This is a genomic window from Xylanibacter muris, assembly GCF_013166605.1.
Taxonomy (GTDB): Bacteria; Bacteroidota; Bacteroidia; order Bacteroidales; family Bacteroidaceae; genus Prevotella; species Prevotella muris.
Map to the genome: position 1 here is coordinate 1 of NZ_JABKKF010000017.1, position 42,500 is coordinate 42,500.

The 42,500-nt window shown below is 45.6% G+C and carries 25 protein-coding genes, 1 tRNA gene, 2 rRNA genes and 1 pseudogene (1 of these 29 running past the window's edge); 20 read left to right on the top strand and 9 right to left on the bottom strand.

What is annotated here, in order from left to right; genetic code table 11:
• The first annotated feature begins 348 nt into the window (after positions 1 to 348).
• The 7 genes and pseudogenes from HPS56_RS12455 to HPS56_RS12485 all read left to right on the top strand — a co-directional run bounded on the left by HPS56_RS12455 (position 349) and on the right by HPS56_RS12485 (position 7,433).
• Positions 349 to 1,301, top strand: a pseudogene (locus HPS56_RS12455) (NAD-dependent epimerase/dehydratase family protein).
• A gap of 341 nt (positions 1,302 to 1,642) precedes the next feature.
• The gene (locus tag HPS56_RS12460; RefSeq protein ID WP_172277235.1) at positions 1,643 to 2,872 is read left to right on the top strand and encodes a site-specific integrase; all 1,230 of its coding nucleotides are present in this window, start codon (positions 1,643 to 1,645) and stop codon (positions 2,870 to 2,872) included.
• Positions 2,869 to 3,243, top strand: a complete 375-nt coding sequence (locus HPS56_RS12465) for a virulence RhuM family protein (protein WP_172277238.1) — start codon at positions 2,869 to 2,871, stop codon at positions 3,241 to 3,243. The genes HPS56_RS12460 and HPS56_RS12465 overlap by 4 nt, the downstream gene beginning before the upstream one ends.
• 305 nt (positions 3,244 to 3,548) lie before the next feature.
• Positions 3,549 to 4,754 (top strand): primase-helicase family protein, encoded by a 1,206-nt coding sequence (locus tag HPS56_RS12470; protein WP_172277241.1) that lies wholly within the window; start codon positions 3,549 to 3,551, stop codon positions 4,752 to 4,754.
• A gap of 253 nt (positions 4,755 to 5,007) precedes the next feature.
• A complete protein-coding gene (locus HPS56_RS12475) occupies positions 5,008 to 5,949 on the top strand; it encodes a DUF8464 domain-containing protein (protein ID WP_172277244.1) in 942 nt (313 codons plus the stop codon).
• A gap of 177 nt (positions 5,950 to 6,126) precedes the next feature.
• Positions 6,127 to 6,489 (top strand): MobC family plasmid mobilization relaxosome protein, encoded by a 363-nt coding sequence (locus tag HPS56_RS12480; protein WP_172277247.1) that lies wholly within the window; start codon positions 6,127 to 6,129, stop codon positions 6,487 to 6,489.
• On the top strand, positions 6,486 to 7,433 hold the full coding sequence (locus HPS56_RS12485) for a relaxase/mobilization nuclease domain-containing protein (RefSeq protein WP_172277250.1): 948 nt from the start codon (positions 6,486 to 6,488) through the stop codon (positions 7,431 to 7,433). Before HPS56_RS12480 ends, HPS56_RS12485 begins: the two co-directional genes overlap by 4 nt.
• Before the next feature lie 114 nt (positions 7,434 to 7,547).
• On the opposite strand, the gene HPS56_RS12490 is transcribed toward HPS56_RS12485, so the two are convergent.
• A complete protein-coding gene (locus HPS56_RS12490; RefSeq protein WP_172277253.1) occupies positions 7,548 to 8,300 on the bottom strand; it encodes a response regulator transcription factor in 753 nt (250 codons plus the stop codon).
• An 89-nt stretch (positions 8,301 to 8,389) separates the two neighbouring features.
• On the opposite strand from HPS56_RS12490, the gene HPS56_RS12495 reads away from it, so the two are divergent.
• The 7 genes from HPS56_RS12495 (at position 8,390) to HPS56_RS12525 (ending at position 17,199) form a co-directional block, all read left to right on the top strand.
• Entirely contained in the window at positions 8,390 to 9,139 is a 750-nt protein-coding gene (locus HPS56_RS12495) for a DUF1349 domain-containing protein (protein ID WP_172277256.1), read from the top strand.
• Positions 9,140 to 9,166: 27 nt separating this feature from the next.
• The gene (locus HPS56_RS12500) at positions 9,167 to 9,712 is read left to right on the top strand and encodes a flavodoxin family protein (protein WP_172277259.1); all 546 of its coding nucleotides are present in this window, start codon (positions 9,167 to 9,169) and stop codon (positions 9,710 to 9,712) included.
• A gap of 131 nt (positions 9,713 to 9,843) precedes the next feature.
• Positions 9,844 to 12,171 (top strand): hybrid sensor histidine kinase/response regulator, encoded by a 2,328-nt coding sequence (locus tag HPS56_RS12505; RefSeq protein WP_172277262.1) that lies wholly within the window; start codon positions 9,844 to 9,846, stop codon positions 12,169 to 12,171.
• On the top strand, positions 12,168 to 13,484 hold the full coding sequence (locus HPS56_RS12510; protein ID WP_172277265.1) for a sigma-54-dependent transcriptional regulator: 1,317 nt from the start codon (positions 12,168 to 12,170) through the stop codon (positions 13,482 to 13,484). Before HPS56_RS12505 ends, HPS56_RS12510 begins: the two co-directional genes overlap by 4 nt.
• Before the next feature lie 315 nt (positions 13,485 to 13,799).
• A complete protein-coding gene (locus HPS56_RS12515) occupies positions 13,800 to 15,362 on the top strand; it encodes a TonB-dependent receptor (protein WP_172277268.1) in 1,563 nt (520 codons plus the stop codon).
• A gap of 206 nt (positions 15,363 to 15,568) precedes the next feature.
• The gene (locus HPS56_RS12520; protein ID WP_172277271.1) at positions 15,569 to 16,630 is read left to right on the top strand and encodes an outer membrane beta-barrel protein; all 1,062 of its coding nucleotides are present in this window, start codon (positions 15,569 to 15,571) and stop codon (positions 16,628 to 16,630) included.
• 23 nt (positions 16,631 to 16,653) lie between these two features.
• Positions 16,654 to 17,199, top strand: coding sequence for a hypothetical protein (locus HPS56_RS12525; RefSeq protein WP_172277273.1), 546 nt, complete (start codon positions 16,654 to 16,656; stop codon positions 17,197 to 17,199).
• 68 nt (positions 17,200 to 17,267) lie between these two features.
• Here the strand turns inward: HPS56_RS12525 and fusA2 are convergent, their stop codons facing one another.
• On the bottom strand, positions 17,268 to 19,418 hold the full coding sequence (gene fusA2 / locus HPS56_RS12530; RefSeq protein WP_172277276.1) for an elongation factor G2: 2,151 nt from the start codon (positions 19,416 to 19,418) through the stop codon (positions 17,268 to 17,270).
• A gap of 140 nt (positions 19,419 to 19,558) precedes the next feature.
• Between fusA2 and hemW the strand changes: the two genes are divergently transcribed.
• Complete coding sequence (gene hemW, locus HPS56_RS12535) at positions 19,559 to 20,707, top strand: radical SAM family heme chaperone HemW (RefSeq protein ID WP_172277280.1); 1,149 nt, start codon at positions 19,559 to 19,561, stop codon at positions 20,705 to 20,707.
• Between the two features lie 25 nt (positions 20,708 to 20,732).
• On the opposite strand, the gene HPS56_RS12540 is transcribed toward hemW, so the two are convergent.
• From HPS56_RS12540 to HPS56_RS12565, 6 genes are all read right to left on the bottom strand, one after another.
• Positions 20,733 to 23,150: a TonB-dependent receptor gene (locus tag HPS56_RS12540; RefSeq protein ID WP_172277283.1), complete on the bottom strand. Its 2,418-nt coding sequence runs from the start codon at positions 23,148 to 23,150 to the stop codon at positions 20,733 to 20,735.
• 86 nt (positions 23,151 to 23,236) lie between these two features.
• The gene (locus HPS56_RS12545; protein ID WP_172277304.1) at positions 23,237 to 24,211 is read right to left on the bottom strand and encodes a zinc ribbon domain-containing protein; all 975 of its coding nucleotides are present in this window, start codon (positions 24,209 to 24,211) and stop codon (positions 23,237 to 23,239) included.
• Between the two features lie 57 nt (positions 24,212 to 24,268).
• On the bottom strand, positions 24,269 to 26,143 hold the full coding sequence (locus tag HPS56_RS12550; RefSeq protein WP_172277286.1) for a peptidase U32 family protein: 1,875 nt from the start codon (positions 26,141 to 26,143) through the stop codon (positions 24,269 to 24,271).
• An 86-nt stretch (positions 26,144 to 26,229) separates the two neighbouring features.
• On the bottom strand, positions 26,230 to 27,147 hold the full coding sequence (gene metA, locus HPS56_RS12555; RefSeq protein ID WP_172277289.1) for a homoserine O-acetyltransferase MetA: 918 nt from the start codon (positions 27,145 to 27,147) through the stop codon (positions 26,230 to 26,232).
• A gap of 405 nt (positions 27,148 to 27,552) precedes the next feature.
• Positions 27,553 to 29,592 carry a M13 family metallopeptidase gene (locus tag HPS56_RS12560; protein WP_172277307.1) on the bottom strand — a complete coding sequence of 680 codons (2,040 nt, stop codon included), beginning with the start codon at positions 29,590 to 29,592 and terminating at the stop codon, positions 27,553 to 27,555.
• A gap of 76 nt (positions 29,593 to 29,668) precedes the next feature.
• Positions 29,669 to 31,633, bottom strand: a complete 1,965-nt coding sequence (locus HPS56_RS12565) for an ABC-F family ATP-binding cassette domain-containing protein (RefSeq protein ID WP_172277292.1) — start codon at positions 31,631 to 31,633, stop codon at positions 29,669 to 29,671.
• A gap of 732 nt (positions 31,634 to 32,365) precedes the next feature.
• Between HPS56_RS12565 and carB the strand changes: the two genes are divergently transcribed.
• Positions 32,366 to 35,587 (top strand): carbamoyl-phosphate synthase (glutamine-hydrolyzing) large subunit, encoded by a 3,222-nt coding sequence (gene carB / locus HPS56_RS12570; protein ID WP_172277295.1) that lies wholly within the window; start codon positions 32,366 to 32,368, stop codon positions 35,585 to 35,587.
• A gap of 121 nt (positions 35,588 to 35,708) precedes the next feature.
• On the opposite strand, the gene HPS56_RS12575 is transcribed toward carB, so the two are convergent.
• Positions 35,709 to 37,046, bottom strand: coding sequence for a TIGR00341 family protein (locus tag HPS56_RS12575; protein WP_172277298.1), 1,338 nt, complete (start codon positions 37,044 to 37,046; stop codon positions 35,709 to 35,711).
• 363 nt (positions 37,047 to 37,409) lie between these two features.
• Between HPS56_RS12575 and nhaA the strand changes: the two genes are divergently transcribed.
• The 4 genes from nhaA to HPS56_RS12595 all read left to right on the top strand — a co-directional run.
• Positions 37,410 to 38,732: a Na+/H+ antiporter NhaA gene (nhaA, locus tag HPS56_RS12580; RefSeq protein ID WP_172277301.1), complete on the top strand. Its 1,323-nt coding sequence runs from the start codon at positions 37,410 to 37,412 to the stop codon at positions 38,730 to 38,732.
• 431 nt (positions 38,733 to 39,163) lie between these two features.
• Positions 39,164 to 40,694, top strand: a 16S ribosomal RNA gene (locus HPS56_RS12585).
• A gap of 111 nt (positions 40,695 to 40,805) precedes the next feature.
• A tRNA-Ala gene (locus HPS56_RS12590) sits at positions 40,806 to 40,882 on the top strand.
• Between the two features lie 181 nt (positions 40,883 to 41,063).
• Positions 41,064 to 42,500: ribosomal RNA gene (locus tag HPS56_RS12595) — 23S ribosomal RNA — on the top strand (it continues 1,463 nt past the right edge of the window).
• Together the 16S and 23S rRNA genes with 1 tRNA gene alongside form the textbook arrangement of a ribosomal RNA operon.

A 42,500-nucleotide genomic window follows, 5' to 3' on the forward strand; every position in this document is an offset into this window, starting at 1 on the left:
CTGACGCTTCCGGTGGGAATTGGACACCGACATAGTGCCGAAGAGCCTGTAGAGGAAAGTAATAATCTTTAATCAGAAAGCCATAGCATCGCCGTGGCTCAGAATGTTATACCTCTTAAGGAAATATCACCAAATATTTTACTCTGGTAATCAGCCCTTTAACTTGGAAGAGATTTTGGGAAATCTTGACTTTTTAGAGGAAAGATACTGATAAAATTTATATTTTACCATATTTTCTTTTATGAATTTTTGCCATAAGCTAAAATTCATAAAAGATTCACCCCTGATTTATAATCGGAACTCTTTGTTTTCATGTTACTTTTACATTGCATATAAAAAACAGCAAATATGAAACAACAAAACAAATCAATATTAATTGCAGGTGGGGCTGGGTTTATAGGTCGCCATCTGTGCGCAAAACTTTTGCAAGGAAATGTCCACAAAGTTATTTGTATAGATAATTTATCAACGGGGAGTATAGAAAATATCAAGGAGTTCCTGAATAATCCCCGATTTGTATTTCTCGAACATGATATCACTATTCGTTTTGATATAGAGGATGATATTTCTGAAATTTATAATTTCGCTTGTCCTGCATCTCCAATTCAATATCAAAAAGACCCTATTCATACCTTTGTCACATCTGTTATCGGTTCACTGAGACTTTTAAAGATGGCAAGAAAAAAGGCGCAAGAATTATGCTTGCATCTACAAGTGAGATATATGGGGATCCTATAGTTTCTCCCCAGAGTGAGAGCTATTTCGGAAATGTAAATACTAATGGTCCTCGTAGCTGTTATGATGAGGGTAAACGAGCTGCAGAAACTTTGTTTCATGATTACAACAAAGTATATGGAGTTGATACTCGAATAATAAGAATATTCAATACTTATGGTCCTTATATGTCTGTAGAAGATGGCAGAGTCGTTCCTAACTTTATTCAGCAAGCTTTGAAGAATATTCCGCTCACCTTAAATGGAGATGGGAAACAAACACGGTCTTTACAATATATAGATGATTTAATTTCTGGTATTAATTATGTCATGAAAGATGGAATTCCTCATACACCTATAAATTTAGGTAATCCAAATGAAATGTCAATATTAGAATTAGCAAACAGGATTATCAAACTAACAAAATCCAACTCGACAATCAGTTATCAATCTTTGCCAAAAGATGATCCCAAGCAAAGGAATCCTGATATCACATTAGCAAAACGACTGCTATGCGGTTGGCATCCATTAATAAAAATAGACGAAGGTTTGTTGAAAACAATAGAGTTCTTTAAATCATCAATCTAATACAAACACAATTTGTATAATTAATATTGCAAAAATGAAGAGAAAAATAATATCTGTATGTCTTACATGCATTGTTACGGTAAATCTCTGGAATAGTCGCAGAAAAAGGGAGAAAATGCACTGAATGGCTTAGTATAAAAGCGTTTATGAAGCCAAACAGTGCCAAACGAAAAAATGAGGTAACGCAAAGGAAAGCGGAATATTGAAAGAGAACGGTCTCCAAATCATTACCCGCCGGAAAGTGATTTTTAACACATGGCACTGAAAGTTTCTCCGTATGGCTTCGATTGGCTTACATGGTCTAACTCGTTGAGTAATAACTTTGCAAACAAAAAACGAGTATGGCAAGAAGTACATTCAAGGTGCTGTTCTACGTGAACGGCAGCAAGGAGAAAAACGGCATTGTCCCCATCATGGGACGAGTGACAATCAACGGGACTGTGGCGCAGTTCAGTTGCAAGCAGAGTGTCTCGAAGACGCTTTGGGACATCAAGGGCAACCGAGCCAAAGGCAAGAGCAAGGAGGCACGGGACATCAATTTGGCATTGGACAACATCAAGGCGCAAATCATCAAGCACTACCAGCGCATATCCGACCGTGAAGCGTTCGTAACTGCGGAAATGGTACGCAATGCCTATCAGGGTATCGGTAGCGAGTACGAGACACTGCTCAAAGCGTTCGACCGTGAAAACGAGGTGTTCAAGAAGCGTGTCGGCAAGGACAGGGTAATGGCAACCTACCACTCACGAGTGAGGGCAAGAAACCATGTGGCAGCGTTCATCAAGTCTTTCTACAGACGGACGGATATGTCCATGCTGGAGATTACGCCCGACTTCATCAAGGAGTTTGCCGCCTACCTCTCAACGGAAGCGGGACTGCACAACGGGACGATATGGGAAAAGTGCATGTGGCTGAAAGGCGTTGTCATGCGTGCGCACTTCAACGGACTGATACCGAGAAATCCGTTTGCCCAGTTCCATATCAGCCCGAATGTAAAGGAGCGTGAGTACCTGACGGAAGACGAACTGAAAGCATTGATGACGCACGAGTTCGTGGATGCCAAGCTGTCCTATATCCGTGATATTTTCGTCTTCGCCAGCTTCACCGCCCTCTCATTCGTGGACATCAAGGAACTGACCAATGACAACATCGTGGAAGTGAACGGTGAGAAGTGGATATTATCGAAACGGCACAAGACGAAAGTACCGTTCCAAGTGAAACTGCTGGATATACCCTTGCAGATAATAGAGCGTTACCGCCCTTGTCAGGAGGACAACCTCGTTTTCCCCAATCTCAACTACTGGTCTATCTGTAAACCGCTGAAAAAGGTGATGAAAGAGTGTGGGATAACAAAGGACATCTCGTTTCATTGTGCAAGACATGGCTTCGCGACGCTCGCCTTGAGTATGGGTATGCCTATTGAGAGCGTGAGCCGTGTTTTGGGACACACGAACATAGTCACGACCCAAATCTACGCCAAAATCACAACGCAGAAGTTGGACAACGACCTTACCATGCTCGGCAACAGGCTGAACCAATCGTTTATCAATGTATCAATGGCAGGACAATGAAAAGGAATATCATCAAAATCACAGAACACGGTACGATAACTATACCGAGTGAAACGGTATGGATGAGCGAAGCGGAACTTGTCAGCCTGTTCGGTGTCATTGCTCCATCCATCCGAGCAGCAATCAAAGCAGTATATAAAAGCGGAATACTGAAAGAGCATAAAGCGCAACGGCATATCCATCTATCGGACAAAATCGGTGTGGATGTTTACAGCCTTGAAATGGTTGTCGCTCTCGCTTTCCGTATCAACTCGTACGGAGCGGAACGGATACGCAATGCCATACTTGAAAGATTGTACTTGCGAAAAGAGAAAACAAGCATCTTCTTTTCGCTGGTTAAGAGCATAAAATCATCTGAATATCAAGCGTGAAGTGTATTGATATGACGACATGAAGTAATGAAACCGATGCGTATTCCCATTGCCGACAATTCATTTACACGAGTGTTTGAATAGGCGCATAGCCATTCATTCATACGAATGCGACAATCCCGAAGAAACTGCCATTAAAGTGGTATTTCTTCGGGATTTCTTGTTGTCAAGTTCTCCGATATACTGCAAGTTTTTCATTCCGTGTGTTTTTTGCGCCATTCTGCCGTGATTTGCGTATCAAGGTTTCAAGCAACCCTCTCTAATTTTGCATACGATTATTTATCAACCGTTTAAGCGTATGAACAATGAGTAAATCAGACATCAGCAAAGAGGAGTTTATCCGAGTTGGTACGACCCTCTACAAGTTAGTGAACCAGCCCCGACTGGACGGCGGCTATGTGAAGAAACGCATCGTGTGGAACAACGAAACATTACGGCAGGACTACGGCAAACACTTTCTCGCCACCATCCCCAAATATGACGGCTTCTGCACGGTTCCCGACCATGTGAACTACCGTCCGATAGTGGACAAGTTCCTGAACCTGTATGAACCGATAGACCACCGTCCGCAAGAGGGCGATTTTCCGCACATCCAATCTTTGGTACGGCATATTTTCGGGGAGCAATACGAGTTGGGAATGGACTACCTGCAACTGCTCTACCTGCGCCCTATCCAAAAGTTGCCTATCCTGCTGCTGGTATCAGAAGAACGGAATACGGGCAAAAGCACGTTCCTGAACTTTCTGAAAGCCCTCTTTCAGAACAACGTGACATTCAACACCAACGAGGATTTCCGAAGCCAGTTCAATTCCGATTGGGCAGGGAAACTCCTTATCGTGGTGGATGAAGTGCTGCTCAACCGCAGGGAGGACAGCGAGAGGTTGAAGAACCTGAGCACCACACTCTCCTACAAAGTGGAAGCCAAAGGCAAAGACCGTGACGAGATTGCGTTCTTCGCCAAATTCGTGCTGTGTTCCAACAACGAATATCTGCCTGTCATCATAGACGCAGGGGAAACACGCTATTGGGTACGGAAGATAGACCGCTTGCAGTCGGATGATACCGACTTCCTGCAAAAGCTGAAAGCGGAGATACCTGCTTTCCTCTACCACTTGCAGCACAGACGGTTATCCACCGAAAAAGAGAGCCGTATGTGGTTTGCCCCGTCACTGCTGCATACCGAAGCCTTGCAGAAGATAATCCGCAGTAACCGCAACCGATTGGAGATTGAAATGGCAGAGCTGCTTCTCGATATTATGGCAACGATGGATGTGGACAGCGTTTCATTCTGTCCGCATGATATACTCGTTCTGTTGGCAAACACGTATGTCAAGGCGGAGAAACACCAAGTGAGAAAGGTATTGCAGGAGTGTTGGAAGCTCACGCCAGCACCGAACGGGCTTACATACACCACCTACCAACTGAACTACAATCGGGAGTGTAGGTATGAGCCGATAAGGAGAGTGGGACGCTTCTACAGCATCACGAGGCAGCAGCTTGAAACGCTGTAAATCCATTGTCTTTTTGTTGAATTGTTGAATAAGGATATAATCATACTAATAATAAACGATATACACTCTCAACAAAATCTCAACAGACCAAAAGAGAAGTTGAGACGAAGAATCCGACCGATTGTCGGTTTCTCTTTTGGTGAGTAGTTTGTTGAGCGGATGTTGAGCATCTATCTGATTGAATATAATCACATTATATATACAATTCAATGAATCAACGATTTTCATTCACCATTAAAACCATAGGAAGATTATGACTACACAGGAAGCAAAGAAGATACGCATCGCAGACTATCTGCAAAGTTTAGGTTATAGCCCCGTCAAGCAGCAGGGCAAAAGCCTTTGGTACAAATCCCCGTTCAGGGAGGAAACGGAAGCATCGTTCAAGGTAAACACCGACCTTAACCAATGGTATGACTTCGGAACTGGCAAAGGCGGCAACATCATCGCATTGGCGCAGGAACTCTACCGTTCCGACAATGTGCCGTACCTGTTGGAACGGATTGAACGACAGACACCGCATATCCGACCTGTCGGTTCTTCTTTCAGAGAACGACAGACTGACAAACCGAGTTTCCAACATTTGGAAGTGGGAGAACTCACGCATCCGGCATTGCTCCGCTACTTGCAGGAACGTGGCATAAATATCGAATTGGCACAAGCAGAATGTAAGGAGCTACATTTCACTCATAACGGCAAACCTTACTTCGCCATCGGATTCTCGAATGTGGCAGGAGGATATGATGTACGCAACCAATTTTTCAAGGGCTGTATCGCACCGAAGGACATCAGCCATATCCGGCAACAGGGAGAACCGAGGGAGAAATGCCTCGTGTTCGAGGGAATGACGGACAACCTTTCATTCCTCACCTTGCGGATGAAGAACTGCCCGACCATGCCCAGCCTTGACGGGCAGGATTACGTCATTCTCAATTCGGTTTCCAATGTTTCAAAAGCCATTGACGTGCTGCATGGATACGGGTGCATCCACTGCCTGCTTGACAATGACGAGGCTGGACGAAAAACGTATTGGAAACTGGAAAAAGAGTTTGCCGGACGTATCAGGGACTTCTCCCAAAACTACAATGGATATAAGGATTTGAACGATTACCTGTGCGGCAAGCGACAGAATTTAATCGTCAATCCACCGCCACGAACCATCGTTAAACCCAAGAAAAAAGGATTGAGATTATGAGATTCCGCAAGGAAAAAACGGGAGCTGCCCGAAATTCATCCGATGGAATTGGGGAGGTAGCAAGTTTGTGTTTCGGGTGTCCCGAAACCGCTTGCCACCCGTTACGGACTTTAGTCAGTAACCCAATCCTGTTGGTCTATACAGTATAGTCAGGAACATAATTAGAAGAAATGAAATATGGAACATAAAGAAGATAAGAAACGTAACAAGGGCGGTCGCCCGAAGAAAGGGGCAACCGAGAAATTGAAATACCGTGTTGCAGTGAAGCTGGCGGCAGCCGACTACTTCCGTCTGCTGACACAGGCGCATGAAGCCGGAGTATCGCCGAGCGAGTATATGAGGGAATGTTTCCGAAACGGTCATGTGAAGGGACGGGTGTCGGAAGAACATGCCGGACACATTCGCCAACTCTGCGGCATGGCGAACAACCTCAACCAGCTTGCACATAAAGCGAATGCCGGAGGTTTTTCAGAAGTCCGGTGGGACTGCAAGGTGGCAGTGGCAAGGATTCACGAACTGATAAGCAAGACAGGGATATGATGGCGAAAATTGTAAAGGGAAGCTACTTCAAGGGTGTAGTGGACTACATCCTTGACAAGAGCAAGGGTACGCAGGTGGTGGCATACAACGGCTTGTTCATGGAAAACAAGGAAACCATCGCCATGAGTTTCAATATGCAGTCACAGATGAACAGTAAAGTATCGAAGCCTGTCGGACACATTGCATTGAGTTTTTCAAAAGGGGATGAGACACACCTGACGAACCGCGTCATGACAGACATTGCGCTTGAATATATGGAGCGGATGGGCATCCGTGATACGCAGTTCTTCATCGCTCGTCACTTCGACAAGGAGCATCCGCACGTGCATATTGCCTTCAACCGTATAGACAACAACGGCAATACTATTTCGGACAGGCACGAGCGGTTTCGTAGCACCCGTATCTGTAAGGAGCTTACCTTGAAATACGGTCTGCACATGTCGGAGGGCAAGGAAAATGTCAAGCGCAACCGCCTGAAAGAGCCGGACATGACAAAATACGAGCTTTACGACATTCTCAAAAGGGAAGTCGGCAGATGCGGTAACTGGAACGTGCTTGTCGCCAACTTGCAACGTCAGGGTGTGGAAGTCAGTTTCAAGCACAAGGGGCAGACGAATGAGGTACAGGGTGTCGTATTCACTAAAAATGGCTACCATTTCAACGGCTCAAAAGTGGATAGGCGTTTCAGCTATTCCAAGATTGACGCAGCATTGCAGCGCAACAGATACAATGAGCGTATGGGAATAACAGCCAAAGTACATGAAGTTGCCATGCCAAGCGCACCATCCGGCACGGCACTCGGCGAGTTATTCAACGGTTCGTTGGGACTACTGAACGGCAACGGCTCATCTTTCAACGCCGCTGATGCGGAAGCCAATCAGGAAATGGCGGAGATATTGCGGAGAAAAAAGAAAGCCAAACGCAGACGAGGCATGAGGCTATAAATCTTATTTGTTAATAGGCAAAGCCATATCTTGAAAATTCAGCATATTCAAATAGAGTACACAAAATTTCAATTCAATATCAAACGATACTAAAAATAATGTGAAATCCGTTGTCTATATAAGACGCATACGTAAACCTATCTCCACGGCTGCGGCAGTATTGGTAACGCGCAGCCGCGTGAGAATATCTTGGCGGTGGCGGCTGACCGTGTTGACGGATATGGAGAGTTTGTCCGCAATCTGTTTGCTGCCTTCGCCTTTTGCCAACAGGGAAAGAATTTCTATTTGACGGCGGCTGAGCAATCGGCTGTCAAACTGTTCCAAGCAAACGGTTTCACCGGTACGTGTGTTGATAATACAGCCTTCCATGACTTCATTAGTTTGCGGAAAAGGTGCATAAGTACAAAGTCCTAACCATATACTGCCATTGGCATGGCAAAGCAAATATCGGGTAGTGTGGAGTACGGATAGGGGCGGCATTCCTTGCCTTTGAAAATGAATGATGCAAGTGGCATTGAAATCGGGCTTTTGGGTTGCCGGGACAGATTCCAAGAAACGGAAAAAACGGAGTTCGAGAATATGGCGTTCCACCAATTCCTCATCGGGGATATTGTCGAACACTTCATGCTCGAAGACGGAATTCTTGTTCTCGGCATATTCCGGCAATCCTAATGTCTGCCCGAACAGACCGGAATAAATATGGTTCACATTGTTTTGGAAATCAGAGAGGACCGCAATGCCATTGGTCGCTTGAGCGTACGCATGGGCATAGCCTTTGGCTGTTTCCAACCATTCATCCATGTCGCTTTCCGCGTTGAAATTCTGCCCTGTCAGCAGGGATTGTAATCTGTGTTCCTGTTCGTGCATCCGGAAAATTGGTTATTATTCACCATTGCGGCATTGCCCTATTTTGCCTAATTTTGCGGCAAAAATACTAATAATAAACAACTTAGGCAATGAAAAAGACAATTATTTATCAGGCAATCCTTGCCGGATGCCTCACGTTGGCCGCATGCCAACCAAAAAATGAGACCACACAGAATGAAGCCGGACAAACCGGAAGCACCGATGTGGCAAGCAGAATTGCAGACTGCAAAGTCACTTTAGGCGATGTCACTTTTACCCATGCCATCAATGGCGCAGATACGTGTGTAAGCTTGCTGGCAGACGGAGCATTGGAATTCCGTTGTGCCGAAGGACTTGATTTCTTCTGCGACCCGAACGAAGGGAAGCTGTCCAACAACACGCTGCCCGTATTGCTGATTCCTACGGACAATACCAAACCGTTCACGCTGACAGCCAAGGTAACTCCTGAATTCACCGCAGAGGGACTTTACAATGCAGCCGACCTGTTTGTGTATGTCAATGATACGCTTTGGCAGAAACTTGCCTTCGAGCAGGACGAATATGGCAACCACCGCATCGTATCGGTACGGACACAAGGCACATCGGACGACAACAACCATGACAAGATAGATGCCCCGTCGGTCTATATGAAAATATCTTCCGACACCCGGACTATCGCCAGCTACTATTCATTAGACAAAAAAGAGTGGCACATGGTACGTCTGTACCGTAATTACTATCCCGACCGGATTTATCTCGGTATCAGCAGCCAATGCCCGCAACGCGGCGGATGCACAAGCCGTATCGAGGAAGTCACGCTAAGCCATGACAACGTGGGCGATTTCCGTATGGGAGAATAAAAGATTTGAATAGAGAGATTAAGGAAAATGGGCAAACGCATATTGATTTTGACCGGCAGTCCGCGAAAAGGCGGTAACAGTGACCTGATGGCAGACGCTTTTGCAAAGGGAGCGTCAGAGGCAGGCAACAGTGTCGTGCGGTTTGATACTGCACATAAACATATTCAAGGTTGCAGGGCTTGCGACAACTGTTTCAGCAAGGGGAAAGCCTGTGTTTTCAATGATGATTTCAACAAACTAGCATCATTGATGGCGGAAAGTGACGCCATCGTATTCTGTACCCCTCTTTACTGGTACTCGTTTCCCACCCAAATGAAAGCTGCCATAGACAAGTTTTATTCTTTCATAATAGGCAAAAAGGACTTGCCTGTCAAGGAGTGCATGCTTCTTTCATGCGGAGAGTTGGAAGACCCTTATGTATTTGACGGTATGGTACGCTCTTTTGAACTCATTGCACAAGACAGGGGATGGAAAAACAGAGGCCACTATCTCGTCAACAGTGTCAGTGAGAAAGGTGCAATTTTAAATACCAACCACCTGCAAAAAGTTTATGATATGGGAAAAGGATTTTGAAATGTTTATTGAGAACACTATAAAAACATTTTGATGTAGTAATCACATTGGATAAAGCCACAAAGACTATGCAGCCCGTAAGCCGATAAAGACCTACGGGCTGTATTATAATCAATCAACAGCAGCTACCCATGAAACGACATACCGCAGACACAAAACATTTCCGCACGATGATTGCCGCAGGCTACTTGTTGGTATGCCTGTTGGCAGGAGGCATCATGTACCTGTGGCTTCAAGAATGGCAGGAACTTGAGGCATTGGATACGGAGAACAAGCAGATAAATGCTTTCCGTCAGGAGATACATCATGCCTATGCCAAGACGATAGAACTTTCCCTTTTGGGTGAAACGATATTGGAATGGGAAGACGATGATGTGCAGACCTATCATCGTAAGCGTTTGGAGGTGGACAGTATGTTGTGCCGTTTCAAGCAATCTTACCCTACAGAGCGCATTGACAGCGTGCGCCACCTATTGGAAAGCAAGGAACAGCATTTGCGGCAGATAATGCAAGTCCTTGACGAGCAAGAGGCCATCAATGAACGGATAGCCGAACGTGTACCCGTCATTGCATGGAAAAGTACACAGGAAGAGCCGAAGAAAGCGAAGCGCAAAGGCTTGTTCAGGCTGTTCGGTAAGAAAGAAAAGCCGGAACCCACAGCCACTACAACCATGCTCTACACACTGAACCGTGACGTGATAGCACGACAAAAGACGCAAAGCCGCCAATTGTCCGAATACGCCGACAGCCTCGCCGCAAGGAACACGGAACTGAACCGCCAACTGCAAACGCTCATCCACCAAATGGACAAAAAGGTACAGACAGATTTACAACGGAGGGAAGCGGAAATAACCGCCATGCGTGAACGGTCATTTATGCAGATAGGAGGTTTGACAGGTTTTGCCGTTCTCCTTTTGTTGTTTTCATATATCATCATTCACAGATATGCCAAACAAATAGGCAAATACAAGAAAGATACCTCTTCTCTGATTGGACAACTCCGTGAATCCAACAGGAAAAACGAGGAATTGATAATATCCCGAAGAAAGGCTATGCACACAATCACCCATGAACTGCGTACACCGCTGACCGCCATACACGGTTATACGGAACTGATACGCAGCAACGGCACGGCGGAAAACAAACGCCATGCGGAAAGCGTGCTGCAAGCCTCAAAACGGATGATTACAATACTTAATTCTCTGTTGAGTTTCTTTCGGTTGGAAAGCGGAAAAGAGAAGATGAATATCACCCCTTTCAGATTGCAAAGTATAACTGATGCACTGGAGGCGGAATTTCGACCTATGGCGGAAGTCAAGGATTTGAAACTCACCGTGGAAAATGATGCGGACGTTATCCTCATGGGTGACAGGGAGCGCATCATGCAGATAGGCGACAACCTCTTATCCAATGCCATCAAGTACACACAAGCCGGAAGCGTTTCTTTCCGTTCAAACTACGATGGGGAAACGCTTGCCCTTATCGTTGAGGACACGGGCAGCGGCATGAACAATGAAGAACGGCAACGGGTGTTCAGGGAGTTTGAACGGCTCTCGAACGCCGCCACGCAAGACGGCTTCGGACTGGGATTGTCCATTGTCAAACGCATCGTGGATATGATGCACGGCAAAATCCGACTGGAAAGTGAAAAAGGCAGGGGTAGCCGTTTCACAGTGGAAATACCCATGAATACGGCGGATGGCGTTTCCGATAAAGAAAAAGACTGGCAGGAAAGCCATTTTGAACGGTCATTCTCTGTCATGGTACTGGACGACAATGACATTCTTCTTTCGATGGTAAGGGATATGTACGCCTACTGTGGCATCCGTTGCGATGCGTGCGACAACACGGGCGACCTGATGGAGGCGATACGCACACGAAATTATGATTTGCTGATTACCGACTTGAAAATGCCCGAAACGAACGGTTACGAGGTATTGGAACTGTTGCGTTCATCCGACATCGGCAACTCCAAGACCATTCCCGTAATCGTGGCGACCGCATCCGGCAGTTGTACCGAAGAGGAATTGTTGGCACACGGTTTTACTGCCTGCCTATTCAAGCCTTTCGACATGGCGGAACTGATGGCAGTATCGGAGAAATGTGTCAAACAGAATTGTGTTACGGACAACTTGCCCGACTTCTCCTCCCTGCTCGCCTACGGCAACAAGGTGGCGATGCTGGAACGCCTGATAACCGAAACGGGAAAGGATATGCAGGTTATAAAGGAAGCCGCAAACAGAAACGACCGCAATGCGTTGGACGGACAGGTACACCGTCTGCGCAGTTCGTGGGCGGTAATCCGTGCGGACAGACCATTATGGAAACTGCATGAATTGCTCCACCGTGATGAGGAATGCTCTAATGACGAGATAAAGCGTGCCGTAGACTCTGTATTGAAAATGGGTGACATGATTATGGAACTGGCGAGAAAGGAAAAGAAGGAGGAAGTCAGATGAAAGTATATGTGATTGAAGACAACCCCGTATATAACGATTACGTCTGCAACCTGCTCAAAAAGGGAGGGTTCGATACCGTGCAGGCTTACCGCATTTCAACCGCCAAGAAACTGTTGGCAAAAGCCGATGAAGATGACATCGTACTTGCCGACCTACGCCTGCCCGATGGCGAGAGTATCGACCTGTTGCGGTGGATGCTTACTAATGGCAAACGGCAACCGTTTATCGTCATGACCGATTACGCCGAGGTACATACGGCAGTGGAGAGCATGAAACTCGGTTCTTCCGACTATATACCCAAACGGCTGGTAGAGGACAAGCTCGTTCCGCTTGTTCGTTCACTGCACAAGGTGCAAGAAAGGAAAAAGCATACTCAAATACCTATCTTCACACGTCAGGGCGAGGCATACCAAGAAATCAAGAGGCGTGTCCGCCTTGTCGCTCCCACACGGTTAAGTGTATTGATACTGGGTGAGAACGGTACGGGCAAGGAGCATATCGCACAGCATATCCACGCCCAAAGCAAGCTGTCGGACAAGCCGTTTGTCCCCGTGGATTGCGGCTCATTGTCCCCGACATTGGCGCAATCAGCCTTCTTCGGGCATAGGAAAGGGGCTTTCACGGGAGCAGACAGCGACAAGGCTGGCTACTTTGAGGAAGCTGACGGAGGTACACTCTTTTTTGACGAGGCGGGCAACCTCTCGTTGGAAACACAGCAGATGTTAATCCGTGCTATACAGGAACGCCGTTACCGTCCCATCGGTGCAAAGGAGGACAAGACCGCCAATGTGCGGATAGTGGCGGCGACCAACGAGGACTTACAGAAAGCCGTCAATGAAAAGCGTTTCCGTGAGGATTTGTTCTACCGCCTGAAAGAGTATGTGATAACCGTACCGCCATTGCGTGATTGCCAAGAAGACATACTTCCGTTGGCGGATTTCTTCCGTGAAACGGCAAACAAGGAGTTGGAACGTAATATCAAAGGTTTCAATGCCTCCGCCTGTAACGCCCTGCTCACCTATCCGTGGCCGGGCAACGTGCGTGAATTGAAACAGAAGATACAGATAGCTGTCCTCCATGCCGTACACGACATGATAACCGAGGCGGATTTGGAACTGGATGCAGAAGAAAGTCCCGTTTCGTTCTCCTTTGCGCTCAAAGACACCGGGGTGGAGAAAGAACGCATCCTGCGAGCCTTGAAGCAGGCGAACGGGAACCGCAAGGTTGCCGCCGAATTGCTCGGAATAGGACGTACAACACTCTATAATAAACTGGATGAATATGGATTGAAGTATAAATTTGAGCAATCATAGCCTACAATTCGCTGAAAATGGAGGTAACGATTAAACCGGATATATTCAGTGAAGATAAAAACGTCCTGTGATAAAAAATCATGGGACATTTTGATGTGTTTCTGATTTTTATTGCTACTTTTGCATCAAGACGAGTGACATTGATAGCAACTCACAGCAAAGCGCAGAAACAGACACGGTTGCCAACTCGTTACCTCAATTTTATTCTTCCTTTCAAATCTCTTATAAATAAAGAGGTTATAAAAGTCTTCCAGAATTACGGTAAATCTTTTTGCACAAAGTGATAGGGTTACTATTATATCACATGTAGTGAATGTGTTTACAAAAAGACCTATTGTCGATGCAAAAGTAGAACTGCTAACTAAGGACAGTACCGTGATAGGAACGGTGGAGAAAACATTTAATGTAAATCAACGCGAAGGAGGCTTCGTGTTCGAGCTGGACTCGCTGGGTCAATATATCCTGTGTTGTACTCATCCGGAATATGAAGATGCTTACAGCAACTTCGAGGTGAAGCGGTTTTACAAGCATCAGAAGTACATGATTCTGTCAGCCACAGCTATGCAGAGAAAGCAGCCCAAACAGCAAAGTGATGATTTGGCATACGAGCATACACTAAATGAAGTTGTAGTAAAAGCAACTAAAGTGAAATTTTTCCTGAAGAATGACACTATAGTATATAATGCAGACGCCTTCAATATCCCCGAAGGAAGTATGCTTGAAGATTTAATCCGCCAGTTGCCAGGAGTCAACATGGACGAAAACGGACAGATTTCGGTCAACGGACGTAAGGTGGACGAATTGCTGTTGAATGGCAAGGACTTCTTCAACAAAGATCGCAAACTGATTCTTGACAATCTTCCTTATTTCATGGTAGATAAAGTGAAGGTATACGAGAAGCCGACAGATTTGCAACGGATGTTGGGCGACACGCTAACCAACAAGAATTACGCGATGGACATCGGCCTGAAACGTAAATACCAGGATGGGTATATAGCCAATGTCGAGGCTGGCCATGGCTCTGAGAGCCGTTATTTAGGTCGTTTGTTTGCCATGCGTTATACTCCCAATTCGCGCCTGTCGGTATTCGCCAACACGAACAACCTGAGTGATAACCGTAAGCCAGGAAACAACGGTAATTGGTCGCCTTTGATGCAGCCTCGCAGCTTATCTACGAGGCAGTCGGCAGGAATGGACTACAATATAGAAGATGCCGCAGGACGATATGTCGCCAGTGGTGACGTTACATTCAATCATCAGAAGAACGAACAGGAAACCACAACTACAACCGAGAACTTTCTTACAGGAGGTAATACTTACAGCAAAGGATTCCGTATGGGAAAAAGCTACAGCACAAACCTGGCGACCAGCCACAGGTTTGAATGGAAAAAGAATTGGGGCTATAGGACATCTTTTGCGCCGACTTTCAATTATCATAAATATAATAATGCATATAATAATGCTACAGCTTTGTTGAGTGAAGACATGTTCGGTGCTTATGGTAAGGCGTGGATGGATAGCATAGCCTCGCCAGCCCTGGGCGCAATGCTCCGTAAATATTCTATTAACAGGGTTTTGAACAATACCAAAGGTGAGGGACGCAATTGGAATGCAGGTTTAAAGATGGATCAGGTCGTGTCGTTCAAGCACATGGATAACAACTACCTTTATTTATGGGCAAATGTAGCTTTTGACGATGCAAGAAACAAAGCGTTTGACCATTATACGTTGCAGACTTTGAGTACAGAAACAACAGACTACCGCAACAGGTATAATCAAAACGAAAACCACGGTCATGAAGTCACAATAAAGGTAGAAGACTATATACGTTTGCAGGAAAAGACCGGAAAGAACAATATCAGGTTAGTGCCCTTATAAACCCTTACACAGAATTCACGCACTACAAACCGCTCACTTTACTTACTCCACACAATACTAGGCTGGGGATATGAGTCGGGTAGCGAATTAGGTGCCTTGCCCTCTGTAGAGGATTTGGAAAATGCTTTGGACAGGGACAATTCCACACATTATCAGCTTACGAACTACATTCAAGAGCCACAGTTAAGATTAAATATGCCAGTCGGGTGAATGATAGTACGGAAATAGGGCTCAACATCCAACTGCCAGTTAGGATTGAGCATAATAGGATGCACTACACCCAGATTGCCACAGATACAACTTTCTGCAGAAACACAACAATGTTCACACCGCGCATTACCTTTCAGAAAGCCAGTGTCAACAGGTCTACACATTACGAGTTCAATATGGAATATTCACTCAATATGTCTGCTCCGGCAATGCTGCATCTTGTCAGACGTACAGATAATAGTAATCCGTTGCACATCGTACAGAGCGGAAAGCCGCTTAAGAACGAACTGAAGCACGACCTGCTCGTAAATTACCGTAGTAATCTGCAAAAACAATGTATGTATAACCTGAATGCAGGGGTTACGGTAAAGCAGAATACGTTGACCATGGAGAGCATTTATGACCGCACAACAGGTGTAAGAACGGTAAGTCCGGGAACAATAAACGGGAACTGGGATGCCGGTATCGGTGGCTCTTTTTCCATGCCATTAGACAAGGCTAAGAAAATAACATTGGAAAACAACAACTCAATGGGGTATGACAATAGTGTTGACCGAATAGGAACTGAGAAGACCAATGGAACGGTTCGCAGTGTGGTAAAAACCGCATACTACAATGGCACATTGAAATTAAACTATAGGCCAACTGACAAATTCACGATTAATGCTGTCGGCAATATACATTTGCGTAACTCATATAGTGATATAGAGGATTTTACAACAATTAAAGCCCGGGATTTTGATTATGGTTTGGCATTTAGTGCACAATTGCCTTACAAGTTCCAGATAAGCACAGATATTACCATGTACAGCCGCCGTGGTTACAACGACTCAAACATGAACACAGATGATTTTGTATGGAACGCGCGTCTGACACGCACATTCATAAAAGGCTCGTTGGTATGTATGCTTGACGGCTTTGACATCCTTGGCCAGCTATCCAACATCCGCCGCACTCTGAATGCGCAAGCGAGAGTGGAAACATGGTACAACGTAACACCACGCTATATCATGCTGCATGTAGCTTACCGTTTTAACAAGCAACCGAAGAAAAACTGATTATAATATTAGAATATACAAACATGAAAGAAAGTAATTACAATTATTATGTGCCATATGAGCATAAGGTTATCTTCTTTAACAGTATAAGAAAAAGTCTGTTTGTCGTGTCTGAACAAAATGCAGAAAAATTCAAAACGATTATCAGTGAGCCAAGTCTATTTGTTGAGAAATATCCTACTTTTATTACAAAAATGAAAGAGTATGGGTTTGTTTGTGACAAGGATACAGATGAATACAAAATGGTTATGGAACAATATCGTATCATGCTGTGGCCACATTACTACAGATTAATGATTTTACCTACATTCAGATGTAATCTATCATGTTGGTATTGTGTTCAAGAACATACTAAAGTTGATTTAACACCAGAACAAGTAGAACGTATAAAAGCCGAAGGCTTCGACAGATTGCTGGTAGGTGTATATCTTGTGAAGGCGGTATCGGCAGAAGGTGCTATTGCAAAGAAACTGATGAAAGAGTATGAGTATGGTTTTAAAATTACTACTGCTTTAGTTTTTGCTACCGGCAGTAAAAAGAAAATTATTTTTTTTCATAGTGTAAAATGAAGAAAGCCTTTACGGAAATTGTTTCCTAAAGGCTTTCTTTTTACGGTTAATGTTTTTAATATAAAGATTTAATCTTCTTCGGCCTCATGTTCTTTCACAAGCTGTTGCTGTATGTCGTTCGGCACAAGCTCATAGCTTGCGAACTTAGTTGTGAATGATGCGCGTCCTCCGGTGATGGAGCTTAAGGTTATGCTGTAGTTGGAAAGTTCCTTCAATGGAATCTTAGCCTGTAGTTTCTGATAGCCGGCCTCGCTGTCCATACCCATAATCATTGCGCGGCGTCCCTGAAGGTCGCTCATCACATCGCCCATCAGGCTGTCCGGAACAAACACCTCGAGGTCGTAAATAGGTTCGAGAATCTTTGGACCGGCCTCTTTAAAGGCTGCGGCGAATGCGTTACGTGCCGCAAGCATGAATGAAAGTTCGTTTGAGTCAACCGGATGCATCTTTCCATCGTAGACGATAACACGTACATCGCGTGCATAGCTTCCTGTGAGCGGACCACGCTCCATGCGCTCCATTATGCCCTTTAGTATTGCCGGCATGAAACGTGCGTCTATGGCTCCTCCTACAACAGAGTTGATGAATACAAGCTTGCCTCCCCATTCAAGATTTATCTCTTCCTTGCCCTTCATGGTTACACGGTATTCCTGCCCTCCGAACTTGAACATTGTCGGATCCGGCATTCCCTCTGCGTATGGTTCAACAATGAGATGAACTTCACCGAACTGGCCGGCGCCACCGCTTTGCTTCTTGTGACGGTAATCAGCACGTGCGGCTTTTGTCAAAGTCTCACGGTATGGAATCTTTGGTTCTCCGTATGTGATTTGTATCTTCTCATTGTTTTCCAAACGCCATTTCAGGGTGCGAAGGTGGAACTCTCCTTGTCCGTGTACGATAGTCTGTCTCAGTTCCTTACTCTGCTCGACAACCCATGTCGGATCTTCCTGGCGCATCTTTGTCAGTGCGGCCATAAGTTTTTCCGTTTCCTGTTCGTTCACAGCTTTGACAGAGCGTGAGTATTTGGAGTTAGGATATTTAATGAAGTCGAATCTGTATTCGCAGTCCTTGCCGTTGAGGGTATTTCCTGTTTTCACGTCTTTGAGTTTAACGGTACATCCGATGTCGCCTGCATGCAGCTCGTCTACCGGTATACGGTTTGCACCGGCACATGCGAATAGCTGTGACATACGCTCTTTTGAGCCACGGTCTGCATTTGAGAGGTCTGTTCCGGCCTTTATTGTACCGCTCATCACCTTGAAGTATGATACTTCACCGATGTGCGGCTCCATACCGGTCTTGAAGAAGTATAATGATGTGGGACCGTTTGAGTCTGCAGATATTTCTTCACCGCGTGTGTCGTGTATTTTGGGCATTTCGCTTACGAAAGGCACGACATTGCCAAGGAATTCCATAAGGCGGCGCACACCCATGTCCTTGCCGGCGCATACGCAGAAAACAGGGAATATAGAGCGTGTCACGAGTCCTTTGCGTATGCCTTCGCGCATCTCGTCTTCTGTAAGCGCCTCTTCCTCAAAGAATTTCTCCATCAGGCTCTCATCGTTCTCGGCGGCGGCTTCAACCAATGCCTTGTGTAGCTCGAGCGCCTTATCCATTTCTTCTGCAGGGATATCTTCGATGATTGGGGCTCCGCCTTCCGGCTTCCATGAATATTTCTTCATCAGAAGAACGTCGATGAGGGAATTGAATCCGGCACCTGTTGATATCGGATATTGTATCTGTACGCATTTCGGACCGTATATTTCCTTCATTGAAGATATGATGGAATCGAAATCGCATTTGTCGCTGTCAAGCTGATTGATGAGGAAGATAACGGGTTTTTTTAGTTTCTCCGTATATCTGAAGTTGTTTTGTGTTCCGACTTCAGGTCCGTATTGTCCGTTGATGAGTATGACGGCCTGGTCGGTAACGTTGAGTGCCGTTATGGCTCCGCCTACGAAGTCGTCAGAACCGGGACAGTCTATAATGTTTAGTTTTTTATTGTTCCATTCGGTATGGAAAACAGTGGAGAATACGGAATAGCCGTATTCCTGTTCGACAGGGAAATAGTCGCTTACTGTGTTTTTCGCTTCTATCGTTCCACGGCGTTTTATTATGCCTGCTTCATATAACATTGACTCGGCAAGGGTTGTCTTGCCGCTACCCGCACTGCCAAGCAATGCAATGTTCTTGATTTCGTTTGTCTGATATACTTTCATATCGTTAATAGGTTTTTGTTAATACTTAGGTTGTGTAACGGCCATAAAGTTATATATTTTTGTTGATACGGAAACGATTTTATCCTTTAAAATACATAATTGTTAAACAATATTAGTATTTTTGCATTAAAATTCAAACAATGGCAGGATTATATATACATATACCGTTTTGTAAAAGCCGCTGTATATATTGCGGTTTTTATTCGACCGTTCAAAGAGATTTATGCAGCGATTATGTGGACGCCCTGTGTTGTGAGCTGGAACTGCGCAGAGGGTATTTTGAAGAGGGAGCGGTTGTATACGGCAGCTTTGATTATGAGCCGTGGCGTACTGTATATATAGGTGGCGGTACGCCAAGCCTGCTTGACGGGAATATGCTTTCACGGCTTTTCGGCTCGATAGATTGCAGTAAGGCCGTAGAGGTAACGATGGAATGCAATCCGGATGACGTAACTCAGGAATATGCCGATATGATAAGCTGTTTGCCGGTGAACAGGGTCAGTATGGGAGCACAGACTTTTTCCGACAGTCGTCTCAGGTTTCTCGGGAGGAGGCATTCTGCTGGCGATGTGGCATTGGCCGTGGAGCGTCTGCGTAAGGCCGGTATAGGAAATATCAGTATAGACTTGATGTACGGTTTTCCTGATGAGACTCTTGATGAGTGGCAGTGTGATATCGATATGGCTCTCAGTCTTGACGTTGAGCATATTTCGGCCTATAGCCTTATGATGGAAGAAGACACGCCTCTTTACGACATGTTGATGCAGGGTAAGGTGAGTGAGGCTGATGATGAGCTGAGCCTGAAGATGTATGAAACTCTTATGGACAGACTGTATGATGCGGGATATGAGCATTATGAGATAAGTAATTTTGCCCGTAAGGGCTACCGTTCACAGCATAACAGCAGTTATTGGAATGCAACTCCGTATATGGGTATCGGTGCGTCGGCCCATTCTTATAACGGTATAAGCCGTCAATGGAATGTTGATGACGTTGAGGCATATATAAGAAGTATAAGTGAAGGTCTTGTTCCCATGGAGATTGAGAATCTTTCCAAGGAGAGCCGCTATAATGATTTTGTGATGTTGTCGTTGCGTACTCCTGAAGGTATTGACATTGAAAGGATGAGAAAGGAGTTTGGAGAAGAATGGGTCAAGTATTGTATGGATAATGCACGCGGATTCATCAGAGTAAGCGGATATCTGCGTGTTGACGGCAACAGGCTCGTGCTTACCCGGAAAGGACTGTTTGTGAGCGATATGGTTATGAGCATGCTGATGAAAATATGATGCAGCTCATAACCATGTCTGTTTTTTATAGTTTTATGCTTATGTCAGTTCCAATCTGAAGAGGATTGCCCTGTTGGGCAAAGGAGCGGGACGTGCCGTCGGCGGAATTGTTGATGAGGAATGTGTTATAGCGTGTGTCAGTGATGTTACGTCCCCATATATTGGCTTTCAGTTTGCCGAAATCCAGAATCACGTGTACACCGGCTATGGCATAGAAGTTTTGGCTGAAATTGTTTTCTGTGTCCCAGTATGTCCTGCCGTTTCCGTTGACGTCTGCACCGGCGGTCACTGATTTAATAAGTTTGCTGCCTTCGATATTTAAGCAGTAGTCTGCGTTGAGGCTGAATGTATGTTGCGGAATGAACGGGACCCGTTTGCCTTTATAGTTGTTCTCACCGTCTGTATATTTGCGGAAAGTAGAGTTTGTGCAACTGTATGTGGCTCCGTATTTTATATGTCCGTCGGCGGCACTTCCGCGCAATGACATTTCCATTCCGTAGCTTCGGCTTCGTCCGGCATTGATCATCATTCTTCCATAGCCGTATTTCCCGGCCATTACCGAAAGTTGCTGATTGCGTATCTGTGTATGGAATATTGCAATGTCGGCATGGAGTTTGTTACCGAGAATGTTCAGGTGCGTACCTATTTCATGGTTCCAGCTTTCTTCCGGCTTATATGTTATGGTATTGTTTATGTTGGAATAGTCTTCCGGGGTATGTTCCACGTTCATGTCGCCTCCCGCCATCTGCATGAGGCCGGCCCCGAGGCTGCCTTGTTCGGTTCTGAATATATCGGAAAACATCTGCAGGTTGTATCCTCCTGCCCGGAATCCCTTGCTTATGGTCACGTATACATTGCTTCCGGAATTGTCCGTGCTGTAAAGTAAAGAGAATTTAGGCAGAAGCTGGCTGTAATTCTTTTCCGCGGAGCCGTTGAGTGATGATGTGTATCTGCGGTTCAAAGGCACGGTGTTTCCACCGGGCATGGTCATTTTCATGTTAAGAAGAAACTGCGAGCGAGTGTCGTAGCTGATGCTTATGCGCTGGAAGTCGTATCTTATGCCGAGTGTAGCCTTAAGGCGTCTGTTGAGATTGAGGTTTGACTCATGATAAATTCCGATATTGAGTTGTGGCGTGTGGAATACTCCGGGTACGTTGTTGTCGGTGATGGTCATTCCGGCGAGCATGTCCTTCACGTTTTGAGGTATGCCGGGATTGTTTGTGAGTCCCCCGAGCATGCTGCGTTTTATCATAGCGTTCATGTCGTCGCCGAAATACACCGGACCGTCGGTGCGCAGCCATTGATGGCTGAGGAATATGCCGGATACAGGCATCCATTTATTCTCTCCGTTGCCGCGTATTGTGAATTCCTGCGTGACGGCACTTGATTTCTGCATCTGTATAAGTCGCATATAGTCTGCCGGCATATAATCCTGGTCCATCTGCATCATGTCGTTGAGATACTGGTAGCTGGTGGTTGAGCTGGCAATGAATCTTGGGGCACGGTATGACAGGTGTAGTCCGGATGTCACCAACTGTCTTTTATATCCGCTCATTATTGTGGTTGACGGGTTGGAGAAATGTCCGGTGGCATTATTGTATTCTCCGTAGGCAAAGGCATTCTGGTTTGTATACTGATATTCTGTCATGATATCCATAGACAGACGGTTGCCGTTGTTTATCATGAATCTCATACGTCCTCCGGCCTCATTGCTCAGGTCTGCATTTCCTCCTGTGTTGATATTGTTGAAAAATCCTTTTTGTCCGGTATAGAAAGCTGCGGCCGAAAAAGCAAAGTTGTCTGATGGACGGTGGTATTGTGCTATTTCCGCATTGCTGTATAGTCCGGTCCCGATGCCGCAGGAAACGTATGTCCCCTGATGCTTCATGGGGTCTTTTGAGAACATTCGTATGAGTCCGCCTTCGCTGTTGATGCCGTAGAGGGTTCCTTGTGGGCCGCGCAACAGATCGACACGGTCAAGCTGATAGAAGTGCCGGTTGTATGACCCTTTGTTTATAAGGGGGATATTGTCGAAATAAACTCCTGCGGCAGGCTCTCCGGATCGCGAGCCGATGCCTCTTACATATATTGACGATGTGAGCCGTGAGCCGTATGCGGGTACGATGAATGACGGAGTGAGGGACGACAGGCGGCTGATGTCTTTCAGCTGGAGGCTTTGCAGTTCGTTGTCTGTAAAGACATTGCTGCTCAGTGCCTGACGTCGGAGTCGTACGTGCTCCTTTGGTTGTGATACTACCGTCACCTCGTCGAGGTCTATCACTCTTGATGTGTCTATGCGTGAGTTTATTTCCTTTCTTGTCAGTGTCGTTGAGGTGTTGGTTATGGATAATGACTCACTTGCAACAGCAATACCGGCAACTTTAGGTAGAAGGAGAATTCCTGATATGAAAAGTTTCTTTTTTAAGTGGCGTTTTGTTTTCATGATGCAAAGGTATTGCAATAATTCTGAACATGCAATCCTTATTTATATGGATTTTTCCTCATGAAAGCGTATTGTATCTGTTTATATTATTCGTTTATCGTCCCACATTGCGGGCATTTTCCTTTTCTCATGAGTTTTGCTCCGCATCTACCGCAGAGATATGTGGAATGTGAGTTGTGGAGATAGCGGTGTATTGCAAATATGCAGTAGGCAATAAACAGAATATAGCCGATATAATATAAGGTGGTGATGCTGAACACCACATAGTTTACTGCGCATGTGGCGGCAAGGCCTGACAGATATAGGATGGCGTCACCGAATGTAAGTATGCGCCGCAGCTCATCTATTACGGCAATGAGGATTATTATCATAGACCATACAGAGGTGATAAACAGGCCGAGATGCGGAGGAAGTGTGAACGGATTGAGCGACGGATGATAGTAGAAATGTCTCCATGAATCAGCTCCGAACATCTGGATTGAGGCGTAGAGAGTGGCGGAAAATGCAATGTTCAGTGCAAGAAGGGTGGGGTAGAAAGAGTCGATGTCGTTGAAATGCACGATATGGGCATTGCGTTTTGACAGTTTCACAAGCCCGTATATGGCACATGTGATTACCAGGAGTGCGAGAAATATGAGCAGATGCACATCGGAGAATGTGCTGATGAACTGTGATATGGGATCGTCTGGCTCGACATTCTTCAAAAGTTCTTTCTCATGTACCCATCCCTGTGTCGTCTGGTCGCGTGCCACTTTCACCCATACCGAGTCTGTGGTGTCTTCAGGAAGGGTAAGGATATCTGCCACGACTATGCGGTTGTTGTGATATATGGTGATAGAGTCGTATGCCGTTTCGTTAGGTCTTTGACAGATCAATACTATTGAGTCGCCTTTTACTATGAAGTTGTAGTTTTGGGAATAATGATGAGTGGTAGAGAATGATATCGAGTCTATCTGTTGGTCTGTGAGATTCCATGCATCAGGAGTGTCGCTTGCCTGGTTATAGCATGATGTGAGTGTCAGAACAACAAGGTAAACTGCATGTATGCGTAGAAGATTCATATCCTTTATGCATGTATTAAGGAATGTCCGTATCATGTCTGTCATCATTATTATGTTTTATTTCTCTGCAATTATGTTCATCTGGCATTTCGCGCAGTCAAATTCCAGTTTGAATCTCCTTTTGTCTGCCGACACGAGATAAAGCGGTTCTTCCCAATAGGGCTTCTTGCCTCCGTTTTTCATGCAGTATCCCATTGTATGTCTTATGCAGTAGCGGCATTGCATGAGGCATGCCTTGTCTGTCTGTCTTTTTTCAAATGCCGGTTGTGGCGAGTCAAGTCCGATGCCGGCATAGAATCTTTGTGCCATTGTGTTGGATATGTTGTGCATGTAGGTGTTTCGCCCGTATCCGGGAAATGCAGAATGTCCGGTGTTGCAGGTCTTTTTTATGGCCGGTACGATTGCGGCTGATTTTTCTGAAACGGAACCCTGACGTTTTTCCTTGCCGGCGCATAATTCTTCCATTGCAGCTGTTGCTTTTCTTCTTAGGGAAGAAAGAATGCTGCCTGGCACGAAAAGATTGAAATCTTCTTGAATGTCAATGTTCCGGCACTCGAATATGCTTCCTCCGAGTTTCTGGAGCTGGCGTGATATATTTTCGTTTTGCTGGCGCATGGCTGTTTGGTGTTCAAGTTGTTCGTGCACCGTTACCGTGTGTATGCCGGGAATGGTCATGGTGAGGGCGATACCGTTTTCTGTTTCATACAGTTTCATTTGCACTTCTATTTTACGTACCGAACTTTGTTTTGACAGTATGCGTTCGAACTCCCGGTCGTTGTTTCTGTAAAGAGCTGTGCCACGCCGTAGGTTTGAAGGCATCTTTAACGGGTGCAGCCTGTTGTTTTCCACCTTGTTTATGCGGAATCCTTCAAGGGTATGGCTGTCGTTTATGAAACAGAGACCGTCACCGTTGGCAAAATATTTTGTTCCGGCCACGGTGAATGTCCCGCCCCTTATTTCTTTGACTGTGCCGACATACTCTCCTATGGCTTTAGGTGTGTCCCAGGAGGCAATGTCGGGCTTGCGTCCGTTTATGAAGTAATTTGTGAATCCGCGGTTGAATGTCTTTCTAAGGTCGGGGTTGAACGAATAGTTGCATCTGCCGAGCGATGCGCGGCGGTATTTTTCAGGATTACGGCTGATTATGGAGTCGAGCTGCTGGCTGTATGCCGCAGTCACGTTTTTCACATATCCGATGTCTTTGAGACGTCCTTCAATCTTGAACGATACGGCACCGGCTTCCACAAGTTGCTCGAGATTGTTTATACGGTTCATGTCTCTGAGCGACAAAAGGTGGCGGTCGTGTTCAAGTATATTGCCCTTGCTGTCTTCAAGATTGAAACTGAGTCTGCAGAATTGAGCGCACTCACCCCTGTTGGCAGAGCGGTTGAAACAGTATTGCGAGGCATAGCACAGGCCGCTGTAGCTTACACACAGTGCACCGTGTACGAACACTTCAAGCTCTACGTCAGGTACGGCCTTGTGTATTTCATAAATTTCGTTTGCCGACAGTTCGCGTGCAAGTACTACACGTTTGAATCCGAGACTTTGCAGCCAGGCAACCTTTTCCGCAGATCTGTTGTCTGTCTGCGTGCTTGCGTGAAGTGCCATACGTGAGCCTTTGAGCATGGCTGCAACGGCCATGTCTTGCACGAGAACGGCATCTACACCGGCTTCCTCAAGTCCGGCAAGCATTTGTCTGGTGGCTTCAAGTTCATTGTCATATATAATGGTGTTTACCGTGACATAGACTTTTGCCTTGAACATGTGCGCATATTCACACAGTTCTCTGATGTCGTCAATGGAATTTCCCGCAGCAGCCCTTGCGCCGAAGCGGTGCGCACCTATGTATACCGCATCGGCCCCGTGGTCTATTGCGGCTTTTCCGCATTCCTTGTTTTTGGCCGGTGCCAGAAGTTCAAGCTCTTTCACTTTCGTATTTTTTATGGTTGTCTTTGTTTGTGTGGCAAGGCTGGTTTTTATATCAGTCTTGAGGAATACTAATTATTCAGGATATGTCATCTGATTGTGCTGATGTCATACGGTGTTTCCTGATAGACGTAATAGTTTATCCAGTTGCTGTAAAGCAGGTTTGCGTGTGCGCGCCATGTTACGAGAGGAGGTTTTTCCGGGTTGTTGTCTATGTAGTAGTTCTTCGGCATGTCTACATCGTTGCGTATTCCGCAGTCGCGCCTGTATTCAATGTCGAGTGTGTTGGGAGCGTATTCCAGATGACCTGTTATATAGAACTCACGCCCGTTGCGTGCCATCACCATGCTTACTCCGCTTTCGGATGATTCGGCTATCAGTGTGAGTTCAGGAACCTTTTCTATGTCGTCACGGTGAATTTCCGTATGTCGGCTGTGGGGCATTTGGAAAATGTCGTCGAATCCGCGGAATATAGGCAGATGGGTGTTTAATGTATATTGGCTGAATATGCCGAACATCTTCTTCTTGAGAGGGTATTTGGGTATGCCGTAATGGCAGTACAATGCAGCTTGGGCAGCCCAGCATATATATAATGTGGAGGTCACATGAGTTCTTGCCCAGGTGAAAATTTTCTTTATTTCATCCCAGTATCCCACTTTTTCATATTCATAGAGTTCAACGGGTGCTCCGGTAACAATCATTCCGTCGAACTTCTCATCAGACATGTCTTCAAAATCACGGTAGAACATCATCATGTGTTCAATGGGAGTGTTTTTCGGAGTGTGGCTTTTCAGTTTCATAAAACTGATGTCCATCTGTAGCGGAGTGTTTGACAAAAGTCTTATAAGGTCGGTCTCTGTTGTTATTTTCAGTGGCATCAGGTTGAGAATAACAATTCTTAACGGGCGTATATCCTGTGTGGTGGCACGTGAGTTGTCCATCACAAATATATTCTCTTTTTTCAACTGCTCAATTGCAGGCAGTTTGTCTGGTAGTCTTAAGGGCATTGTCTGTTACCTGTTGATGAATTTAATTCTGTTGTGTGTAAGTTGTGTATGTTGTTGATTATTAGTGGAATGTCTTTTGAATACAAATAATCAGACACCCAACTTATATACAAAATAAGTCAAAATCCGTGAGATATGCAAACAATTATCATAATTTTTTGTGGATGCAGTGAATGCGTCGGCTTACATAACGTGTGTTGATAATTGTCGGGTATGCTTACATGTCTCATGGACTGTTGCAAATAGTCTGTTTCTATATGTGGGAATCGCTGTGTTGAGAAAGGCAGGCTTTTCCAGTAAACGATATGTTCTCAAAAAAACGCAGAGTGCCCCATGAAAGTCATACGGAACTTTCATGGGGCACTCTATGGTTTCCACATTGTCATTGGATGTGGCACACTGTTATTACCACAGTTCGAGACGCTGGGATTTTGGAATGAACATCTTGTCTGTATCTTTCACGTTGAATGCGTCATACCACATATCTATGTGTGGCAGGGCACCGTTCACGCGCCAGCGTCCGAGGGAGTGCGGGTCGCTCTTTGTGCGGTTGCGTATCTCTTCCTCTGTGATGTTTGCTGCCCATACTCCTGAATAGGCAAGGAAGAAACGCTGTTCGGGAGTGAAGCCGTCGATAACTCCCAGAGGAGCATCCTTTGTCGCGTTTTTCAGTGCATGGTAAGCAACTTGCAGGCCTCCGTGGTCGGCAAGGTTCTCACCGAGTGTGAAGCGTCCGTTTGCCTTCAGGTCGGGCAGTACATTGATGTTTGAGAAGAAGTCTGCGTATAGGTCGGCTCTTTTGTTGAATTTATTTCCGTCTTCCTCTGTCCACCAGTCGTGCATGTTTCCGTTTTTGTCGTAGTGGCGTCCCTGATCGTCGAATCCGTGTGTCATTTCGTGTCCGATGACCACTCCTATCGCACCATAGTTGAAAGCGTCGTCGGCTTGCGGGTCGAAGAATGGAATCTGAAGGATGCCTGCAGGGAAGCAGATTTCATTTGTCGTCGGATTGTAATATGCGTTTACTGTCTGTGGATTCATGTACCATTCTTCACGGTCGACCGGTTTGCCCGATTTGTTATCAACAGTCCATTTGTTCCAGAATTTGCGGCATGCCACAATATTCTCATAATATGACTTTGACGGGTCGATATTCAGTTCTGTCATGTCTGTCCACTTGTCGGGATATCCGATTTTCACATAGAATGAGTTCAGTTTCTCGAGAGCGTTCTTTTTTGTGGCATCGCCCATCCAGTCTTGTGCCTTTATGCGTTCGCCTAATGCGATTTGAAGATTCCTCACAAGTTTCTTCATGCGCTCTTTTGATGATGCGGGGAAATACTTTTCCACGTAAATCTTGCCGAGAGCCTGTCCCATCTGGCTTTCCACCTGGCTTGTGGCACGTTTCCACAGCGGATGGTTCTGCTTGCGGCCAGACATCGTTTTGCCGAAGAAGTCGAAGTTTGCCTCAACGATGTCGTCACTCAGATATCCTGCTGCACTCATTATCTGTCCCCATTCCATATAGTCGCGGTATTCTGCGGCAGTGATGTTGGCTATAATTTTGTCTGCACCGGCTACAAACTCAGGTTGCCCGACAACTATTTCCTGTATATGTGCCGGTTTGATGCCATTGGCCAATGCGATTTTTGTAAGCTGGATATGAGGATATTTTGTCTCAAAATCCTTTATCGTCATCTTGTGATAATTGGCTTCGGGATCACGCAGTTCAGTTCTTGATTTTGATACTTTTGCCAATTCTGTCTCAAGTTTCATTATATTGTTCATTTTCTGCTCCGAGGCTTTTTTGCCGAATCCGAACATCTGGAACATTCTGACGATATGTTTCCTGTATGCCTCACGTATGGCTGTTGTGGCAGAATCGTTGTCAAGATAATAGTCTTTTTGCCCGAGGGTAATACCGCTTTGCACTATGTTGAGAATGTTTTGCGAGGCGTTTTTGTCATCTGAACCGATATAAGTTCCGATAAATTCGTTGTCGCCCTGTGGGGTCAGTTCAAGCTGGATGTCAAACAGAGCCTTCACCGTCTTTGCCTTTTCCATCCTGTTTATTATTCCCATGAGTGGTTTTACTCCGTCATTATTTCTTTTTACAGAGTCCATGGCGAGTTTATAAAGGTCGCTTAGTTTCTGTTCTGTGGAGCCTTTGGTGTATGTCTTGGTTTTCAGTTCGCTCAGTATGGAATTTATCCTTTTGTTGTTTCCCTCTCCAAGCTGGTCGAAAGTGCCGTAACGTGAATATGCTGCAGGCAGAGGGTTGTTTTTCATCCATCCTCCACATGCAAATTCAAAGAAATCTTCCGACGGATTGACTGTCTGGTTGAGATTTGCCAGGTTTATTCCTGACTTCAGCTGTCCTTGTGCCATTCCTATTACAGACATTGAGGCAAAGGCCATGATTGGAAATAATCTTTTCATTCTCATCATTAATATTTAGTTGTGAATATATTTTTGATATACTTTCTATATGTGTGTATGGTTTTGGGATGCTCAAGTGTTTTTATTTTGTCATTGCTTCCAGTTCTTCGCAAAGCTGTTCCCATCTTTCCACTTCTGTGTCAAGCTTATGTTTTATATCCGTATATTCGGTTATGAGTTTCATGTCGGATGCGTTTTCCGGCTCATATAATATGTTATCTAATTCTTTCAGCCGTTTCTCCATTTTCTCTATGGCTGTTTCAGACTCTTTGACTGCCTTTTGGATTCTTGTTATTTTTTTCCGTTGCTCTTTCTGTTCTGTGTATGTCAGTTTGTTTGTCGTTGTCTCGGATTGTTGTGATTCACGGGTTGTCTTTGTCTCCCGATGTCCGTCCGATTGTTTCTCTGCGTTTTTTGCCATACCAAGAGCATCGAGACTGTCAATGTCGTGCTCTCTGAGAAAATCATATATTCCTCCTATATGTTCTTTCACACGTCCTCCTCCGAATTCATATACTTTGGATACGAGTCCGTCGAGGAATTCACGGTCGTGGCTTACAACGATAGCCGTTCCGTCAAATGCCTTTATCGCTTCTTTCAATACATCTTTCGACGGCATGTCGAGGTGGTTGGTAGGCTCATCGAGTATCAGAAGGTTTACAGGCTCAAGCAGAAGCTTTATCATGGCAAGACGGCTGCGTTCGCCACCACTTAGCACTTTCACTTTCTTTTCGGAAGCCTCGCCTCCAAACATGAAGGCACCGAGTATGTTTTTTATTTTCAGTCTTATTTCCCCTTTTGCCACATTGTCTATCGTTTCAAACACGGTTAGACTCTCGTCAAGCATCTGGGCCTGATTCTGTGCAAAATATCCAATCTGTATGTTGTGGCCTATTTTTAGTCTTCCGGAGAAAGGAATCTCGTTCATTATACATTTCACAAGCGTGGACTTGCCCTCACCGTTCTTTCCGACGAATGCCACTTTCTCTCCCCGTTTGATGGTGAGGCATACATCGCTGAAAACAGTATGTGGCCCATAATCCTTGCGCACGTCGTTGCATATCACAGGATAATCCCCGCTTCTCAGACATGGAGGAAATTTAAGATGCATGGCAGAGTTGTCTACATCATCCACTTCTATTGGGACAATCTTTGCCAGTTGCTTGATGCGGCTCTGTACCTGTACGGCTTTTGTGGGTTTGTATCTGAACCTTTCTATGAAATCCTTCATGTCGGCAATTTCCTTCTGCTGGTTCTCGTATGCCCTTAACTGCTGTTCTCGACGTTCCTTGCGCAATACTACATATTCATCGTATTTCACTTTATAGTCGACAACTTTTCCGCATGATATTTCAAGTGTACGGTTGCTTACATTATTTATAAAGGCCCGGTCGTGGCTCACAAGCACAACAGCCTTTGCGCTTTGTGAAAGGAACTTCTCGAGCCACTGTATACTTTCTATATCGAGATGGTTGGTAGGCTCGTCGAGTAGAAGTACATCCGGACGTTGCAAAAGGATTTTCGCAAGCTCTATACGCATGCGCCATCCTCCGCTGAACTCGTTTGTGGGGCGGTTGAAATCCTTGCGCTCAAAGCCGAGACCGGCGAGTGTGCGCTCAATTTCTGCTTCGCAGTTGTCGGCACCGGTCATTACATATCTCTCATGCTCGTTGGTGAAAAGTTCCACAAGCTTGAGATATTCTTCACTTTCATAGTCGGTGCGTTCAGACAGCTGACGATTCAGTTCGTCAACCCTTTCCTTTAGTTTTGTGACATTGTCGAACGCTTTGCGTGTTTCTTCTATTACGGTTGTGTCGTCTTGGAGTATCATAACCTGTGGCAAATAGCCTACAGTCGTCTCTGACGGTATGGACACAATGCCGGATGTAGGTTTCTGCATACCGCAGAGAATCTTAAGCATTGTGGATTTTCCCGCACCGTTTTTTCCGACAAGTGCAATTCTGTCGTGGTTGTTTATTACGAAGCTAGCATCGCTGAAAAGCGGCCTTATTCCAAATTCAACCTTTAATCCTTCTACCGATATCATCAATTAATATTCAAAAATAAAATGCCTGCAAGAATTAACGTAAGCCTGATACTGTCATGTTTGCTTAAAACAGTACCGGCATGAATTATCCGTGCAAAGGTACACATTTTTATATGTATAGTCAAAACAAACAAAGTTTTATTTCAATAAAGGACATATTCGGATGCTTGTTTTTTGTTTGAAAATCACTTTGGATGTTTTGGAGATGTTTATTGTTGTGTCTTTATATTAGCGGAAATCCGATACGTGTCTCCTTTTTTTGAAATCTATTTACATATTGGGAGTGGTATAAAATTCTTTTCCGATGAATGGCATGTTCATGCTCGATGAATGGCATGTTCATCGGTCGTGAATAGGCTATTCATCAAGCGTGAATGGCATGTTCATTTTTGACGTGTTGCTCGCTATTGTTAACATATTGAGTATTAGTGTGTTATAGATTTGTGGCTTCGCGCTGGAAATTAATGGAAACGTGCTATGAATTTTTATTACATATTGTATCCTGTTACGCTTGTTTGCGGTTGGAAATCCAGTAATAAATCCATGTGAGGACAGACAGAAGACGGACGCGTTCCAATAACTCCATCGGTCAAAGTGTCGGGCACTTGTTTTTCCACGAATAAAATTCTGTGTCTCGAAGTATTTTATTTAATCATACGGTGTAAAATCTCGCGGATTTTATCTACCTTTGCATGCTGAAAGAGCAGACAACTTATAGAAACAACAAAAGATATGAAGAAAAAGTTAGAAAAAGTGCTTGTACTTGGGTCTGGCGCTTTAAAAATCGGACAGGCCGGTGAGTTTGATTATTCCGGTTCGCAGGCATTGAAGGCGTTGCGCGAGGAAGGGATATCGTCTGTGCTTGTCAATCCTAATATCGCTACGATACAAACATCTGAAGGTATTGCAGATAAGGTCTATTTCCAGCCTGTAACACCGTATTTTGTTACGGAAATTATAAAGAAGGAACGTCCTGACGGCATTCTTTTGGCTTTTGGAGGCCAGACAGCATTGAACTGCGGTACCGAACTTTACACAAACGGCACGCTTAAGGAATACGGAGTGGAGGTTCTGGGAACATCCGTAGATGCGATAATGTATACGGAAGACCGTGATCTGTTTGTCAAGAAACTTGATGAGATAGAACTTAAGACTCCTGTCAGTGAGGCTGTCGAGAATATGGACGATGCCATTGCTGCCGCCAAGAAGATAGGTTATCCGGTGATGATACGCTCTGCATATGCTCTTGGAGGACTCGGGTCCGGTATCTGTAAGGATGAAGCCGTATTCAAGGAATTGGCCGGAAGTGCATTCACGTTCGCTCCTCAGGTGCTTGTCGAGGAGTCTCTTAAGGGATGGAAAGAGATAGAGTTTGAGGTTATCCGCGATGCCAATGACCATTGCTTCACTGTTGCTTCTATGGAAAATTTCGACCCGCTCGGAATACATACCGGTGAGTCTATAGTTGTTGCTCCTACATGTTCATTGACTGAAGAACAGGTGAGTATGTTGCAGGAAATCTCAATATGTTGTGTGCGTCATCTCGGTATTGTCGGTGAATGTAACATCCAGTTTGCATTTAACGCTGTTACAAATGACTACCGTATAATTGAGGTTAATGCTCGTCTGAGCCGCTCATCGGCATTGGCATCAAAGGCCACCGGCTATCCCTTGGCATTCGTTGCAGCAAAGATCGCTCTTGGATATACCCTCGACCAGATAGGCGAGATGGGTACTCCCAATTCTGCATACAACGCACCGCAGCTCGACTATATGATATGTAAAATCCCAAGATGGGACCTTACAAAGTTTGCCGGTGTTAGCAGGCTTATAGGTTCATCTATGAAGTCTGTGGGCGAGATAATGTCTATAGGCCGTTCGTTTGAAGAGATGATTCAAAAAGGATTGAGAATGATCGGACAGGGCATGCACGGTTTTGTTGGCAATGACCATACTCGGTTTGAAAATCTTGACGAGGAGTTGGAGAATCCTACAGACTTGCGTATCTTCGCTATAGCCCAGGCTCTTGAAGAGGGATATTCTATCGAGCGCATAGAGGAGCTTACAAAGATTGACCTATGGTTCCTGTCACGTTTGAAAAACATTGTGGACATAAAGCATAAACTGCAGGAATACAACAAACTTGAAGAATTGCCGGACGTTTTGCTTAAAGAGGCGAAGGTTGCTGGCTTCTCAGACTTCCAGATTGCACGTTTTGTATTGAAACCGCATAATGGAAATATGGAAAAAGAGAATCTTGAGGTAAGACGTTACCGCAAGCAGAAGGGGATTCTTCCTGCTGTGAAGCGTATCAACACTGTGGCAAGCGAACATCCGGAACTTACTAATTATCTTTATTTCACATACGCTGTAGACGGACACGACATCGATTATTACAAGAATGAAAAATCTGTTGTCGTGCTGGGTTCAGGAGCTTATCGTATCGGTTCCTCGGTAGAGTTTGACTGGTGTTCTGTGAATGCTATAGAGACGGCACGTAAGTTGGGATACAAGTCTATCATGATTAATTATAATCCCGAGACCGTGTCAACAGACTATGACATGTGTGACAGGCTGTATTTTGACGAGCTGTCGCTCGAGCGTGTTCTTGACGTTATCGATCTTGAGTCGCCTAAGGGTGTTATCGTGAGTGTCGGTGGACAGATTCCTAATAATCTGGCAATGAAGCTTCATCGTCGCGGTGTTCCGGTTCTCGGTACTTCACCTATTAATATAGACAGGGCGGAAAATCGTGACAAGTTTTCGGCAATGCTCGATAAGCTCGGTATTGACCAGCCTGCATGGCGTGCCCTGACTTCGTTTGAGGATATACAGGAGTTTGTAGACGAAGTAGGCTTCCCGGTGCTTGTTCGTCCTTCTTATGTGTTGTCGGGTGCGGCAATGAATGTATGTCATAATTCTGAGGAACTGGAGAGATTCCTTAAGATGGCGACAGAGGTAAGCAAGGAGTATCCGGTGGTAGTGTCGCAGTTTATGCAAGATACAAAGGAAATAGAGTTTGATGCAGTGGCGGATAAGGGGCAGGTTGTGGAATATGCCATTTCTGAGCATGTTGAATATGCAGGTGTTCATTCCGGTGACGCCACAATGGTGTTCCCTGCACAGAATATATATTTCTCAACTATCAGACAGATAAAGAAAACAGCCCGTAAGATAGCAGAGGAACTTAATATCAGCGGTCCGTTCAACATCCAGTTCCTTGCCAAAAACCGTGAGATAAAGGTTATTGAGTGTAATTTGCGTGCTTCCCGTTCATTCCCCTTTGTAAGTAAGATATTGAAGCGCAATTTTATCGAGACAGCTACAAAGATAATGCTTGATGCTCCTTACACCCAGCCGGATAAGAGTGAGTTTGATATTGACAGAATCGGTGTGAAGGCTTCTCAGTTCTCTTTTGCACGTTTGCAGAATGCAGACCCTGTGCTCGGTGTTGACATGTCTTCCACAGGAGAGGTGGGATGTCTTGGAGATGACATGAACGAGGCCCTGCTTAATGCTCTTATAGCAACAGGCTACCGTATACCGAAGAAATCTATACTGATGTCTTCTGGCGGAGTGAAAGGTAAAGTGGCATTGCTCGAGCCAGCCAGACAGTTGGTTCGAAAAGGCTTTGAGGTATATGCTACGGCAGGTACTGCAAAATTCCTTAATGAAAATGATGTGCCGGCTATTGCTGTTGGATGGCCTGACGAGAATTGCGACAACAATGTTATGGATATGATTTCCGGACATAAGTTCGACCTTATTGTAAATGTTCCGAAAAACCAGACAAAGCGAGAGCTTACAAATGGTTATCGTATACGTCGTGGGTCGATAGATCACAATATTCCGCTTATGACTAATGTCAGGTTGGCTAAGGCCTTTATCGAGGCATTCTGTGCAATAAAGCAGGAGGATATAAAGATTAAGAGCTGGCAGGAATATAATGTATAAATATGGTTCGTCTGGTCCCGTGACGGACAGATAAAACAGTATTTATTGTGAATGTCCGGCTTTGGATATATGAAGAATCCGCAATACCTCGCGTGGGGTGTTGCGGATTTTCTTTGTTGTGCTACATTGTGGTTATTAGCCTCAGGCTGTCTGCGTTTGTTCTGGCTTTCAGCCATTTCTGAAGTTTTGTTTTGTCGCTTGCGTTAATCTTTGCACCGCCTGCTACAGCCAATATATAGCGTTTGTATATTGTCGTGTCAGTATAGGATTCCGTGACATTTGACAGGCTTATACGTTCAACGGACGGAAATATGGCTTTCACTTCTTTGCCTATTTCCTTACCCATGTTCTCGTAACGTGTGTATTGGAGGAGTTTATTCTCAAGTGTGTTTATCTGTCCTGACTGTTCCAGAAGTTTCTGATTCCCGGCTTCTTTCGACAAGGTGACGTTGTTGAGCCTTTTCAGAAGACTGTCCGACTGTGTCCCCTGTATAATGTTCAGGCTGTAATCATCAAGCTTATATGCTTTTAGTTTGTGATTTGCCTTATTGATAGTTTCCTGGCTGATAAGTTTGCCTACGGCTACGATGTTCAATTTCTTGTCTTTGCCGTCGAGCTCTTGTGATATAATCTGGGTTCCGGAAAATGCAAGCTCATTCTTGACAAACTTCCTTGCATTGTTGCCGTATACGCTTTTTCTTATGATTTGTATTGTCATATATGTGGCCGGCAGCATAGTTATGACAACAGCGGTTATAATGTAGCGTTTTACCTTTTCCATATTTGCTTTATCTATAAACTTCTTAGGCTTGAACTTCAGCATCCTGACACCGACGAAAGTGGCAAGGCAGATGAAGACGGTGTTTATGAAAAAAAGATAGAATGCCCCAAAGAAGTAAGACATGTTGTTTACGGCCAGTCCGTAGCCGGCGGTACATAGCGGAGGCATGAGGGCTGTGGCGATTGCCACTCCGGGGATAACGTTGCCTTTTCCTTTTGTCGATAATGCGAGTATGCCGGCAGCACCACCGCACAGAGCTATTAATACATCGTAAAGGGTAGGGGAGGTGCGCGCAAGTAATTCGGATTGTGCCTCGGTGAGTGGGGTTATAATAAAATATATGGTGGCGGTGAGCACGCTTATCACTGTTGCCACAAGATAGTTTTTTACAGAACGCTTCAAAAGTTCAAGGTCGTTTATGCCTATGGACAGTCCCATTCCGATGATAGGCCCCATAAGAGGTGAAATGAGCATTGCTCCGATGATAACCGCGGTGGAATTGGTGTTCAGGCCTAATGAGGCTATGAATATCGCAAATATCAGCACCCATAGGTTTGCGCCATGGAAAACAACACCACTGCTTATTTGTCTGATTGTCTCCTCTTCGTTTTCCTTGTCGGGCAGTGCGTTGAAATAGCTTTTCACAATCTGCCATAGCGTTTTATCATTCTGTTCCATACTGTTTTTGTTTTTCCTGCAAAAGTAATATATTATTTTCGTATAACGGTATATTTATGTTTTATTGTTTTTTTCTGTAGTATATTTTAAATATGATATTTATGTATATAGCCGGATGTCATTCTAAAGAAGATATCCGGTTTTTAGTAAAGAAATATTAATTTATTTCGTATTTACATATAAAATATCGGGGATTCTGTCTAAATTTGTACTTGAAAAAGAAATTTATGGTTCTTTTGAATGGGGGCTTATATGTAAGTCGCTTATAGTCAAAATATTATTGTTTAGTTTTAATTCAAGGATTGTGGAGTGGGTTTTCAGGATAGTCTCAGTATTTTCCATGATTCTTTCAAAAATGTATTTATGAAGAATATTTATCGAAGAGGTCTTGAAAGCAGGTTGATTATGCCTGCCATGCAGTTTATGCATCGTGAGAAATCAAGTGGTGTTGTTTTGGCGGTATCTGTGTTTGTTGCGCTGTTGCTTGCCAACTCTCCGCTTCGTGACGAGTATGCTTCTTTATTGGAATGTCATCTTGGATTTGTTTTTAATGATTATCCGTTTATGAATTTCAGTATTGGCCATTGGATTAATGACGGGTTGATGTCAATGTTTTTCTTTGTCGTCGGTCTTGAGCTTAAGCACGAGTTTATTGGAGGTGAGCTTAAGGATGTTAAGAAAGTGACGTTGCCTGTGGTTGCTGCGATATTCGGAATGCTTGTGCCCGCTGTTATCTATACATTATTTAACTGGGGTACTCCTGTCAGCCGCGGATGGGGTATACCGATGGCAACCGACATTGCTTTTGCCTTGGCTGTACTTTATGTGCTTGGCAACAGGGTCCCTGCATCCGTAAAGGTTTTCCTCACGACACTTGCCATTGTTGATGATTTGGGATCGGTGTTGGTTATCGCCCTGTTTTATACATCTAATATATCTTTGGATAATCTGGCTGTTGGAATGTTTATTCTGATGGTAATGTTTATTGGGAATAGAATGGGAATAAAAAATGTCTTATTCTATGGGGTGTTAGGTATTGGCGGAGTATGGGTGGCTTTTCTTATGTCTGGTGTGCATGCTACTGTATCCGCAGTTCTTTCAGCCATGGTAATACCTGCCGATTCCAGGATTCCGGAAATGGCATTTATAGCCAGAATGAAGAAACTTATAAGAAAATTTGAGAATACGGAGGGAAATGATGTCAGGACACTTGAGCCGGATCAGATGGAGATTCTTGTGAAAGTGCAGTCTGATTCATTGAAAGCCATGCCTCCACTGCAGAGATTGGAGCATAGTATGCAACCGTTGGTATCGTTTGTTATTATACCCATATTCGCATTTGCTAATGCCGGAGTTTCATTCGTCGATTTTGATATGTCTGTCCTGATAGAGAACAATGTCGCCTTGGGTGTGTTTATGGGATTGTTGTTGGGCAAACCTTTAGGTATTTTGACTGCTGTGTGGATTACGGAAAAGACAGGATTGGGAAAAAGGTCCCGCTCAATGACATGGAGGCGTATTACAGGATTAGGGTTCTTGGCTTCGATAGGTTTTACAATGTCGATGTTTGTTACCATGCTTGCATTTAATAGCCATAATAATTATGTTCAAGCCAAGGTCGGTATATTTATTGCGTCTATTATAGGCGGAATTGTCGGATATATGCTGTTGAGAAAGAATAAGTGAATTTGTTGTTGGAATGTATTATAATCTTATTATATATTATAATGTATTTCCTGTTTTTGTTCTGACCTATATCAATAAGAAATCAAACAAATGTTAACGTGGTGATATTTTCCCCGTTATGTTTTTGTTGTTTTCCCGATAATGTGTACCTTTGCATTCGCTTTTCAGGAGCAGTCCTGTTGAGCATACTGATTAAGAGTTCTTTGAAAGATTTAACATAGACAGAAGTAGTACAAGAAGCAGGTCTTTTCCCGGTGTCAGGATGCCGTGGTTGAGACTTGGGTATAACATGAAAACCGTCATTTTTTATCCGGTTAGGGTATGAATGCCAGGCTCTTGTTAATTCGGATTTAAGGCGTTCTGATAGGATTAGAATAATGGCCTTTGCCTGGTGCCTTGCGGCATTTGGCATTCGGCTTCAAAGATATTTTACAATGTAGAGTTTGATCCTGGCTCAGGATGAACGCTGGCTACAGGCTTAACACATGCAAGTCGAGGGGCAGCATGACATGTTTTCGGACGTGTCGATGGCGACCGGCGCACGGGTGAGTAACGCGTATCCGACCTGCCCCGTACCAGGGCACAGCCCGTCGAAAGACGGATTAATGCCCTATGTTCTCCGGAAGATCCATGTTTTCCGGAGCAAAGGTTATTCCGGTACGGGATGGGGATGCGTCCGATTAGCTTGCTGGCGGGGTAACGGCCCACCAGGGCACCGATCGGTAGGGGTTCTGAGAGGAAGGTCCCCCACACTGGAACTGAGACACGGTCCAGACTCCTACGGGAGGCAGCAGTGAGGAATATTGGTCAATGGGGGGAACCCTGAACCAGCCAAGTAGCGTGCAGGATGACGGCCCTATGGGTTGTAAACTGCTTTTGTGCGTGGATAAAGTAGGCCACTTGTGGCCTTTTGCAGGTACCGCACGAATAAGGACCGGCTAATTCCGTGCCAGCAGCCGCGGTAATACGGAAGGTCCGGGCGTTATCCGGATTTATTGGGTTTAAAGGGAGCGTAGGCCGCCTGTCAAGCGTGCTGTGAAACGCCGTGGCTCAACCACGGTCCTGCAGCGCGAACTGGCGGGCTTGAGTGTGCGGAAGGCACGCGGAATTCGTGGTGTAGCGGTGAAATGCTTAGATATCACGAAGAACTCCGATTGCGAAGGCAGCGTGCCGCAGCATTACTGACGCTGATGCTCGAAAGCGCGGGTATCGAACAGGATTAGATACCCTGGTAGTCCGCGCGGTAAACGATGGATGCCCGCTGTCGGCGATATACAGTCGGCGGCCAAGCGAAAGCGTTAAGCATCCCACCTGGGGAGTACGCCGGCAACGGTGAAACTCAAAGGAATTGACGGGGGCCCGCACAAGCGGAGGAACATGTGGTTTAATTCGATGATACGCGAGGAACCTTACCCGGGCTTGAATTGCAGATGAATGATTCAGAGATGATGAAGTCCTTCGGGACATCTGTGAAGGTGCTGCATGGTTGTCGTCAGCTCGTGCCGTGAGGTGTCGGCTTAAGTGCCATAACGAGCGCAACCCCTTCCCTCAGTTGCCATCGGGTCATGCCGGGCACTCTGTGGGTACTGCCTCCGCAAGGAGCGAGGAAGGCGGGGATGACGTCAAATCAGCACGGCCCTTACGTCCGGGGCTACACACGTGTTACAATGGGGCATACAGCGAGCAGGTGCCGTGCAAACGGTGTCGAATCTTGAAAGTGCCCCTCAGTTCGGACTGGGGTCTGCAACCCGACCCCACGAAGCTGGATTCGCTAGTAATCGCGCATCAGCCATGGCGCGGTGAATACGTTCCCGGGCCTTGTACACACCGCCCGTCAAGCCATGAAAGCCGGGGGCGCCTGAAGTCCGTGACCGTGAGGGTCGGCCTAGGGTGAAACCGGTGATTGGGGCTAAGTCGTAACAAGGTAGCCGTACCGGAAGGTGCGGCTGGAACACCTCCTTTCTGGAGGGACGCATGCAAATCAGACGAATGCGAGAGTATATTATGGTATACGTACTTTTACCGGAGAGTTTTCAGGTTCTATCCTTTCTTGTACGTTCTGCCTCTGTCTATGGGGGATTAGCTCAGTTGGCTAGAGCGCTTGCATGGCATGCAAGAGGTCAACGGTTCGAATCCGTTATTCTCCACCATCCGGCACATTCCGCTTTATTGCGTTATGTCTCCGGTCCGTTCTTTGACATATTGACACATAAGACTTGTAAGTAAAGATGTCAGCGGCACATTGTTATGGTGTGCGCGCATTGACAGACAGAACTCAACGACAGCCTCGGTATCCTCCACTTTTTTTTGGTGAGGTATTGATATAAGGCTGAGAAAGTACGAAAGGGCGCATGGCGGATGCCTTGGCTCACAGAGGCGATGAAGGACGTGATAAGCTGCGATAAGCCGCGGTGAGGTGCAAATGACCTTTGACCCGCGGATTTCCGAATGGGACAACCCAATACCTTTTCAGGTATTATCCCGTCTTTATTTCGGGAGGCGAACCGGGGGAACTGAAACATCTTAGTACCCCGAGGAGAAGAAAATAACAATGATTCCCCCAGTAGTGGCGAGCGACCGGGGAAGAGCCCAAACCCGCACCGTATCATTGCGTTGCGGGGGTTGTAGGACCACGACACGGTACATTTAAGGCGAGCGGAATCCTCTGGAAAGGGGATCCGTAGAGGGTGACAGACCCGTACGCGCAGCCTTCGATGACCCAGTGTAATCCTGAGTAGCGCGGGACACGAGTAATCCTGTGTGAATCAGCCGGGCCCATCCGGCAAGGCTAAATACTCCTGTGAGACCGATAGTGTACCAGTACCGTGAGGGAAAGGTGAAAAGAACCCCCATGAGGGGAGTGAAATAGATCCTGAACCCATGCGCCTTCAAGCGGTCGGAGCATGTTAATCATGTGACGGCGTGCCTTTTGCATAATGAACCTACGAGTTGCCGTCGCCGGCGAGGTTAAGGATGAGGACATCCCGAGCCGCAGTGAAAGCGAGCCTGAAGAGGGCGTTTAAGTCGGCGGTGGCAGACGCGAAACCAAGTGATCTACACTTGGCCAGGGTGAAGTCCCGGTAACACGTGATGGAGGCCCGAACCGATAAGCGTTGAAAAGCTTCCGGATGAGCCGAGTGTAGGAGTGAAAGGCCAATCAAACTTGGAGATAGCTCGTACTCCCCGAAAGGCATTTAGGTGCCGCGTCGGGTGTTCGCCGTGAGAGGTAGAGCGACCGGTAGGATGCGAGGGCTTCACCGCCTGTCAAGTCCTGACGAACTCCGAATGCTCACGGCTTGTAGCCCTGCAGTAAGGGGGCGGGTGCTAAGGTCCGTCCCCGAGAGGAGAAGAATCCAGACCGCCGTCTAAGGTCCCGGAATTCTGCCTGAGTTAGTCTAACGAAGTCCGGTCCCTGTGACAGCTAGGATGTTGGCTTGGAAGCAGCCATTCATTCAAAGAGTGCGTAACAGCTCACTAGTCGAGGGTCCGGGCGTGGATAATAATCGGGTATAAGGCAGATACCGAAGGCGCGGGATAGCAAATTATAAAAGTATCGGTAGGGGAGCATTCCGTCTCCGTTGAATGCGAGTGGTGACCCTCGCTGGAGGATTCGGAAAAGCAAATGTAGGTATAAGTAACGATAAGGGGAATGAGATATTCCCCCGCCGCAAGACCAAGGTTTCCCGGGCAATGTTGTTCACCCCGGGGTTAGTCGGTCCCTAAGTCTCAGCCGAACGGCGAAGGCGATGGCAGACACGGTTGATATTC

Coding starts and splice junctions, on each gene's coding strand:
- metA (WP_172277289.1), bottom strand. CDS start 27,147: ATGCCCTTAAGACTACCAGACAAACTGCCTGCAATTGAGCAGTTGAAA.
- hemW (WP_172277280.1), top strand. CDS start 19,559: ATGGCAGGATTATATATACATATACCGTTTTGTAAAAGCCGCTGTATA.
- HPS56_RS12565 (WP_172277292.1), bottom strand. CDS start 31,633: ATGATATCGGTAGAAGGATTAAAGGTTGAATTTGGAATAAGGCCGCTT.
- fusA2 (WP_172277276.1), bottom strand. CDS start 19,418: ATGAAAGTATATCAGACAAACGAAATCAAGAACATTGCATTGCTTGGC.
- carB (WP_172277295.1), top strand. CDS start 32,366: ATGAAGAAAAAGTTAGAAAAAGTGCTTGTACTTGGGTCTGGCGCTTTA.
- HPS56_RS12510 (WP_172277265.1), top strand. CDS start 12,168: ATGAAAGTATATGTGATTGAAGACAACCCCGTATATAACGATTACGTC.
- HPS56_RS12475 (WP_172277244.1), top strand. CDS start 5,008: ATGACTACACAGGAAGCAAAGAAGATACGCATCGCAGACTATCTGCAA.
- nhaA (WP_172277301.1), top strand. CDS start 37,410: ATGAAGAATATTTATCGAAGAGGTCTTGAAAGCAGGTTGATTATGCCT.
- HPS56_RS12480 (WP_172277247.1), top strand. CDS start 6,127: ATGGAACATAAAGAAGATAAGAAACGTAACAAGGGCGGTCGCCCGAAG.
- HPS56_RS12460 (WP_172277235.1), top strand. CDS start 1,643: ATGGCAAGAAGTACATTCAAGGTGCTGTTCTACGTGAACGGCAGCAAG.
- HPS56_RS12470 (WP_172277241.1), top strand. CDS start 3,549: ATGAGTAAATCAGACATCAGCAAAGAGGAGTTTATCCGAGTTGGTACG.
- HPS56_RS12540 (WP_172277283.1), bottom strand. CDS start 23,150: ATGAAAACAAAACGCCACTTAAAAAAGAAACTTTTCATATCAGGAATT.
- HPS56_RS12495 (WP_172277256.1), top strand. CDS start 8,390: ATGAAAAAGACAATTATTTATCAGGCAATCCTTGCCGGATGCCTCACG.
- HPS56_RS12490 (WP_172277253.1), bottom strand. CDS start 8,300: ATGCACGAACAGGAACACAGATTACAATCCCTGCTGACAGGGCAGAAT.
- HPS56_RS12500 (WP_172277259.1), top strand. CDS start 9,167: ATGGGCAAACGCATATTGATTTTGACCGGCAGTCCGCGAAAAGGCGGT.
- HPS56_RS12575 (WP_172277298.1), bottom strand. CDS start 37,046: ATGGAACAGAATGATAAAACGCTATGGCAGATTGTGAAAAGCTATTTC.
- HPS56_RS12525 (WP_172277273.1), top strand. CDS start 16,654: ATGAAAGAAAGTAATTACAATTATTATGTGCCATATGAGCATAAGGTT.
- HPS56_RS12505 (WP_172277262.1), top strand. CDS start 9,844: ATGAAACGACATACCGCAGACACAAAACATTTCCGCACGATGATTGCC.
- HPS56_RS12485 (WP_172277250.1), top strand. CDS start 6,486: ATGATGGCGAAAATTGTAAAGGGAAGCTACTTCAAGGGTGTAGTGGAC.
- HPS56_RS12545 (WP_172277304.1), bottom strand. CDS start 24,211: ATGAATCTTCTACGCATACATGCAGTTTACCTTGTTGTTCTGACACTC.
- HPS56_RS12465 (WP_172277238.1), top strand. CDS start 2,869: ATGAAAAGGAATATCATCAAAATCACAGAACACGGTACGATAACTATA.
- HPS56_RS12560 (WP_172277307.1), bottom strand. CDS start 29,592: ATGAGAATGAAAAGATTATTTCCAATCATGGCCTTTGCCTCAATGTCT.